Origin of the sequence: Cytobacillus citreus, from assembly GCF_018343665.1 — a bacterium.
Classification (GTDB): Bacteria; Bacillota; Bacilli; order Bacillales; family Cytobacillaceae; genus Cytobacillus; species Cytobacillus citreus.
Window position 1 is genome coordinate 475979 of record NZ_JAGYPM010000002.1, and the last position, 57671, is coordinate 533649.

Below are 57671 nucleotides of genomic sequence, written 5' to 3' on the forward strand. Positions count from 1 at the left end.
ATTGGTGCCGTATTAATGGAGATTGAGGAAGAATGGACCAATAAGAAATCTCCATATCTAAAAAAATAAAGGCGTAATAACTGACCATTTACAGAGTGAAATAGCCTAATTTCGAATTGACATTGAGACTCTGCGGGCATGATATAAAGCCAGGAAGCCAGGCATCTAATATGCCTGGCTTGCCCTTCAGGCTATCATGCCCGCCCCTCAATGTAAATTCGAAATAATTATAGTTCACTTGACTAATACTCTTTTAGTACAGTCGAATCATTGTATACAATTTTTACACACAAATATGGACTTGACTCCAAAGTGAGTGAATGGTGCCAGTCCAGAGGGATTTTTGTTGTAAGCGGTAACCAAAGTGAGTGATTGGTGCCCGTCCAGAGGGATTTTTGTCGTAAGCGGTAACCAAAGTGAGTGAATGGTGCCCGTCCAGAGGGATTTTTGTCGTAAGCGGTAACCAAAGCGCATAATTGATAACCGTCCTAAATTGCAAAAAAAAATCGAGGTATAAAACCATACGATTTTATACCTCGACTTATCTTCATTTCCTAGACTTTTAAGATTGCTTTACATCTACCTTAGCTGACTGCGGTACGTAAGCTCTCCATTTTGATAGGTCCAAATGTTCCTTTGTTACGGATGATTCTGGGAAAACAAAGGTCCATGGCTTGCAAGTTCGGCTCTTCACTTCTAGATTATTAAGTTGGAAGTCTGCTTGTGCTATAACTTCTTGGGATGCATCTTCAAAAACAAGTGGGAGGTTTTCAATAAAGATACTGCGGTTGCTGGCATTGCGAATTAATAGTGTTGCTGCTAAGCCTTTTCCTGAGATAAAATTAGCTTCTAGTCCCATGAAATTGACCTCTCCTTCACGGAGTGGCGGAAGGCTTTTTACAATGTTATCTAGTTTTTCTAGCTGCTCTTCACTAAAAGCTTCTTTCCAGCTGTCCTCTAAATCTAGGGGAAGCGCGTCGTCTGCAGACTTATTCTTTAGCTCGAATACAAGCCTCCAGCCCTTTTTCGGAAGCTCTTCCACTAGTTTGTTGTCATTTTCGAATAGGAATCTCCAAGGTCTGCTTGTGTTTGAAGGAAGCTCACCAAATAGATCCATCTCGAAGCTTTTTCGTGCCAATGGTTCATTGTTTTCGTTAACAAGGACAAGGTCAATCACTTCAAAGGAAATCGCTTGCGGTATTGAACTGCTTAAAAAAGCGGTTACGACAAAACCTTCATCATATTCGTATAAATTAATCAAGCTTACAGATAGCTGATTTGGCTGAAGGAGCGGCAACTTTTGGTGGTTAAATTGAAAAACATACTTTTCTTGGACCGTTAAATCCCAATCTGGATGATAAGAAAGTGTTGTTTTTATTCCTTCTTCTTTAGGAGTGTTGCTATTATTTTCGATTTCGTTCATTTTTTAAAAAGCCACCTTTTTAAAATAAGTATTTTTATAGAAGTAAACCCTTACTGATGTAAGTTTTACTTTATCGCAGATTAACGGGCAGTAAGACCCCCACTACAAGGTTGCGAGAGAACCAAAGAAACCTAAGTGGGGGATCAACTGCCCGTAAAGGCCCATAAAATGAACGCAGACTAAAAGCGCCACATCGTGTGGCAACGTCTGCGTGACCCACTTCCTGTGGGCCGCAACTAACCATCGGTGGTGGATGAAAGAGCCCCCCACCGATGGAAGTTTTACTTTATGATATATCACTTTTAACGGACGACAAGCATGCTGATCGTCCGTTAAATGGTTACTTATTGAACTGTTACTATATCCTCTTGCTCTGCCAAAAAATGCTGAATATACAGTTTTGATTGCCTGCTGATTTGAGCGTCTAATTCTGCTAAGAAGTGAATAAATTCATCATAAGCTTCACCTGCGTATAGACGATAGGGGTCTTCTTGTCCATATCCGCGAATTCCGATATCTTCTCTCATCGCGAACAATAATTCCATATGAACAATCCAAGAATGATCCAATGTTTGTAAATACATATTTTTGATTTGAACTTGGAAATCCTCGTTCGCTTCTAGCTTTTCTAATAAAAGCAATTGGTTATGATAAAGCTCATCTATTTTCTTTTGGATGAATGGCTTCTCAGCACCCCTAATTTCAGAAGCGGGGAATGAAAGGCTGCCAAACACTAAAGTCAATTCTTCATAGAGGCTTTCAGTTAACCAATCTTCCTCTAATTCATTTTCAGGACAATACTTCTCGATAAGCTTTTGTACATGATTGTTTAACGATTCTTTTAATAGTTCATTAAAATTAGAGATTGTTAATAAGTCATTGCGTTTCTTATAGATGATTTTTCTTTGCTGATCAACAACATCATCAAGCTTTAATAGATGGTTTCTTGAAGAGAAGTGGGCGCTTTCTACAGTTTCCTGAACCTTTTTAACGAACTTAATAGGGTTTGGAGATTGAATCAAGCCGTGTTCATCCGTCTTGATTTTTTTCTTCCACTTATCCATTTCCTCTTTATCATAGCTATGGAAGATATCGTCTTCAATGGAAATGATGAATTGCGTTGAGCCTGGATCTCCTTGTCTCCCTGATCGTCCTCTTAATTGCATGTCGATACGAGCACTTTCATGCATTTCTGTTCCGATGATTTGAAGACCGCTAAGCTCTTTCACGCCTTCACCTAGTAGAATGTCGGTACCACGTCCAGCCATATTCGTTGAGAGCATGACTTTATTCTTTTGCCCAGCTTGTGAAATAATGTAGGCCTCGTCTTCTTCTGTTTTTGCATTCAGAATTTGGTGTGAGATGCCAGTCTTCGTTAAATAAGTAGATAATCGTTCAGATTGCTCAATGGATGTCGTTCCGATGAGAACAGGGCGACTCAGTTTATTATGTTTGCTAACTTCCTCAACGATTTTTTTTACTTTTGATTCATAATCTTTATATACTAATGGCTCATCATCCTGGCGAGCATTCGGCTTATTCGTTGGAATAGCAATAACGCCTAAACGATACGTTTCCCAAAACTCCTGTTTTGCCGGAATCGCGCTTCCTGTCATGCCAGAAAGGGTAGCATACATCCTGAAATAGTTTTGTACAGTAATAGATGCTTGTGTTTGATTTTCCTCTTTAATAGTGACGCCTTCTTTTGCTTCGATCGCTTGATGAAGTCCGTCACTGAAGGTGCGTCCTTCCATAATTCTTCCTGTGTACTGATCAACAAGCATAACGACATCTTTTTTTACAATATAGTCAACGTCTTTGCGCATGACGACATGTGCCCTTAATGATTGCATAATATTATGAAGAAGCTCGCGATGCTCAGCATCATAAAGATTTTCAAGCCCGAAAGCTTTCTCAAATACATCTGCCCCATTATCAGCTAAGACAATTTGCTTCGTTTCAGGGAAAAATTCATAATGATTCCCATCTTCAAATTCTCGAACGACTTCAGAAGTAATTTGAAATAGTTCTGTTGCAATATCTGATTTACTAGCAATAATTAATGGAGTTCTTGCTTCGTCTATTAAAATACTATCGATTTCATCGACGATTGCATAATGTAATGGTCTTTGCACTTGGTCTTCAAGGCGGGAGACCATATTATCTCGCAAATAATCAAAGCCAAACTCTGTTCCAGTTCCATATGTAATATCAGCGTTATAGGCTTCTTTTTTCTCAGATTCTGAGATTTGGGATATATTCAAGCCGACACTTAGGCCAAGGAATTCGAAGACTTTTCCCATTTGCTCACGGTCACGCTTAGCTAAATATTCATTTGCTGTGATAACATGTACACCTTTTCCTTCTAGAGCCTTTAAATAGCTTGGCAGAGTAGCTACAAGTGTTTTTCCTTCACCTGTTTGCATTTGAGCAATGCCACCCTCAAGCATGACAAGACCACCAATCAATTGTACGTCATAGTGGCGAAGACCTAGGATACGTTTGGATGCTTCGCGTACAATCGCGAAGGCCTCTTCTTTTAGGTTGAATATCGATACGCCTGATGCAATTTTTTCTTTAAAATATTGAGTTGATTCCTTAAGCTCTTCATCGCTTAATTTAGATACTTTTTCCTCTAATTCATTAATGCTCGCAACATGTTTATATAGACGTTTTAGTTCGGTAGAATCCTCATTAAATATACGCTTCATCAAAGATAGCATCTTGTTCTCTCCTAAAACTTTTTTTCTAGCTAAATTATAACATATAATGTTGTATAATATAATTTATGTATATGACTGCAGTTAATTTCTTACAAATTCTATTATTCTTTATTCTTTGAAACTTTTTTTCGATATTAATCGTCATATTTAGAGGATTATCCCATTTTAGGTCGAAATATGATAAAGACTTTATGGCAAATGAGGTGATACTATTATTAAAATAATTCAATTAATCATTCTGTAATATTTGTAAAAATGAAATTAATTGAATTCTTTTTGATATGTGTTAGGATAAATTTGATTCATAAATACAAACTTAAGGTGATTCCATTGGATATAAAATTTTTAGTTGCCTTTATAGCAGCTTTAGTTACATCCTTACTGATTACGCCGCTTGTTATTAAATTTGCGATTAAAATTGGTGCGGTTGACAAGCCCAACCAAAGAAAAGTACATTCGAAAATTATGCCTAGACTTGGCGGCTTAGCCATTTTTGCTGGTGTTGTAGTCGGCTATTTTGTCGGCGGCCTTTATAATGAGAAAATTACTGGTATTACAGTTGGAGCACTTATCATTGTCCTTACAGGTGTTTTAGATGATAAATATGAGCTGAAAGCAAAATATAAGCTTCTCGGACAACTTCTTGCAGCAGCTGCAGTTGTTGGAAGCGGATTGACAATTGATTATTTGACGATACCGTTTATCGGCACCTTTGATGTTGGTTTTTGGACTTACCCTCTCACCGTCTTTTGGATTGTCGCAATAACGAATGCTATCAACCTAATTGACGGTCTTGACGGGCTTTCCGCTGGGATTTCAGCAATTGTTATTGCAACGATTGCCTTTATGGCAGGGGTAGCAGGTAAGCCGCTTATTCTTATGCTTTCGCTAATTTTATTAGGTAGCACCCTAGGCTTCTTGTTCCATAATTTTCATCCAGCTAAAATTTTCATGGGTGATACGGGTGCGCTGTTTTTAGGCTATTCCATTTCGATTCTTTCTTTACTTGGCCTATATAAAAGTGTGACTTTGTTTAGCTTCATTGTTCCAATCATCATATTAGGTGTTCCAGTTTTTGATACAACTTATGCAATCATTCGAAGGATTGTTAATAAAAAACCGATTTCAGCACCTGATAAATCACATTTACACCACCGCCTGCTTGCACTAGGATTATCCCATCGAAAAACAGTGCTTTGCATATATGGTTTTGGAATTGTTTTCAGCATTAGTGCCATACTATTCTCATCTGCAACATTATGGGTGAGTATCTTCATTATCTTTGGGCTCTTATTAATTCTAGAGCTATTGGCTGAAACCATTGGTCTCGTACACGAAAAGTACAAACCTATGATAAAAATTTATCGTAAGGTAACTGGAAGGCAATAATGATAAAGCTGTTTGTGGACGACTCGCAAACGGCTTTTTTAAAAAAAGATTAAGAAATTTGTCATTTAACGGGAAAGAAAAGTGACAATTAATGACCCATTTTGTGTTAAAATAATCGAGTATTTCATCTATGAAATTTGGAGGAAATTAGTATGAATATTCCAATGTTAGATTTAAGTGAACAATATCAAGCATTAAAAGAAGAAATGCTAGTTGCATTAGATCAAGTAATGAGCTCTTCTCGATTCATTTTAGGTGATAACGTGAAGAAGCTTGAAGCGGATGTTGCTGAGTATAGTCATGTTGCACATGGGATTGGCTGTGGAAATGGAAGTGATGCTATACATATCGCTCTACAAGCTGCAGGTGTAGGATCTGGAGACGAAGTTATTACGACTGCATTCACTTTCTTTGCAACTGGCGGATCTATTGTGAGAGCCGGAGCAACACCAGTTTATGTAGATATTGATCCAGTAACATTTAATATTGATCCTGCTAAGATTGAAGAATCCATTACTGATAAAACGAAAGCGATTATTCCAGTTCATTTATACGGCCAAACAGCTGATATGGAAGAGATTTGTAAAATCGCTGCTAAGCATAATCTAGTTGTTATCGGTGATGCAGCACAAGCAATTGGTGCAAAGCATCATGGAAAAACGGTTGCAGAATATGGAACAGCTGCAACATACAGCTTCTTCCCGACAAAGAATTTGGGTGCGTATGGAGATGCAGGGATGATTGTAACGAACAATGATGAAGTGGCTGAAAATTGCCGTGTCATTCGTGTACATGGAAGCAAGCCGAAATACTATCATCATGTATTAGGTTATAATAGCCGTTTGGACGAGCTTCAAGCTGCAGTTCTCAATGTGAAATTCCCACATTTAAATAAATGGAGCAAGCTTAGAAGAGAAAAAGCAGCTGTTTACACACATCTTCTAAACGAACAATTGGGTGACTTAGTAAAAACACCAGTTGAAAAAGAAGGGAATTACCACGTCTTCCATCAATATACGATTCGTGTAGAAAAACGTGATGAGCTACAAGCCTTCTTAAAGGAGCAAGGAGTGCAAACAATGATTTATTATCCACTTCCGCTTCATATTCAGCCTGTCTTTAAAGATTTAGGCTATAAAGAAGGAGACCTTCCGGAAACTGAAAAGGCAGCTAAAGAAGCTGTGTCACTTCCAATGTTCCCTGAACTGAAACAAGAGCAACAGGAATATATTGTAGCTAAAATTAAAGAGTTCTATAAAAAATAAAAATCATAGTGGAACGTCGCCGAATAGGGGGCGTTCCTTTACTTGCTTTATTTAGCTAATAGGAAAGTTTAAGTTTATAAACATACTAAAGCAAAGTGTGTTTTCAAAACTAAGGCATTCACCAAAAAGGACTTGGTGAACGCCGATTTTTTCTAAAAAATATTATCGTAATAGTCTATTTTAAAAGGATTGGTGAGAGTTGTTGGCTGAACAGAAAAAATTTGTACTTTATGAATATTTGGTTTTCTTTTGGAAAAAGAAGGTTTTCTTTCTAATAATCCCATTACTCTTTACTTTGCTTGGCTTTGGAGCATCGTATGTCATTCCTAATAAAGGGAATTACGTTGGGAGTGCTAAAATTTTTACAGGCGGAGTTAGTTTGAAGGGATTGAAAGATCCTTCATATTTAGTGGATCAATTTGGCGAGGATGTAAACGGTGAACTTGAGGCTTTTGTATCAAGTGATAGCTTCATAAAAATTAAAATTTATAATGACGATAAAGAAGAGCTTGAGAAAGATCTTCATAAAATGACTTCCGCGATTGAAAAGGCCATGCTTGAGAATTATAATCATAGAACTTCAATTACAGAAGGTAATATCAAGAATAATGAGAAAGAATTAGACGAGCTTATTGATGTATTAGAAGTAACAAATGATCAGCTTAAAAATGGACAATTAAACGTTACCGAAGCAAAGAGTGTTGCAAGCGTACTAGAACAGACAGAGGCACGGATTGCTGAAGTTCAAGCGAGAAACCAAAGAATGACAGGGGATATTGATTTATTTGAATCGCCAGGCATTGCTAGTGAGGAAGTAAAGGCTGTTGACAAGAATCAAGTAGAGCTATCTTTAGCAGGATTGGTTCTTGGTATTTTCGCAACTTTCCTTATTCTTATGCTTTGGAAGTATGTAAACGAGGCTAGGAGGTACTACAATCATGATTAATTTTGCCATCGTAGGCATGGGGCATATCGCGAATAAACATATTGAGGCAATCGAAAAGGCTGAAAACGCCAATTTATTTGCAATCTGTGATACAAATTCTGCTCGATTAGAAATCGAAAATCCAAATGTAAAAAAATATACAGACCTACAAAACATGCTTGAAGAAAATCCAGAAATTCATGTTGTGAACATTTGTGTACCATCTGGACTTCATGCTCCTTTAACAAAAATTGTTGCCGAGCAAGGCAGACATATTATTGTTGAAAAGCCAATGTCATTAAAGCTTCATGAAGCGGAAGAAATGATGAAATATGTAAATGAAAATGGTGTGAAGCTTGCAGTCGTCCATCCAAATCGTTTCCGACCAGCAATCCAGAAATTAAAGGAACAAATGGATGCAGGTGCTTTTGGAAAACTCAGTCATGCGAATGCGACAGTGCGCTGGAACCGAAATCAAGCCTATTATGATCAAGCTGCATGGAGAGGAACGAAGGAATTTGATGGCGGCGTTCTTATGAATCAAGCGATCCATGACTTGGATTTGATGCTTTGGTTAATGGGGCCAGTTGAGTCTGTACAAGCTATGGCGGCGACACGTTTGCGAAAAATTGAAACAGAAGATGTTGCAGCTGCGGTTGTCCAATTTAAAAATGGTGCACTAGGCGTAATTGAAGCAGCAACAACGATTTATCCGAAAAATCTTGAAGAGTCCATTGCCATCTTTGGGGAAATAGCCACTGTTAAAATTAGCGGCAGAAATGCTACATTTATTGAGACTTGGGATATTGAAGGGGTAAGCGAAGAGGAAGCGGATAAAATCAAAAATGAAATAAAAGAGGACCCATTCGGCAAACCAGGTCATCAATGCATCATTGAAGATATGGTACTTGCAGTGAAAGAAAATCGTAATCCAATTGTAACTGGTGAAGACGGGATTGCTCCTGTAAAATTAATACTAGCTATTTTAGAGTCTGCTGAAACAGGAAAGAAAGTTATTTTAGCTTAAAAGGTTATTAGTACTAAAGTCGAAGTGAGGTTTCGATATAGTATCTGCTAGTAAAACTAAGGTTTTTGCCGATCGACTTAGCGAACGCCAAGTTTTTCTAAAAAGATAAGAAAGTATAAGTTTTCTCGAATTTGAGAATTGTCTAGCTCCAGCGCCTACCCCCTCGAGGTCATAAGCCAGTCCGCCAAGAAGGTTAAAGAACAACCTTCCTGTCGGCCAGTCTTATGCTTGCCTCAGGGTGAGCACAAAGGAAAGCTTCTACGAATAGGCATCGCCGGAACAATTGCCCTTTGATTGTTCCGAAGGCGCTTGCGCTTTTCTTATCATCATCTAGGAATCTAACATAATTAGGCGGCGAGAGTAGTTGAGAGACTCAAGCTCCGTCCCCTATTCCAACGAAAAGGAGAAAAAAAGAGATGGACGTATATACATCTTTAATTAATAAAATCGAAAATAAAGAAGCTGTTATTGCTGTTGTAGGATTAGGCTATGTAGGTCTTCCGTTAGCAGTTGAAAAAGCAAAAGCAGGATATAAGGTAATCGGATTTGACGTGCAGGCTTCACGTGTAGAGCAAGTAAATATGGGAGTCAACTACATTGGTGACGTTGTCGATCAAGATTTAGCTGACATGATCAAAAGCGGTCAGTTAGTAGCTACAACTGATTATGCGAGAATTGCTGAAGTAGATGCTGTTGCGATTTGTGTGCCAACTCCACTGGATATTTATCAACAGCCTGATACTTCATATGTAGAAAGCTCATCAAAGGAAATTGCTAAATATGCACATGAAGGAATGCTTGTAGTACTAGAATCAACAACATATCCTGGCACAACTGAAGAAATTGTTAAGCCAGCCCTTGAAGAAAAAGGTCTTAAAGTGGGAGAAACTGTATTTATTGCCTACTCTCCAGAACGTGTTGACCCAGGTAATAAGCAATTTAAAACAAAGAATACACCTAAAGTTGTGGGTGGAATTACAGAAAATTGTACAAAAGTGGCAGCTTCTCTTTACCGCAATGTTCTTGAAGGAGATGTTCACGAAGTATCTTCTCCGGCAATAGCTGAAATGGAGAAAATCTTCGAAAATACGTTCCGTCATATTAATATCGCGTTAGCAAATGAAATGGCAATTTTATGCGAAAAAATGGGCATCGATGTGTGGGAAGTAATTGATGCGGCTAAAACAAAGCCATACGGATTCATGGCATTCTATCCAGGTCCAGGACTAGGCGGACATTGTATTCCAATCGATCCTTTCTACTTAACATGGAAGGCTCGTGAATATAACTATCATACAAAATTAATCGAGCTTGCTGGTGAAATCAATAACAGCATGCCTGAATATGTAATTACACGCTCCATGCAAGTTCTAAACGAAGATGGCAAAGCTCTACGCGGTGCAAAAGTTGCTGTTCTTGGCGTAGCTTACAAAAAGGATATTGATGATGTTCGTGAATCTCCAGTTCTTAAGATTGTTGAACTATTAGAGCATCATGGAGCAGATTATAAAGTTGTCGATCCATATGTTGCATCTTTCAAATCTTGCAATCAAAAAATCGAAACAGTTGAAATGACTAAGCAGCTTCTAAATGATGCTGACCTTGTCTTAGTTACTACAGATCATACTGATTTTGATTATGAAGTGATCGCAAAAGAAAGCAAAGTGATTTTCGACACTCGTAATGCAATGAAGGGCATTGAAAAGCCGAATAAATATATTAAACTGTAATGGATTTGCGGTTTAATTAGGATTTTTAAAGTAATTTTCGGGGATATATTGGCTGCTTTTCGCAGATATCGGTCATTTTCGTGGATATATCGGTCACTTTTGTGGAAATATCGGTCACTTTTGTGGAAATATCGGTCAGTTTGCGCGGATATCGGTCACTTTTGTAGAAATATCGGTCACTTTCGCGAATACATTGGTCACTTTGTGCAGATATCCGCCAGATTTTCGATATATCCGCGACATTTATGCAGATATCCGCCAAATTTCCGATATATCCGCCACACTATAATTTTAAGATAAAGGGAGACATTCGAATGAATTTTATAGATCCTTCAGCTCAATTAGACTCATCCGTTCAAGTCGGATATTTTTCCGTTGTAGAAAAGGATGTAAAAATCGGTAAAAATGTAGTGATTGGGAACCGAGTAACCATTCACGAAGGAACTACTATTGGTGATAACACAACAATTGCGGACGGTGCTGTTGTCGGTAAGCCTCCAAAGCCTGCAAAAACAAGTACAGTTAAGCTTGCTGGCGCCATTCCAGCTCTTGAACTCGGCGAAGATGTAACTGTTGGGGCAAACTGTGTGATCTATAGAGGAGCAAAAATTGGCTCCAATACGCTTATTGCTGATCTTGCAAGCGTAAGGGAAAATGTTGAAATCGGTAATTTTGTCATTGTCGGCAGGGGCGTTACCGTTGAAAACTATGTGAAGATTGGGGATCGGACAAAAATCCAATCGAATTCTTACATTACAGCGTATACAACTCTTGAGGATCATGTCTTTATCGCACCTTGTGTGACAACAACGAATGATAACTTTATGGGTAGAACAGAAGAGCGCTTCGATAAGATTAAGGGCGCCCATGTTAAAAGAGGAGCACGTGTTGGCGGTGCATCTATCATTCTTCCAGGGATTACTCTTGAGGAAGAGACCTTTGTTGCTGCTGGTGCATTAGTAACAAAGCATACAGAACCAAAGACCTTAGTTAAAGGGGTTCCTGCTAAATTTGTCAAAATGGTTGACGAGCGGGAGCTGTTATAGGGTGTTTGCCCAAATTAAGCGTTTAGGAGCGGATTCGCTCCTTTACGCATTTATGAACGTTGGAACGAAGCTGATCGCTTTTATCATGCTTCCTATATATACATCCTTTCTACCTGACCCCGCTGAATATGGGGTATTAGATTATTTGGATCGGCTCACATCGATGCTGACCTTCCTCGTCATCTTTGGTACCGATTCTGCTCTTGCTTATTACTACTTTGAATCAGAGGATAAAAAGAAAAGGCTTGAGTATGTCAGGTCCGTCATGACCTTTAGATTGCTGATTGTATTAATTATTGCCATCATTTTTCTTATTGGTGGTCCATGGTTGTCTCAGCTCCTTTTAGAAGATGCAAGCCTATATTATTTATTCAATATTGCCATTGGGGTTCTGGCCTTGGATACTGTCATCGCCTTAATCTTAACGGTTCTTCGTTATGATTTTTTTACAAAAAAAATTGTAACCTTTACGATATTGAAAATGCTCTTGATTGCTGTCCTTTCCTATGGATTTTTAGCCTATGTTACCCCAACGATCGACAGCATTTTATATGGAAGGCTAATAAGTGTGGCCATCGTTGCGCTGCTTTTAATCAAGCCTCTTTTGAAATATATTAAATTTACATTTAATAAAGAGCTATTAAAGGAAATCTTAGTATATGCGACTCCTCTTGTTCCGGCATCACTAGCATTCTGGGTGATTGTCAATGCGAATTCACTTCTATTAGAAAAGTTTACTTCTTTTCACGAGGTGGGCATTTACGGGTCAGCGGTCAAGTTTGCCTCCTTAATTACGCTGCTAACGAGCGGTGTGCAAATGGCTTGGAGACCTTTTTCTATGTCTCTTAAGGATAAAAAGGATAGTCCTGTTTTATTTGCGAAGTTGTATTATGGTATTCTGTTACTAGGGACAATAGGTATTTTGATGGTCGCTACATTAATGCCGTGGATTATTCGCATGTTAAGCGAAAATTATCATGAAGCCTATCAGTATGTAGCTATTTTGTCGGCTGTTACCTTCTTGAATTTTTTCTATATGATTATTTCAGTCGGTATTTTTTTTACGAAGCAAACAAAGATTATTTCGTACGCGTTTGGTATGGCGGCGGTTGTCAATATTATTTTGAACGTACTGTTAATCCCTCCATTTTCTATATGGGGGAGTGTCGCAGCTTATTTGATTTCGTATATCATCGCGATTACTTATATATTCTTTAAAAGCCAAAAGCTCTATCATGTTCCAGTGTCATTTGGCAAAATGACCTTTTTATTCCTATCCTCTCTTTTAGCTGTGATCGCTATCGTCTATATTCAAGAGAGCAGTATCCCTGATATCAATATTATTTTTGCTTGGTTAGGATTTATCGTTGTTATCCTTGTATCAAGACTCGATAAAGATCTATTGAAGAAAAGATCAAGGACCATTTAATTTGATAAAAAGAGTAGGTATGCAATTTAGTGAAATTGAAATCCCGCTGAATATAGTTAAGCCTCCGGTGGATGCCTCAGATTGTTATCGAACAAGCTCCATATAATCTGAGTGCATGGCGAATTTGATTGTAAAATAGGTGATCCGTTTGTTAAATGAAGTAAAGATTACAGACAACAGTCGTATAAAAGAATTCCATTTTCCTTTTGGCCAAATCTATTTTGGCGGTTATGTTATTTACAAAGGGAAATATTATCATATGGATAATATTCAAGAAGTCTTTCAAGAGGAAGGATTTTTTGAAAATCATCTAAATGATTTAATTGGCGAGTTTGTTTTTATTAAAGCTGTCCAAAATGAATTGTTTGCTATTGTCGATCGAAAGAGAAGCATTCCTCTTTTTTACTATAAAGAGGGGTCTCGCTGGATTGTGACAGACAAGATTTCACTCCAGAAGGATAAACCCCTGCATCAAACAGCTGCAAAAGAGTTCCTTATCACAGGCTTTACTGCGAACGAAAAGACGCTTTATGAAGGTGTTTATCAAATTGAAGCGGGCTCTTATATCCGGATTCATGAAGAAGGGAAGGTTGATAAACAAGAATATTATCAATTCTATCACCACCCTGTGAACAAGGATATTGAGGAATTCAGTGAAGAGCTGAAAACGGTTCTGTTAGCAGTGTTTGAAGATTTAATCAAACGATTGATTAATAAGGCGCCTATTTTGCCATTGAGCGGCGGATATGATTCTCGCATTATTGCTTTACTGTTAAAAGAGTATGGAATAGAAGACATTTCTTCTTTTACATATGGTAAAAGGGAGAATAAAGAAGCATTAGTTAGTAAGGATATTGCGAATCGTCTAGGATTAAAATGGGATTTCATTGAGTATAAGAAGGAAGATTGGCATCGCTGGTATCATTCGCAGGAATGGAAGGATTATGTAAACTTTGCGGTGAATGGCTCGTCAATGGCCCATTTACAGGATTGGCCAGCGGTTCGAGAGATTCTTGCAAAGCAGGATAAAGATTATGTGTTTATCCCCGGACATTCAGGTGATTTCGTTGCAGGCAGTCATTTAGCCTATGAAATCACGATGGACCGAGAATTTACGTTGGATGATGTCATTCAGTTTTCCCTTCAAAAGCATCATAAGCTTTGGGAGATGGATAGAGGTATTCACCAATCTGGTGAAGATGTCTTGGCTGAGATTCGGCGCTCATTTGGAGACTTGCCATATGAAACGAATGAACAGGCAAGTGCTCTCTTTGAATATTGGGATTGGCGCGAGAGACAAGCTAAATTCATCATTAATTCCGTGAGAGTGTATGAGTTCTATCAGAAAAGCTGGGAGATTCCATTATGGGATGACCGTTTAATGGAATTCTTCAAGACCGTTCCAGTAGAACTTCGCTTTAAAAAATTTTTATATGATTACACACTTCATCAAATGTATCCAGACTACTTCCCAAAACCGGAAAAGCCAGCAGCTGTGAAGGCTGTTTCATTAAAAGAGAAGTATGGAATATTATATAAGCCTGCGAAAAAGCTTTATAATCAAAAAAAGCTATTTGAAAGATACTATACAGAACCAATGGAATGGTATGGAATTTACAAAAGCTATCCTGATTATTTAAAGGCATTGTCCTTTAAATATGACCGTATTAAATATAAGCAGCCTTATAATATTAATTCATTTTTAGCAAAAGACTATATCCAAAGCTTGGAAGGTGATTCTATATGAAAATATTAACAATCATTGGCGCCAGACCGCAATTTATTAAAGCAGCTCCCGTTTCGAGGGTTTTAAGAAAGCATATGGAAGAGAAAATCATTCATACTGGTCAGCATTATGATGCGAATATGTCTGATATTTTCTTCGAAGAGCTGCATATTCCAAAACCGGATTACCATCTAGGTGTAGGCTCAGGGAATCACGGGAAGCAAACTGGGGAAATGATGGCGAAGATTGAAGACATCGTATTGAGTGAAAAGCCTGATTACTTAATGGTATATGGCGATACAAACTCAACCTTAGCTGGTGCTCTTGTTGCTGCAAAGCTCCATGTTCCAGTTATCCATATTGAAGCGGGATTAAGAAGCTTTAATAAGAAGATGCCTGAAGAGATTAATCGCATCATGACAGATCATGTATCTGAATTTCTATTCTGCCCGACTGATACAGCTGTAACGAACTTAGATAATGAAAATATTACGCACAACGTGTTTAATATTGGTGATGTTATGTATGATGCGGTTTTATATAACCGTGAACTTGCAAATGAAAAATCAACCATCCTAGAGGATGCTGGCTTAACAGCGAAAAAATATCATTTGATTACGATCCACCGAGCAGAAAATACGGATGATATTGAAAAGATGAAAAATATCCTCGATGCCTTCTCAAAAATTGAAGACGTAAAGGTATGGCCAATCCATCCTCGAACGAAGCATAAATTAGCTGACTATGGATTAAACCTAGATGATGTTCCAAATATAAAGGTTATTGATCCTGTCGGTTATCTAGACATGCTGACATTAGAAGCAAATGCGAAGAAGATTGTTACGGATTCTGGCGGTGTTCAGAAGGAAGCCTACTTTATGAAGGTACCTTGTGTAACGATTCGTGAACAAACAGAATGGGTAGAGACGCTTGAAGGTGAAGCGAATATTTTAACAGGAACCGACACGGGGAAAATCCTTGCGGCTGTCCAAAAAGAGGTTAGCCCTCAATATAAAGAAGTATTTGGCGATGGTCAGGCTTCTGAAAAAATTGTTGAGCTAATTAAAAAGTAAATCGATCCTCCTCATTCGTTGAGGAAGTCACGAAGAGGAAGTAATCGTGCCCGAAAAGATGAAAAAAGCATCAAACCGGTCACGAAAAGGAAGTAATCGTGCCCGCAAAGAAGAAAAAAGCATCAAACCGGTCACGAAAAGGAAGTAATCGTGCCCGAAAGGATGAAAAAAGCATCAAACTGGTCACAAAAAGGAGTTAATCGTGCCCGCAAAGATGAAAAAAGCATCGAACCGGTCACGAAAAGGAGTTAATCGTGCCCGCAAAGAAGAAAAAAGCATCAAACCGGTCACGAAAAGGAAGTAATCGTGCCCGCAAAGAAGAAAAAAGCATCAAACCGGTCACGAAAAAGATGTAATCGTGCCCGCAAAGATGAAAAAAGCATCAAACCGGTCACGAAAAGGAAGTAATCGTGCCCGAAAAGAAGAAAAAAGCATCAAACCGGTCACGAAAAGGAGTTAATCGTGCCCGCAAAGAAGAAAAAAGCATCAAACCGGTCACGAAAAGGAGTTAATCGTGCCCGCAAAGATGAAAAAAGCATCGAACTGGTCACGAAAAGGAAGTAATCGTGACCGAAAAGATGAAAATTTGACAGACGGCATCCTTTTACGAAGCTTAATAGGATGCCGCCCAAATATTTACACATAAAAGTAGGTGCTGACGAATGTTGGCTTTATTTGTATGGATCATTGTATCCATCCTATCTATCATGCTCTTTAAAAGAGTGTCAGGAAGTCTTGCTTTAACAAAGCCGAATTTAGTTTCATTAGTTTTTTACTATTCCTTATTCGTATCAAGTTACATCGGAAGCTTGCTTATTGTGTTAGATATTGATCATTACTATATGATTAATAAGCTTGACCATGAAAGCAGCAGGTATATCGGCTTTGCAGCGGTATCATTTGTCATGGTAGTTCTTCCATTAACTATGCTAGGTGTATCTAAGCTTGCTAACTTTAATGCGAAGAGGGAATTTGCTGACTACCTGAAAAAACCAGTTGCCAATACGTTTAATCAAAAAAATGAATTTTATTTGCTTTTTCTAGGTATTTCAATCATAAGCATGTTAGCTGTTGCCTATACGTTATTAAAGACAAACCAAGTCCCGCTTTTTGAATTGTTAAAAGGGAATTTCGATGAGCTTGGTAAGCTGCGGATTGATGCAGCACGTAATTTTAACGGCAATGTCTTAATTAGAAATATTTTTGCGATTGCTCTGACGCCATTACTATCCTTAATAGCGTATGTATATACAGTTAAGACGAAGCAATTAAAATGGTTTTTCTTATTTTTAGCCCTTTTTGGAAGTGCGATTTTGATAAGTATATATGATTTGTCAAAGTCTCCTATTTTCTTCTATATCATTATGTTTATCTTTGTTCGAATTTATATTGGAAAAACGGTGCTCACACGCGGGAAAATTATCGCATTATCCGCTATCGGAGCGGTTGCCATTGTATTCATGTATGTATTCATTCAGGGCGTAAAGGATATTGATGCTTTCCTATCCTATTCATCTGGCCCAATTGGAAGGATCATTCTGGCTCAAATTGCGCCGACATTTTTGCATTTTGATATATTCGGTGACTCTATTCCTTTTTTACATGGCAGCAGTCTTCCATCCATCATAACTGGCTGGTTTGATGTGGAACAAGTCCGTTCTGCAAGGCTTGTCATGGCAAATGTTTTTCCAAATCGGATTGCGGATGGGACAGGCGGGGTATTAAATACTCTGTTTATTGCGGAAGCGTATGCGAACTTTGGTTATTTAGGGGTCATCTTTGGAACGATATATGTAGGGATATTTGTTCAGCTGCTCTATATAATATTTATCAGACTTCCGAAAAACCCAATCTTTTTATGCTTGTTTATTTATTTTTCCATCAATATTCCACGGACATTAGTAGGTGGATTTGCCGATTTTCTATTTAATCCAATATGGTTATTCATCACTTGCTTATTCGCTGGAATGCTATTGTTTATTAGATTTCGTTTAGATTTGTCTGCTTACTTTTCAAAAAGGAAAGCGGCAGGAAACGAAAGATAAGGAGAAAACAGGATGAAATCAGTTTTGCTATATTATCCATTTGAAGTAGCGGAGAATGCCAATAGCGGTTCTAAGCTTCGCCCGAAGGAAATATTAAAAGCCTTCCAGCAATGGGGGGCGAGGGAGAAGGTTGACATTCTGTTGCTGTCCGGAAATTCAACTGCTCGGGATGCCCTCTTTGAAGAATGGCGCGCGGCAGGGAAGCTTGATAATCTTTGGTTTTGCTATATGGAAAATCAGACGATTCCGTTCTGGCTGACAGACAAAGGACATATTCCTAAAAAGCCGTTTGTTGACAAAAAGGTCATGAAATATTTAAAACAGCGTCATGTTCCGATAGGCGTTTTTTACCGTGATGTGTATTGGAAATTTGATGAGCTTTATCCGTTAAAAGGTGTTAAAAAATCAGTCATGAAAGCCATTTATCGGATGGAGGAAAGGTTTTACAACAAATATTGCCGTGTCATTTTCTTGCCGAGCGATGCGATGGGCAAGTATGTCGATATTCAGAAGGAGAAAATCTCACTTCCTCCAGGCGGTAAAGATATGAAGGTTGTGAGAAAAGAGAAAGTCTCGCAAATTTCTCAGGGACTTTATGTGGGCGGCATTAATAATGAGGATTATGGTTTATTCCTTTTGCTTGATGCGTTAGAATTGGCAAATAAGCAGGAGAAAGTTTCCGAATTAACCGTTGTTTGCCGCAAGGATGAATACAAACAATTGCCTGAAGAGAAAAAGGCCAGATTAACTGAGCTAGGTGTAGAAGTAAAGCATGTTAGCGGTGAAGCATTAAATGACTTATACCGTGAAATGGACTTTGCCTATATTCCAAGATTCCGGAGCACCTACAATGATTTTGCTGTTCCTGTTAAACTAGTTGAGTATCTATCAAACGGGCTTCCTGTCGTCGCCACATATTGTCAGGCGCAAAAAGAAATTATAGAAGCAGATGGGTACGGTATTATCTGCGAGGATAAGGCTGAGGATATGGCTAGGGCGATTCAAGAGATGGCGCGGAATGCCGCGAACTACCGAGAAAATATCCAAAATACCTTTGTGCAAAAGCATTCTTGGCTGGCTAGGGTAGAGAAGGTTAAAGAAGCATTAGTTTAGAATATAAAATAGATCTAGTTCCGAGCGCCAACGTGCATATATAGGAGGAATTATGAAAGTATTAATTTTGGCTCCGAGCAAATCAATACACACTCATAAGTGGGCCTTGTTTTACAAAAATAAAGGGATTAATGTGAAGGTCGTGACTTTTTCTGATCATTACTCTGAGGAGAATGCGAAGGAAATTGATACGATTACACTTCCAAAGCTGCTTCCAGGGAAGCTATCCTATATTTCAAGTGTTTTCGCTTTAAAGAAAATTTTAAAGCAATTCCAGCCGGATATTCTTCATGCTCATTATGTATCAAGCTATGGATTTATTGGAGCACTTGCAAATTATAAGCCTTTTTACGTATCGGTATGGGGAAGGGATATTTTTCAATTTCCGCAGCAGGGCAGTGTGAATCGGAAAATTGTCGAATATACGCTTTCTAAAGCGGATGTCATTTGTTCTACAAGTCATATCATGGCTAAGGAAACAAATAAGTATTCGGGTAAAAAAATATTTGTCACTCCATTTGGCGTGGATATGGAGAAATTCAGGCCGATTCCAGGTGTGAAATCAGATGATGAAATCACGATCGGAACGGTTAAGGCTTTGGAAGATAAATATGGCATCGGTGATTTAATTCATGCCTTTGCCTCGATCCACTCAAGCAAAAAAAATGCCAAGCTGCTTATTGTGGGGGATGGCAAGCAGAAGGATGAGTATATCCAATTGACGCGTGATTTGAACATTGATCATGTCACTTCTTTTACAGGCAGGGTTCCAAATGATAAGGTTCCCGAATATATTAATAAAATGGATGTATTCGGTGTCCCTTCAACAGAGGACAGTGAAAGCTTCGGTGTCGCTGCGGTTGAATCAATGGCATGTGGTGTCCCCGTTGTCGTTTCGAATGTTGGCGGGCTACCTGAAGTCGTTTTGGAAGGAAAGACTGGCTATGTTGTGCCAAAGGAAAACTCTCAAGAATTGGCGAAGGCCATCCTATCTTTAATTGAAAATAAAGAAAAGAGCACCGGAATGGGTCTAGCAGGGATAGACCATGTGAAAGCTAATTATAACTGGATCGATAATGCTAATGGAATGTTAGATCTATATGGACAAACCTTGAAAGAGGGGATGAAATCATGATTAAAAAGGCAGTAATTCCTGCTGCAGGGTTGGGAACAAGATTTTTGCCAGCAACAAAGGCACAGCCAAAGGAAATGCTTCCAATCGTCGATAAGCCGACAATTCAATATATCATTGAAGAAGCAGTGGAATCTGGTATTGAAGATATTATCATTGTAACAGGAAGAAGCAAAAGAGCCATCGAGGATCATTTTGATAAATCGGTTGAATTAGAAATGCTGCTTGAAAGAACAGGCAAGCATGACATGCTCGAAATTGTTGAGAATATCTCCAACCTCGTTGATATTCATTATGTACGTCAAAAAGAACCGCTTGGCTTAGGACATGCTGTATTATGTGCAAAAAAATTCATTGGCGATGAGCCATTTGCTGTCTTGCTTGGCGACGATATCGTTGATAGTGAAGTTCCAGCTCTTAAACAAATGATTAATCAATATAACGAAGTACAAGCAAGCATACTTGGCTGTAATGATGTTCCTCGGTCAGAGGTTAATAAGTATGGTATTGTGAACTACTCGGGAAAAAACGGCGAGCTTTTTAAAGTGGAAAGTCTAGTAGAAAAGCCCGCGATTGAGGAAGCTCCGTCTACTCAAGCCATTGTGGGACGCTATATTTTATCACCAGCTATTTTCGAATTGCTTGAAGAAGTAGCGCCAGATAAGAAAGGCGAAATCCAGCTCACAGATGCGATTGACCGCTTGTTAGGAAAAGAGTCAATTTACTCTTATATCATTCAAGGGAATCGTTATGATGTTGGAGATAAGTTTGGATTTTTACAAGCGTCGATTGACTTTGCTTTAAAACGACCAGACCTTAAAGATAAGCTTGCAGCCTATATTAAGCAATTAAAAGTGAACTAATGGAGATGGGAAAATGAGAGTGATTTACTTGTGTCAGCATTTTCCCCCTGAAACAGGTGCTCCGCAAATTCGTGTATACGAAGTGAGCAAAGAGCTAATTAGCAGAGGACATCAGGTGGAAGTGATAACAGCATTTCCTCATCATCCTCATGGGATTATCCCTGAGGAATATCGAGGAAGGTTTTATATGTTTGAAGATTGGGATGGGATCCCAGTTCATCGATCTTGGATTTATCCATCTCCAAAGGGAAGCTTTTGGAAGCGGCTAGCTTCTTATTTTTCCTTCACTTTTAGTGCGTTTTATTCTTTAGCAAAATCTAAGCCAACGGATGTTATCATCTGTAACTCGCCGCCGCTTTTTCTCGGAATAACGGGTTATCTTGGCGCGAAAATGAAGCGAGCTAAATTCGTCTTCAACGTCGCAGATATTTGGCCTGAGTCAGCAGTTGAATTAGGCATTTTAAAAAATAAAACTTTTATCCGTCTAGCGGAAATGCTAGAAAAATTTCTATATAAGAAATCATGGAAAATTGCTACAGCGACAGAAGGAATTAAGGACTACATGGTTCGAAAAGGGAAGAATGAAGCAGATGTCTTTCTTCTTCCAAATGGAGTAAACACAGAAACATTTAAACCACTTCCGAAGAATCATGAGCTTCTTGAGAAAATTGGCATACAGGGGAAAAAGGTATTTATGTATGCTGGGGCGTTAGGCTATGCACAAGGATTGGATTCTGTCCTGGAAGCAGCTCTTTTACTAAAGGACAAGCAGCCAGATGTACATTTCCTCTTTGTAGGAGACGGACAAGAACGTGAAAAGCTCGTTAAAATGAAAGAGGATTTAGCGCTTGATAATGTAACATTTTATGGTTCAGTTCCTGTATCAGAAATGCCTAAAATGTTCTCAATTGCTGATTACAGCGTTGTTTCTTTGCGAGATATTGAGCTGTTCAAAGGGGCCAGACCTTCGAAAATATTCCCGGCGATTTCTTCAGGAAAGCCTGTTTTATACTGTGGTGATGGCGAAAGCGCTGCAATCCTTGAAGAATATCACTGTGGCAAAATTGCTCCACCTGAAAACCCTGAGGGGATAGCGGGCGCCATTGAGGAGTTAATGAAAGTGTCGGATGAAGAATACCAAACAATGAGTGAAAATGGCAGAAAGCTTGCCATCGATCAGTATTCTTGGAAAAGCATTGTAGATGATATTCTTGAAAATATCGAAATGAAGCAAAAAGAAAAGGCCAATTCCTGATAGGGATTGGTTTTTTCTATGGTAAGAAGAGAAGAATCCAACTATAAGGGGATTAGATGTAAACAAACAGTGTGAACGTAGACAACGCACTCCCTAAAAGGGGCTTACGTTGTCCACATAAAGAGGGAAAGAATCCAATTATCCGTTAAAAAGGGTCAAAATGGCCAAGGTGGCGGATATAATTAATATTTGGCGGATATATTGCCTAAAGTCGCGGATATAATTAAATTCTCGCGGATAAATTTTGTGAAGTGGCGGATATAATATTGAAACTGACCGATATATTGAGAAAAGTGACCGATATAAACGGAAACTGACCGATATATTTTCAAAACTGACCGATATTATTGAAAAATTAACTGCTACACTTAAAAAGTAACCTGAAATAGTTAGATTTTAGAAATAATTACCCGAATTTCTTAAGAAGTTCGGGCTTCTTTAAGTTCAGCTTAGGAAAGATAGATGAAAAACGGCTATAATTGCGGAAAATAGCTAAAGTACCCCCAAAAAAGCGCAAGATTTGTCCTGAAACAGTGGAAAAGAGGGCAAGTATCCGCAAACAAGGGTACGAGTTGTCCACAAACAGATTAAAAGAACCCAAGTATCCCCGAAAAAGGGCAAGAGTTGTCCACAAACAGCGTAAAAAAAGCCAAGTATCCACAAAAAAGCTCAAGTTGTCCTCATACTGAGGTAATATTGCCAACAACAATTTATCTAAAAATCCCCCCAAAAAAAGAAACCGGCAAAGATGCCGATTTCATTAAGACCTACTATTTAGATACGGTTGTTCCTTGGTAGTAGTGTGTAAGTATTTGCTCAGCTGTCCAGCCCTTTTCTGCAAATCCTTTGGCTCCGTATTGGCTCATGCCGATGCGGTGTCCCCAGCCTTTTCCGTTTAGGGTAATAGAAGTAATGTTTCCTGTTCCTTCGTTGGTGATAACTCCATTTGCTGTTTGGATGGAAACTTTAGAATCTGTTAGGGTTACTTCACCATTTGCGGTTTGCACTTTTTGGCCTTTTATATCGCCAAGGTCTGATGTTCCGCTAGAGGTTTGTACAGATAGATTTTGTGCTGCCGATCCATTTGTCTGTACGTCGAACCAATTGGATTGCAATTTATTATAAAGCTGTGGGTTATTTATAGGGAAGTAGCTTCGAATAACAGATTCATTCCCAGTTACCGTTTTATCTCCAGCAGAGGTTTTTAACGTAACGCCACTTACCTCTCCGTTAGCACCTGTTTTTGACAAGGTGATATCATAGATTTGAGCTGATAGATCTTTAAACCCAAATGATTTCAAAAGAGTCTCAGGAGTGAATGTTTCGCTCCAATTACTGAACGGGGACGATTCATATGGATCGTCTACAGAAACAAGGTATGGGAAATGCTCTTGTTTTGAATTCCAAACATCGCCTACATTTGCCGTTCTGCCGCCGCTAGTTGAAAAGAAAAATGCTTGGATGGGCTTGCCGTTGTATTTGACTAGCAATCCTTCCGTTTCCTTAATCGCCGTATTTGTTCTTGCATCCTCACCAGTATATCCTCGATAAACTTGGCTAGATGCAGTGCTTGTCAGCATCAATGTATTAGCAGCATAGCTTCTTGCAGCTATCGCTTGGGCCTTTAGTGCTTCCTTAGGGAAAGATGCAGGCATTTCACTCGGAACGACGCCCTTTAAATAATCTTCCATATCAAGTATGTTAATAATCTCAATCTTACTTCCATTAGGCTTTAAAAAGAAGCTGCCTCTGTATGTAATTCCGTTGCTTGCCCTTACTAAAGACAAACCTTCACCAATTTGCTCTTGCAAGTCAAAGCCTTTTACAGCATTCAAAGTAGATCCATTCATGCTGACCGATACGTTTGAACCATCTTTTTTTACTGTAATGCTTGTTCCTTTAGGTACGGGCGTTATTTCGCCGGTATCTTTGTTGTTTAATTGATAATTTCCATTCACAGTCAAGGTAACGCTTGTTGATAAGTAAACGGAAACATTTACTTCGAACGGATATTTTACTAGTTCAGCAGCTTTAGAGTCTGTTGGTAGATAGACTAGAAGTAAAAGTAAACTAGCAAGGATAGAAATGAATTTTTTCAATTTATTTCACCTCGCTAAGAGTTCCGGATACCCATCCCTTTACTCCAGCAGAAGTTTCAACATTATACCAAACTTCACCTGCTGCGTTTGTGAATGTTGAAATGTATTTCAATGTTGTTCCACTTTTTAGAGTTTGGAGGATTGGATAGCTTGTTGTTGCTCCTTTACGCAAATGAACATCCCCAAATGTCACAACCTGAGTTGGTGTGCTCGTACTAGGTTTATTTACTGATACTTCATTTGAGAATACCCATCCTTTTAAAGAAGGGGAGAGCTCAACTCGGTACCAAAGCCCTGTTGCTGCATTAAATTTATCTATGACCTTTAATGAAGTACCTTTTGTTTTAGTAGCAACAACTTTATAGTTCTTTGATGCACCAGAATGGATATTAACGGATGCATTAGCTGCATAAACGACAGAAGGAAGCTCTCCTTCAACTGGCGGCTGTGTTGGTGGTGTACCAGGATTTGTACCTATTTGTGATTTAAGATTATTAATTTCTTGCTGCTGTGAAGAAATCTTATTCTCCAGCTCTGTTATTTTCGATTTCATCGGATTTAATTGGGAGGTTACCCAATCAACACTTGCTAGGACTACATTACTTGAAGCATTCATTGCTTGGGGTGTAAATATAATGGCTCCTGTTCCAATGCCAAGTGTTAATGCTCCAGCAACGATAAGTTTTTTAGACCGGTTCATTCTTTTTCCCCCTATGTATTATTCAGAAAAAAATTGGGGTATTTATGTACAATACCCCAATTCGTTTTCATATAGTAGATTATCATATATATATATCTGTCAGGAAATAGATTACAAGATTTTAGAACTTATTAAAGTATTCTTCTAAGCCTTTCGTAATCCCGACTGCAGCTTTCTTGCGGAATTCCGTTGTTTTTAGTAAAGCTTCTTCCTTTGGATTCGATAGGAAGGCAAGTTCTACTAATACGCTTGGAAGTTCATTCATTCTATTTACATAGAAGTTTTGCTCTTTAACGCCTCTGTTGTAAGTTTTCATTGAAGAAACCATGTTTTTCTGGACAGCATCTCCCAATGTTTTGCTTCGAGGGCCATTATAGTTAACGGTTGAATTATAGTAGGTAGTCGTTCCATTTGATGTGGAAGAGAAAGAATCTCCGTGAACACTAATAAATGTATCCGCATTTGATTTATTGGCAATGGCTGTTCTTTCAGAAAGTTCTAAAAAGATATCTTTGTTGCGTGTTAATGTAACAATGGCACCATATTTTTCAAGTTCTTCTTTAAGTAATAAAGCTGTTGCTAACGCCACATCTTTCTCTTTCAATCCAGTGGGACCAACTGTACCAGGATCCTTGCCCCCATGTCCTGCGTCAATAATTATTTTTTTCCCTAAAAGACCGTATGGTACGATTTTGATTGACAGTTTGTCTGAATAATCTCTAAAGGTAAAAGAATATCCAGGCTCAAAGGTAATCACGACAGATTTTTCGCCTCCTGAGGAGAAGGTTTCTATCGATTTTATACCTTTAATTTTCTCTTTAGGGATTTCTACATCTGTTATACCTCCAGTCAGCTTTAGACGATTGGAGGATAGAACTTGATAAGAAATTGGGAATTTACTTGGCTTCACCCAGTTTAAAAATCGATCTCCATCCAAAGTAGTTACGGTTGGAGAAAGTAGTTTTTTCTCTACTAAATGAAAGGAATCCATAGCAGAGCTAGGTACCCATCCTTTTTTTCCAGATGAGCTTTGAAGGTTAATCCAATGCTGGCCAAGAGAGTTCGTAAAATCACCTAATACGGTTACTTTGCTATTAATTTTAAGTACTTCTGTTACTTTATATTGCGTGGAGGCACCGGAATATAATGAAATATTATTTGCTCCAACAATAAGCGTTGTTCCTGCTTTAATGGCAGGTTGTGTAGATACAACGGATGCGCTTACCCAAACGGTTTTATTAGAGCTTGTTACAGCTTGATACCATACTTCTCCACTTTCATTTGTTACTTTTTTTATGGCTTTTAGCTTGGTGCCCTTCGTTGCTTGATCAACGACAGCATCGTTTGTGGAGGGACCACTTCTTAAGTTAGCTACGTCTGCACTTACATATAAATTTAAATTCATTGCTTCTGAAGTACCAACCGTACCAGCTGGAATCCAGCCCATTAGGGAAGGAGTCACTTCAACTCGCAGCCAAGTTGCTCCATTTGGATGACTGAAGTGATCGATAACTTTTACTTTTTGGTTAAGCGAAAGCTTACTGACAGATGCGTATGATTCAGACGCTCCTTTTCTTACATCTAACCCGTTTTGATGGCTGTAGACGTAGCTGCCAATCTCAGGAATAGGATTCGTTGTTTCAGGTGGGCTTGGAAGATTCGAACCTGGTTTAAAGGCACTTTCATGAATCCAGCCCTGTACTTTTCCTAAATCAATTCGATACCATGTTTCTTGCTTGGCGTTTTTAAATGTATCAATAATCGTCACTTTTTGATTTTTAGTAACATATGTAACAATGCTGTACGCCTCGGTAGCCCCCTTTCTAACGGGAGCTTTATCAGCTTGAATGATTTTGGTTTCATTACTTGGTGGAGGAGGATTCGAATCACCTGCTGGCTTCAAATAGTTTTGGATAACCCAGCCAGTGGTCGAACCTGCTTCAATGCGGTACCATACCTCGTTTTTGCTATTTTTGAAGCTGTCAATAACTTTCACGACAGTCCCTTTTGATAGCTTCGTAACGACTTCATAGGAGGTAGTCGCTCCTTTTCGAACATTTACATTGTCTTCAGTAATGGCAGCGTTTTTTCCGATTTGCAGCCCGTTATTTCCACTTGGATTTGGTGAAAAATGGCTCGCTAAGCCCCATCCCTGTTTATCCCCTAAATCAACACGATACCATGTCTCACCAATAGAGTTCATGAATTCATCGGTAACAGTAACGCTTTTTCCTGATGGAAGAGAAGTTACAAGAGGATAAGATGATGTTGCGCCTTTTCTAATTTCCACATTTTGGTCTACTAACATATTTGCCGGGGGATTTAGATTTTCTGCTTGTACGAGGGCAGGAAATAAAGCGGCAGTAGCAAGAACCGAGGAAGCAATAAGTTTTTTCAAAATTTTTTCCCTCCTTCGACAAAAGTCATAGTTTACTTATCCTATTCTAGCGAATTTTGTCTCATGTTCCAACCAAAAAAAGCAAATATAGTAATTTATTTTTATGAAAATGTAAATAGGGATCATTTTCATTAGGGAATTATCGATTATTAATTGGAAAATTAATATTAGCGAGGATGCCGACAGAAGGAAGGGGGGGCTATCGGACGATAAATTATCAGCTTTATAAAAAAAGAGCAGCTCTTACAATTAAGAGCTGCTCTAAAAATTAATATCTAGTATTCTTCATTATTTGCAGCTTGTTCTGACTGCTGTGATTGTGAAGATTGATTATCAGTTAAATTTTTTTCTTTCGTGTTATTTAAAGTATCATTTAAGGCTGAGCTAACTTCAGTAAGCGATTCTTCATCTGGAATATAGTAATAAATATTATTAATATATTCGTCAGTTCCTTCAATCGCTAGGTTTTGAATTTCGGTATCTTTTAATTTTGAATATAGCTTCATGAAGCTAGCAAATTTTGAAGGAGGGATGTTAGTTTTTACATTATCACCCAAGTCTCCTAATATATCATTAATTTTTGTGATGGAGCTGATGGAGGTTCCTTTGTCGATAATAGCTTTAATGACTTGCTGTTGTCTATCGTTTCGTCCTTTGTCACCTTGTGGATCCTTTTTTCTCATCCTGACGTAGGCGAGCGCTTCGTTTCCATTTAGTTCCATTGGTCCTTCGTAAAAGGTTTTCCACTTTAAGCTTCCTGTTAATTGGGATTTGAATGTAAATGGAACATCGACTTCAATTCCTCCAAGCGTATCGACAATATCCTCAAATCCTTCAAAGTTAGTCGTAATATAATAATCTATTGGCACATCGAGCATCTCATTTACGGTTTCTATCGTAGATTCAACACCGCCGTAGCTATAAGACTCAGTAATCTTCGTTTTATATCCAGCAGCTGGAACCATTGTTCTTGTGTCACGCGGGATGCTGAGCAGAGAGATTTCCTTTGTTTGCGGATTGACAGTAACTAACATAACTACGTCAGATCTTTGGCCGCCCCCTTGCTCCTCGATTCCTAATAGAAGAATATTAAAGGCATCCTTTGTAATCTCAACTTCTTCAGTACGGTGATTTTTCACCTTATCACGATCTATTTCTTGATAAATCTTATCAGTAGCATTTTTGGCGTTGTTAGCGACATCGTATGCAAGGTATCCCCCGCCTCCAATGACAAGGAGCAGGATCAAAAGGACAAAAGTACGCCAATGGCGCTTTTTCTTGCTTTTTCTCCTGTTAGATCTAGATTTAGACATTCTATCCCTACTTTACGTAAATTAGTTAATTTCAATAGTCTAGTAAAAAAATCAATAAACCACTAGTTAATTTTACCCGAAATAATATGTGGTCGTAAATATAATTATTTTCCCACTTCTTCCTCTAAATATAACCGATCCCCTTCAGAAATCACGGCTTGTCCATTGGTAAGCTCGATCATCCAATTCGTAAAGCTTCCAGTCTGATCTTCTTCTACAAATGTTTCAATTTCTACGTTGTCAAGATAATGGATGTCTTTAATGGAGTATACAGAGGATCGCAGTTCGTTTTCGAGTTTCCCAAGGAATGTGTAGTCAATTTTTGTATGCATGATTCTCATTAATTTTCTTTCGACAATGCCTGTATAGTCGATTCCTTCGGAGGTTGCTTTGCCATATGCACGGATCAGTCCCCCAGCCCCTAGCTTAATCCCGCCAAAGTAGCGGGTGATGACCACGACTGTGTCTTTTAGATGCTTTTTTTTCAATACTTCAAGGATTGGAACTCCAGCAGTTCCACTTGGTTCGCCGTCGTCATTCGCTTTTTGAATTTGATCATGTTCACCGATCATATAGGCAGAGCAATTATGTGTGGCATCCCAATGCTTCTTTTTTATTTCCTGAATGAATTCTTGAGCGTCTGCTTCAGATTCCGCTCTAGAAACATATGCGATGAACCGCGATTTCTGAATAACAATTTCATGTTCACCGTAACCTTTTACAGTATAGTAACGGGGCAGCATATGACCGCTCCTTTCTAAATCCATTAAATCTCTTCTTATTATTTGGCACATCGCTATAGGTAGCTATCGGTTTTCTTTGTCTGGCTACATTTCCGGTCTAAGCCATGCCGTCAAGAAAGGGGAAGAACAACCTTCTCGCTGATTCGTGATATGCTTGAGGTCTACAGGGCGTGGCGCATTTAGCCTGCGTTCCATTATGGTCGAGGCGTTTTCGCCTTTCTTTGTCTAGCTACAACGCCTAGGGGCTCTCTGGTCATAAGCCAAGTCGTCAAGAAGGTTAAAGAACAACCTTCTCGTCGACTCGTCTTATGCTTGTCGCCCCTGATCGAGGCGTTTTCGCCTTTCTACATTATAATTCGACATTAATCAAAACATCAATTAATAGCTAGGAATTGATATGGTTTTTCACAAAATTTAATGTATTTGAAAAATAAATCTGTTTTGTAATAAAACTTTAATATAGAAGAAATGCGGCCATGATATAATGACACTATCTTTGTGGTAAAAATCACAATCTTTCTTCTTATAGAAAGACTGATGCAAAGGTACTTTTTATAGGATATAAGACACGGGCGAGAAATACAAGCGTGAGTCTTTTTATCGATTTTTAGTGGAAATAGTATAATTTGATTAGATGATAGATAGTATATCCTGCCAATTCAAGCTAAAATAATGGTAATAAGAAAAAGGCTTTATTTTAGAAGAGGTAATATTTAAACATAGTTAGTCTTCTAATGAAGCAGTTTAAAGCTCTCTAAGCTCCGCCTAATTGTGTTGGAGTCTGCATAAGCAGAGCACTTATGTAGGTTACATATCATCGGAGGAATTCTATGAGCATTAAGAAATTTGATACAAAAGCGTTAGATTTGATCCTAGAAAAAATGATTGAAACAGTGGGGATCAGCAAGGATGAGGTTTTTCGTATTGGCGAGCAATGCCGCAAAGAGTATATAACCTTAACGGATGAGTTGAAAGATGTGAAAAGCCTCGTCATAAAGGCGATCGATGAAGGAGACAGGCTTGAGGTTCAAACTCGGTTTGCCAGAAAGCGTCTTTCAGAGGTTAGTATGCACTTTAAGGATCACACGGAAGATGAGGTCCGTGATGCCTATGAGAAGGCTCATCGCCTGCAAATGAATTACTCCATGAATCAGCAAATGGAAAAACAGCTTCGGGACCGGCGTGATGATATTGAAAGAAGACTTGTCGGTTTGAATGAAACGATTGAACGGGCAGAACACCTTATTTCCCAAATTACGGTTGTCATGAATTATTTAATGAGTGACCTTAAGCAAATGGGAGAAATGCTCGAAGATGCGAAGCTTAAGCAAGATTTTGGTTTGAAGATTATCGAAGCCCAGGAAGAAGAGAGAAAGCGGTTGTCTCGTGAAATTCATGATGGGCCAGCACAAATGATGGCAAATGTTATGATGCGTTCTGATTTAATTGAGCGTGTGTATAAGGAGCGGGGCGGAGATGAAGCGTTAAGAGAAATTCGGGATCTTAAGAAAATGGTCCGTAGTGCACTATATGAAGTTCGGAGAATTATTTATGATCTAAGACCGATGGCTCTTGACGATTTAGGACTAGTGCCTACCCTCAGGAAATACTTGCAGACAACTGAAGAATATCATAAAACCATGAAGATTAACTTTACCAATTTAAAGGAGGAAAAACGTCTTCCAGCCAAGTATGAAGTCGCTCTTTTCCGACTCATTCAGGAATCCGTTCAAAATGCCTTAAAGCATGCGGAGGCAAGTGAAATAAAAGTTGGACTGGAAATTGATTCTTCAAAGGTTGTTGCCGTTATAAAAGACGATGGAAAAGGCTTTGATATTCAAGAAAAGAAAAAGAATTCATTTGGCATTATGGGCATGAGAGAAAGAGTCGAATTGCTAGAGGGCCAGCTGTCCATTGATTCAAAGGCTGGAAAAGGAACAATCGTCGTTATACAAGTACCAATAAAATTGAAATAATAGACTTTGTTAAATATGAATTTGCTGTTTTATAAGTTTGGGGGAACCTGTCAAAACGTGATCTAAAAAATGGGTCCATGTTTTGCTGGATTGGCTGATAAAGCAGTGTAGTTGGCTGATAACTGAAATGAATTGGCTGATAAAGCAGTGTAGATGGCTGATAATCGATATAAATTGGTCGATAAAGCATCAAGATTAGCTAAAAATTCTTCTCCACGGACTTATTCAACAGCATTCATTAACAGAGCCAATTAATAAAATGTTAAAATTAACAGGAATTTTTGGGAGGGAATACAATTGACTACAAAGATTGTCATAATCGATGACCACCAGTTGTTTAGAGAAGGCGTGAAAAGGATTTTAGATTTTGAAAAATCATTTAATGTAGTAGCTGAGGGTGACGATGGTGGTGATGCCGTTGCTCTTGTAGAGCAATATCATCCAGATGTGGTTATTATGGATATCAATATGCCGCATATTAACGGCGTTGAAGCAACAAGACAATTAATCGAAAAATACCCAGAGTCAAAGGTTATCATCCTATCTATTCATGATGATGAGAACTATGTATCGCATGCATTGAAAACCGGTGCAAGCGGATACCTTCTAAAAGAAATGGACGCAGATGCATTAGTAGAAGCAGTTAAAGTAGTATCAGATGGGGGATCTTACCTGCATCCGAAGGTTACTCATAATCTTGTAAATGAGTATCGCAGGCTTGCTCTAGAAGAATCTGGACAAAGTATGGCATATATGCAAAAGGTCGAAATTCGCCGCCCGCTTCATTTATTAACACGCCGCGAATGTGAAGTGCTTCAGCTTCTAGCAGATGGAAAAAGCAACCGTGGAATCGGAGAAGCTATTTTCATTAGCGAAAAAACTGTTAAGAACCATGTAAGTAACATTCTCCAAAAAATGAACGTCAATGACCGTACACAAGCCGTTGTCGTTGCTATTAAGAATGGCTGGGTGGAAGTGCGTTAAATGTGCTGTGCTACATAAAGGCAAAAGGGTTATCGTCATGTGCGATAGCTCTTTTTTTGTTGGTTGAAATTATCGTAGATTAAAAAATTGGGCATTCTGTCGAAACTTCTGAATTAGCACGTCTTGTGCGACGGAAAACACTCCCTGATTGAAGTTTTACTTTATAGTAGAAATAAAAGAGGGATAGACAGAATTGAAAGAGGAAGGTGGAATTGTCAGGTATTAAATTGGGTCTTTGAAGCTTGTGAGAGTGGGATTAATTAGAGGAGGGGAATAATCCCTGTGATTGAAGCCCGCAGAAGCAAATATTGGCGGAAGATGGTCACCAATCCCGATGATTGAAGCCCGGAGAAGCAAATATTGGCGGAAGATGGTCACCAATCCCGATGATTGAAGCCCGGAGAAGCAAATATTGGCGGAAGATGGTCACCAATCCCGATGATTGAAGCCCGCAAAAGCAAATATTGGCGGAAGATGGTCACCAATCCCGATGATTGAAGCCCGCAGAAGCAAATATTGGCGGAAGATGGTCACCAATCCCGATGATTGAAGCCCGCAGAAGCAAATATTGGCGGAAGATGGTCACCAATCCCGATGATTGAAGCCCGCAAAAGCTAAATTTGGCGGGAAGATGGTCACCAATCCCGATGATCGAAGCCCGCAGAAGCAAATATTGGCGGAAGATGGTCACCAATCCCGATGATTGAAGCCCGCAGAAGCTAATATTGGCGGAAGATGGTCACCAATCCCGATGATTGAAGCCCGCAAAAGCTAAATATGACGGAAGTCGGTCACAAACCTTATATTTGAAGCCTGAAAAATTTATTTACCTGATCCAAATTAACTAATGAATCTCACAAATGATGAATCAATTTTAAAACTGTTTTCAAAGACACATTTTTAAGAATGAATCATTTTTTCAAGGAAAATTAATTATTTTCCAGCTAAGAAAACACATGATTGGCAGCTGCTTTTCATATGTTTTCTTAGTTTTTTACTTTAATAGTGCAGCTGCAATGGTTTGGAGGATACTCTTCATTCCAGAACCTCTCCTCCGTACACACTGGATCATTAAAACAATTTCCTCAATATCTTTTGGAGAAGAAACTTCTAATATCCAATCAGCTAGTGCCTCGCCGCTAATGGTATCGTTTATTGTAGGGACTTTTATGGATTTAAACCGACATAGTTCTCCTTTTAATAAACTCATTTTATATTCAGGAAGAGTTTTATGCTCCTCCGAACTTACTGTTGAAAATATTTTGTTGCCCATATCTTCTCCTCCCTTGTAAATAGACAACGAGGGCCTTTATTTCATAAAGGGTATTTTACCATAGAAAGGCAATGCAACCAATTGTTCTTTAAAAATGTATAAATTGTGACACTTAGTATCTCACTCTTTACAAATTTTGGTTTATTAGGCAAGATAGGTGTAAAGTAATGTGACGGGGTGACAAAATGTCTGGTTTAGCCAAATTATCAGACGTACTTTTGGTGGATACCTATAATAAGGCTATTGCTATTCCGGTAGATCCTGACTTTATTAATTTTTTAATCATTGAAATAAAAAGAAGAGGATTAGATAAGGTAATTGATGAACAAAATAAGTTAGAAATGTCTGTCCAATGATTTTTTATGTTTTAAAATTTTTTTGCTAATAGAATAATTAATTTATGTATTAAAGCAAGAATAATTTAGAAAACTCCCAGTTTTTTAATCAAAAAGAGATTTATTAGAGTTGCATCCTCAACAATCCTCCACTTTACCCAAATTTAATGCATTTCCAGTCATTTTCATATAAAATGGAATCTAGATATTAGCATAAGGATGGTAAATTTAATATGAAATTGGCAGTTGTCACGGATAGTACATCCTATATCCCGAAGAACTTGCGGGATAAACTGAATATACATATGATTCCACTCAGTGTCATTTTTGGGAACGAAACATATAAGGAAGAGGTTGACATTACTGCTTCCGAATTTTACAAAGAGGTTAAGCATAAAGAGCTGCCGACGACTTCACAGCCTCCAGTCGGGCAGTTTGTCGAGCTTTTTAATAAGCTTTCAGAGGATTATGATGCGGTTATTAGTATCCACCTTTCGAGCGGCATTAGCGGCACATACCAAGGTGCTGTTACTGCGAGCGGCATGACGGATAAAATTAAGGTATACCCTTTTGATTCAGAAATTAGCTGTATGGCACAGGGATTTTATGTTCTAGAAGCTGCCGAAATGGCTGCTGCGGGAAAATCCATTCAAGAAATTATGGCCCGATTAGAGGAAATAAAGAAATCCATTCGCGCTTATTTCATGGTTGACGACTTGTCCCATTTAGAGCGGGGAGGAAGACTTTCGAGTGCTCAAGCATTAATCGGCAGCTTGCTCCAAGTAAAACCGTTACTCCACTTCGCAGATAAAATGATTGTTCCTTTTGAAAAAATTCGCACGAGCAAAAAAGCAATGAAGCGAATTGTTGATTTGCTTGAAGAGGATGTTCAATCCGGAGAACTATACCGAGCAGTTATTATTCACGCTAATCGGGAAGAAGAGGCAAAGGAATGGGCAGCTGAGCTCGAAGCACGCTTTCCAAATGTTGAATTTATGATTAGCTATTTTGGTCCAGTCATCGGCACCCATCTTGGTGAAGGTGCAATGGGGCTGGGATGGATGAAGAAATAATGAGGTATTCGTAAATTGCAGTACTATCATTTTAGTAAATAAGAAAAGTGATCTTAGGGGAAGTCTATGAGACATCTTCAAGTTGGGAAAAGTGGGAAAGATGTCTCATGGAGAGTTCATGAGACCACTTCAAGCAGAAAAAAGAAAAAAAGCGGTCTCATAGAGAGTTCATGAGACTACCTTAAGCTGGAAAAAGAAAAAAAGTAGTCTCAAAGAAAGGTTACACGCCATTCCTTAGGGGTGGCGTGCTTAATATAATAAACCCAATCAATCTGTCCACAAAGCCCCTTATGCACGATAATTTCAAATGTATATCAATGATTTATATCATATTCCAGAGGTGATTATATGAGATTTGCCGTATTTGAAAACAAAATCATCCCCGATAAGCTATTAGATTCTCCACAAAAAACTCTTCAGATTTCCTCTATCGAAAAAATTCCATTGCAGAAAAAGAATCCTTCCTATAAATACAATCAAGAGCTCCAGCAGCAATTGTCCGGTAAACAGCTTTTACTCGATGATCTGGCCTATCCCTTATCAGAAATCCATCAGCACTATGAAAATGGTCATCTCCAATACCGAAAAGGAATCATAATAGAAAAAAGTAAGCATACCTGCAACCGCTGCGGTAATAGGGACAAGCATCTTTTTGCCTGGTTTCCGTGTGCGCGATGTGGAGAAAAGTGCTTTTATTGTCGGAAGTGTATCATGATGGGAAGAGTGACCACATGTACGCCCTTACTTAGCTGGACAGGTCCGGAATCTCAGCTAAATGTAAAAGGACCCCAACTTCATTGGAGCGGTACCTTATCCATCGGACAGCAAACGGCTTCAAAACGAGTGAAAGAATCTGTTCTAAATAACAAGGAGTTACTAGTGTGGGCCGTATGTGGAGCAGGTAAAACGGAGGTGCTTTTTGAAGGAATTGATGCTGCACTTACGACTGGCAAAAGAGTGTGCCTCGCGACTCCGAGAACGGATGTTGTGCTTGAGCTCACCCCCAGACTAAAAAAGGTATTTCCGAATATTCCTGTCGCCTCTCTTTACGGAGGCAGTGAGGGTCGCCATCTCAATGCACCGCTCACAATCACGACCACCCATCAGCTTCTTCGCTTTTACCAAGCTTTCGACACCGTCATTCTGGATGAGGTAGATGCCTTTCCTTATTCCGTTGAGGAAACGCTGCAATTTGCCGTCCGTCAATCCCGAAAACAAGTCTCTTCCATGATCTACCTGACAGCAACGCCAAATGAAAAATGGCAAAAGGAATGCAACCAAGGGAAAAGAGAATTCGTCACGATTCCAGCACGCTTTCATCGCCATCCTCTTCCGGTTCCCCATTTTAAATGGTGTGGAAATTGGGAAAAGCAGCTCAAAAAGGAGCGGCTCCCACAGAATGTTCTTCAATGGATAAAACAGCGCCTAGATTCTCAAAAGCAATCCCTATTATTTATTCCCAAAATCGATAAGATGGAAAGAATCCTTCCCATCGCCAGGCAGCTGCATCCTAAAATTGAAGCTGTTCATGCAGAAGACCCGCTGCGAAAGGAAAAGGTACAAGCCATGCGCAACAAGGAAATCCCGATGCTTCTCACTACTACGATTTTAGAAAGGGGAGTCACTTTTCCAAATATTGATGTGGCTGTGATTGGTACAGAGGATCGAATATTTACAGAAAGTGCTCTTGTCCAAATTGCAGGTCGTGTTGGAAGAAGCTCACATGCTCCTGGAGGCGATATTACTTTTTTTCACTACGGAAAAACGGAGGCTATGATCCGTGCAAGAAAACAAATCCTTCATATGAATGCTGAAGCGAGAAAGAAAGGATTGATCGATTATTGAACATTGTCTCGTTTGTTTAACGGAAATAACCCCACAGATTGGATGGACAACCCTTTTTTCAAAAGAAAATACGGCACCCATTTGTGAGACATGCCTTGATAAATTTACGATCATTGCAGGTGAAACATGTGAAAAATGTGATAGGCCATTAGCTAACTTACAGGAAAAATATAAAAATCATCGCCAATGTATCGACTGCATCCGCTGGGAGGAAGATCAGGAATGGGCAGGAACTCTAGTGAAAAATTACTCTCTCGTTACTTACAATGATTTTGCCAAGGAGATGATTGCTCAATATAAATTCCGCGGTGACTACGTCCTAGCATCTGTCTTCGCTGCTTTCATGAAAAAGAAACTTTCCTCTATCCCATTTGACCTGATCGTTCCAATCCCTCTGAGTGATGAGCGCCTATATGAACGCGGCTTTAATCAGTCGGAAGCATTAATTCAAGCATGTGGCCACGAACCAAGGCGACTTCTCTCCCGAATCCACACCGAAAAGCAATCAAAGAAATCGCGTTCTGAACGCATCCATCTCTCACAGGTCTTTCAAATCGTGCAAACAATACCCGATCAAAAAATCCTCCTCATTGATGATATTTACACAACGGGGTCAACTCTCCGGCATGCTGCTAAATGTTTAAAGGAAGCAGGAGCTCACTCGATAAGCTCATTTACCTTTGCAAGAGGCTAGGCAATTTTCAACAAACTGTCATTTCTTAAATGGAAAACTAGGGCTATAATGGAGGAAAAAAACAATTGCTTTCATCATAAGGAGGAGCAAAAATGGCAGAACTAACAAATTGTCTTAAATGCGATAGTATTTTTGTGAAAAATAAATTCCGTGATGTTTGTGAGAAATGCTGGAAGGAGGAAGAGAAGGCCTACGAGACCGTTTATAATTTCATGCGCAAACGGGAAAACCGTGCAGCAACAATGAAACAGGTTGTTGAAGCAACGGACGTAGAGGAAGAACTAATCTTAAAGTTTGTCAAAACTGGCCGTTTAAAATTAACACAATTTCCGAATTTAGGGTACCCGTGCGACAAATGCGGCGCCATTATTAGGTCAGGAAAAATCTGTGATAAATGTACAGAAGAGCTGAGAAAAGATTTACATATTCACTCCGCTGAAGAAGAACGCCGAAAAGAAATTGAAAAAAGAGATAGACAGGCGACGTATTTTGCAGTGGATGAGAAGTTTCGGAGACGGGGTAAATAGCAGAATTGTCATGAAACTTCTTCCTTTTCAAAAATAATGTTTAAAATTTCGTCACTTTTAACCGATAATAAAAATATAGAAATAGATCGGAGTGAAAGTGAGGGGTATAAATGAAAATCAATAACTTCGGAGCATCCGGTGTGAATCCGTACAAACGCCAGATGAATAAGTTCGACCAAGTCGACAAATTATCTAATAAAGCCGCTGATAAAGTAGAAATCTCAACGGCCGCCAAAGAAATGCAGCATGTCACCCAAATTGAGAACGAACGACAAGCAAAAGTTGAAGAATTAAAAATTCAGGTTGAGAACGGGACTTATAAGGTTAGTCCAAAAGAGGTTGCAAAGAACATCCTTGATTTTTATAAAAAGTAAAGGGAGGGAAAACCTTCATGTCCGCCGAAGCATTAATCGCATCCATAGAGAAATTGCTTAAGCTCCATAGAAGCCTTTACGAGCTTGCAATAAAAAAAACAGACATCATTAAAAACGGGGACATGGAAGCCCTCAGTCAGATGCTAAACGACGAGCAAACACATATCACGGCGATAGAACACATGGAAAAGGAACGGCAAAGGGCCGCAAAAGCTCTAGCTCCTCAAAACGAGCAGCCAAAGGTTTCGGATTGTACTAAAAGCTTAGAAGTTAATGATCAGGATAAGTTTGCTAGATTAACAGATGAACTTGTACATCTTATTTTTAATCTGAAAGAGCAAAATTATTTAAACCAACAGCTTATTTATCAGTCTCAGCAATTCGTTAATCTTTCCATGAGTCTGCTTCGCCCCCAAACGGAAAATATAAACTACGGACCACCAACAAAAAATATAAAGCCTTCCGATCAAAACGCCCAAGGAATGTTTAACTCAAAAGCATAATAGGACGGAGGAAAAATCATGCGACCAACTTTTATGGGACTTGAAACGGCTCGCCGAGGCATGTTCACTCAGCAAAGCGCGTTGTATACAACAGGTCATAATATTTCAAATTCGAATACACCGGGGTTCTCGCGACAACGGATTAATTTTCAACCAACCTTGCCGTATCCAGGTATTGGAATGGACCGCCCCTATCTGCCAGGCCAAATGGGGACTGGGGTAGAGGCGGGAAGTGTTGAGAGGATCCGTGACAGCTTCATTGATTCTAGATATAGAAGTGAGAATAATCAATTGGGTTTTTATGGAACTAAATCAGATGCATTGACTCGAATGGAAGATGTCATGAACGAGCCCACATCTGAGGGACTATCTGCGGCTATGGATAATTTCTGGAATTCCTTACAAACATTAGGTACAAATCCAAACGAGAGTGGAGCTAGAGAGAGTGTATTAGCACAAGGAAATGCGATTGCGGATACCTTTAATTATCTTTCAACCTCTCTTAATTCTATCCGTGGAGACTTGAAGCAGAGTATTCAAGTAAGCGTTGAAAAAATAAATACACTAGCTTTTCAGATTAATGCAATTAATAAACAAATTAGTCAGGTAGAACCTCATGGGGATCTGCCAAATGATTTATATGATGAAAGAGATCGTCTAGTTGATGAGCTCTCACAACTAGTGGATATCAAGGTAACGAGACAGCCTAGTGGAGGAATACCATCACCTATTGCAGAGGGAACATACAAAATTGAAATATTAGGTCCTTCTGGCAAGAGCTTAGGAACACTCGTAGATAAAACGACGATAAACGGTGAACCAAACAGATTATCTTCCAAAGAGGATAGTGATGGTTACATAGAATCTTTAACGATTGGCTCCGGTTCACCAATTGCAGTAGAAAATTTTTCAAAGGGCTCTCTAAAGTCGAATATCGAAATGTATGGGTATGTAAATAAATCAGGGGCTCAGGTTGGAAGATACCCAGCCATGATAGACCAGCTGGATAAGATAGCCTTTACTTTACTTAAGGAATTTAATCATATTCATAAAGAGGGATTTGATTTAGACGGCAACGATGGTAATGACTTTTTTAATGATCTAACGGATTATAAAGGTGCAGCGGGCAAAATTTCAGTGGCAATCACCAATCCGAATGAAATTGCCGCTTCATTTACCGGCAAAGGAAATGGAGATAATGCCTATAAGCTGGCGGATGTACTAAGAAAGGATCTTTCTGCATTTGAAGCAAAGATTACCGATCCTGCTACAGGCGACCCAATTGATCTAAAGGATTATGCTCAGACTACTTTGAAGATGAGCGGAAATATTAAATCGTTCTACGGAGGGATCATTTCTTCCCTAGGAGTAGAGACAAAAGAAGCGAATGTATTAACAAAAAACACCTTAATATTATTGGATTCTGTCGACTTTCAACGGCAAGCGGTTTCAGCTGTATCGCTGGATGAAGAAATATCGAATCTAATTAAATTCCAGCATGCTTATAATGCTTCAGCAAGAAATATTACAGTTATTGATGAAATGCTAGACAAAATTATTAATGGCATGGGCGTAGTCGGAAGGTAGGGATAATAAATGCGTGTAACACAATCGATGCTGACAAATAATATGCTGAGAAATTTAAGCAGCAGTTATCAAAAATTAGGTAAATATCAGGAACAGTTAGGTTCTCAAAAGAAGATTTCACGGCCATCTGATGATCCGGTTGTTGTTTTTAAAGGGATTTCATACAGGACAAGTGTTAATGATGTTTCGCAATACAAGAAAAATATGTCTGAGGTCAATGTATGGCTTGAAAATACCGAGGATGCACTCGAAAAGGCTGGTGCATCTATCCATCGGTTAAGTGAATTAATAAATCAAGCAAATACAGGAACTGTAACGGATTCAGATCGGCAAAAAATAGAAGATGAAATCGAGGAGATCAAAAAGCAGCTCGTTTCGATTGCTAATACAAAAATTTCAGGAAAGTATATTTTTAATGGTTCAGATATTTATAATGCTCCGGTTTCTTTTGATGCATCAAATAAAATTCAGACAAACTACAATAGAGATCCCATTAATATCGAAGTTTCTGCTGGAATCAAGCTTCAAGTCAATTATTTAGGAGAAGATGTCTTCGGATCAGGAACAGGCGGATTATTTAAAGATCTTGAAGATCTGCAAGATGCATTGAAAAACGGAAATGACCCAGATTTAGGGAATTTTATAGATGGTTTTCAACAACATTTAGACACGGTCAATTCCGCACGATCTAGTATTGGTGCAACAATGAACCGTGTAGAGATGATTCAAGATCGCCTAGACTCACAAGAAATTATTTCTACTAAAACAATGTCAGAAAATGAAGATATTGATGTAGAAAAAGTCATATTAGATCTAATAACACAGGAAAGTGTTCATAGAATGGCACTAAGTGTAGGTTCTAGAATTATCCAACCAACTTTAGTAGACTTTTTAAGATAAGAATAAAGCTATCTTTATAGATAGCTTTTCTTTCTATATTAATTGAGATTCTAACTAATGTGAGTATTCTTTTTTAGAGTTAGAGAAATGTCTAGCTCCAGCGCCTACCCCCGACGTACAGGACGTACTAGTGTCGACAATGCGACAGGAAGTCGCGTTTTTGTCGACCTCGAGGTCACAAGCCAATCCTCCCAGAAAGGTAAAGAGCACCTTTCCGTGAGGCTCGTCTTGTGCTTGTCGGGGGTGACCACTAAGGAAAGCTCCTTAGAATAATCATCGCAGGAACAATCTGGTTTTTGATTGTTCCGAAGGCGCTTGCGCTTTTCTAATAGGAGATAAGTATATGCAAATACCTCAAATTCGTATGGAATCACAAGCCGGTAGAATAGGATTAAATATCAATAAACCCATTCAATCTATTGAGCAGCCACAAGCTGATTTGAGTATTGAACAACCTCCAGCTGAAATGACGATAAACCGTCAGCCTAGTAGATTAACCATTGATCAGACACTTGCACGAGAAAATCTTGATCTAAAGTCTGTTTTTAAAAGAGTTGAAGAAAATGCACAGCTAGGTTATCAAACATTAATGAATTATATTAGTAAAACGGTTCAAGAGGGTGATGAGCTAATGATGATTGAAAATGGCGGAACCCCGATTGCCAATAATGGGGTACGTGCACTCGAGCATGAGTCTGTATTTAACACAGGGAATACTCCTTCGCAAGAAAGTGTTAAAGTGGAATATAAGCCTGCCAAGGTAGATATTGAATGGAAGCGAAATAGACCGAATATTCAAGTGCAAATCAATCGTCCAATTCATGAATACACACCAGGTCCTGTTGACGTTTATATGCAGCAATATCCTTCATTGAAAATAGATTTTACATTATAAAATCAGAGTGGTGATAAGAGTGAAAATTAAAACAAGGTACCACGAAGAAATCGAAGTGAACAAAGAGGATAAGATTGTTTTTAGCAGTGGAATACCAGGATTTCCAGAGGAAAAGGAATTTATCGTCCTTCCGCTTAGTGATGATTCGCCATTCAGCATCCTCCAGTCAATTAATAATGAAGACCTAGGTTTTGTTATTGCTGAACCGTTCTCTTTCTATAAAGACTATGAATTTGATCTTGAAGAATCGGTTGTAACTCAACTAAATATTGTAGAAAAAACAGATATCCAAATCTATTCAATAGTTACTCTAGGAGAATCCCTATCTACATCTACGATTAATCTACAAGCTCCAGTTATTATTAATAGAAAAAAAAATACAGGGAAACAAGCCATTTTAAATACAGATACTTATCATACGAAGCATCCGTTAGTTAAAAAAATAAATGAAAAAAGTCAGGAGGGATAACGATGCTAGTTCTAACAAGAAGAAAGAACGAAAGTGTTATCCTAAATGAAAATATCGAAATCACCATTTTGGAAATTGACGGAGAACAAATAAAGCTCGGAATAAAGGCACCAAAAGACGTTGAGATCCTTCGTAAAGAAATAATCCTAAAAATCGAAGAAGAAAATATGAACGCGCTAAGAGGAAATTTTGACCTAAAAAAAATATTAAAAGAAAAAACAAAATAAATGTAAAAACTTCTAAAATCCTGTCGATATAATTATTAGTTACATAGGAATTTAGTCGGCCGACAATTACTATGTCAAATAAACCACATGGAAGTGGGAACTTTCAAACTCAAGGAGGAAATTAAAAATGAGAATTAACCACAATATCTCAGCGATGAACACTCATCGTCAATTAACTTACAACAACGACGCATCTTCTAAATCTATGGAGAAATTATCTTCTGGCTACCGTATCAACCGTGCAGCTGACGATGCAGCTGGTCTTGCAATCTCTGAAAAAATGCGTAACCAAATCCGTGGATTAGACCAAGCATCAGCTAACTCTCAAGATGCTATCTCTTTAATCCAAACTGCTGAAGGTGCATTAAACGAAACTCATGCAATGCTTCAACGTATGGCTGAGTTAACTACAAAAGCTGCGAACGAAACGATTACTCAATCTGATGCAGATAAAATTCAAGCTGAAATTTCTCAATTAACTGAACAAATTGACAGTATTGCGACTCAAACTAAATTTAATACTAAGGAATTATTAAATGATGGTACAAAGACATTGACTTTCCAAGTTGGAGCTAACGGTGGAGAAACAATCACTTTAAGTTTAGTTGATGCAACTTCAGCTGGTCTTGGACTTGGCGGTCTTACTGATTTAGATGCATCCAACGTTACTGCAAGTGATAACTTAGAATTAATTCAAAATGCAATCAATACAGTATCTGAATCTCGTTCTAATTTCGGTGCTGTACAAAACCGCTTAGAGCATACAATCAATAACCTAGGTACAACTTCTGAGAATTTACAAGCTGCTGAATCTCGTATCCGTGACGTAGATATGGCAAAAGAAATGATGAACATGACTAAGAATAATATTCTTACTCAAGCTGCTCAAGCTATGCTTGCTCAAGCTAACCAACAGCCACAAGGTGTTCTACAACTTTTAAGATAATATAATTTTAATTAATGCTGGATCCTATCAAATAGGGTCCAGCTTTTTTATTTGGAAAATTATTCCTCTAAAATTATTTATAGTTTTACCGATATAAATAGTAGAATATGTCGAAAATTAGGAGTAAATTAAGATGATGGAAAAAACGATTACTTTATGTATGATCGTCAAAAACGAGGAGAAATTTTTAGAGAGATGTTTATCTAGTGTTAAGAGTAAGGTAGATGAAATAATTATAGTAGATACGGGATCTACTGATGGAACAATAGAGATAGCGAGTAAATTTAAAGCAAAAGTCTATAATTTGGAGTGGAAAGCAGATTTTTCTTTTGCAAGAAATTTTTCATTAGAAAAAGCCACTTCAGATTACATATTAGTTTTAGATGCGGATGAATATTTGGATGATTCCAGTAATCTTGAAAAAGTGCTGGAGACTGAAAAAGATCATTATACTGTTCGAATAAAAAACTATCTTTCAAGTGGAGGAGCAATTTATCATCCGGCAGTTAGATTATTTAAAAACAATAGAGGATTACAATACTTTGGGAAAATCCATGAGCACTTAAATGTAGAAGATAAATCACTAAATTTGACTCATGAATTTGGTGATTTAATTATCAATCATGAAGGTTATAAGGACGAAATCGTAAAGGAAAAAAATAAACACGAACGAAATATTAAAATATTACTTGATGAAGTTGAAAAAAATCCTAGTGGCTACAATTATTATAATTTAGGAAATCAATATAAATCGAATGAAGAACTTGATAAAGCACTGGATGCCTATCAAATTGCTTTTCCTCTTTCGAAGGATCGCCTATATATTCAATATCTTCTTTATAATATGATTGATTGTTTAAGGCAACTAGAACGCTTTGAGGAAGCGTTGAATGTTGTAGATGCGTCAATAGAAAGTTTCCCAAATCATACAGACTTTCATTTTATGAAAGGTAGAATATACGAAGAATTAAATTATCTTCAAGATGCTGAACAGGCCTATAAACAATGCCTTAAGCTAGGTGAAGTAGAATTATTTCAAACATTAGAAGGGGTTGGAAGCTTTTTAGCGTGTGTAAGATTAGGAAGTATTTATATTAAGCAGGGGCAAACTTTAAAGGCATTTGATATGGCGATTGAGGCGATAAAATTCAATAAATATCATATGCCTGCATTAGTAATGTATTTAGAGGTTGTACAAAAAACAAGAATACCTTTTGATCAGGTAAAAGAGCATTTAAGTAGTATATTTCCTGTACAGAATATTACTGATCTTAGAAATCTCATTATTGTGTTAACCGTTTCCAAAAGTCCACTTTTAAAAGAGTATTTAGAAATGTATCAAGTAAAAGTTGATTCATCCGTACTTGGAATTTCAAAGCTCTATGCCAAAGAATATGAAGAGGCATATGAAATTTGGTCATCCATTGAACATATTGAAGCTAGCGAAGTTAATGACTTGATTCTACTTAGTTTTCTGCTTAATCAAAATCAACTTCTTGTTAAGTGTAAAAATAAAATTAATATAAGTTCTAAGGAATGGAGAATCCTAAATAAAGTTGTTAACGGTGAAGAAGTTGAGGGACAGCATTTAAGCAATGAGTTGGAAGAGATTTTTTTATTTATAATTGAAAAATTAATCTATATGAATGAAGAAAAAAAGTTTAATTCTATTATTAAAATTCTACTAACATTTCCAAATAGTAGTTTAAAGATAGCTGAATTATTAAATAGAAATGGTTTGTCCCAAGCTGCTCAGAATATTTTATTAGAAGATTATAATACTTCTGCAAATAATCCTCTTATAGTTGAGCTACTTGCTGATACTTGTGTTAAGCAGAAACAGTACGTCGAAGCACTCTCCTTTTATGACCGTGTAATAAGTTTAAAAAGTAAGTACGAGCTTTATGAAAAAGTTTTTCATGTATATGAAGAACTGAATGATAAAGAAGGTATGACGTTAGTAAAAAATGAAATAGAACGTAAATATCCATTAGCTAAATGGGTTAAATAGATTTTTGATAAAAGGATGAGATGATGAAAACGAGTATCGTTATTTTAACCTATAAAGACTTACAAAGAAGAGAATCTAGATTTACTTGTTGGAGATGTTAATAATATAAACTTTAATGACGAATCTTTTGATGTTGTGGTGTCTTTTGAAACAATTGAGCATATCGAAAATGTTTTAATCTAATAAAAGAATCTGCAAGGGTCTTAAAAGATGAGGGGATTTATATTGTATCTACACCAAATAGAGAAATAACAAACCCAGGGATTACTAGAGATGAGAAGCCTTTAAATCGATTTCATGAGTTTGAATATAATATAAATGAATTTGTTGGAGAATTACTAATGGAATATGACCTGTTAGATTTATAAGGACAAACTTTTATTTATGATGAAGACAATTATTATAATCAAATTATTAGGCAAGTAAGGCAAATAGGATATGTGAAAAATGCAAAACCAACTTACTTTGTGTGTTTGTAGAAAGAAAAAAAAGATTTGAATTTGAAGAAGCTGTTTCAAGCAAGAAAGTAGTAAGGAGTCAGGATCAAATAATCACACAACAAAATAGCCAATTTTGATTTTTGGGGTGAAAATTCATGGATAGATAAGGATGCTGAAATCGTAGGAGCTGAAGTTATTTCAATAGGAAAAAACAATAGCTTGAGTAAAAATACAGGTTAAGTTGGTTAATAATAATACGGATTATGACTTTAATGACAAGGAAAAAATAATGAATTTAATTCTCTAAGTTCAATAAATGTTTATGGAAGTTCATAATTAGTTGGTGAAATATAGTTAAGGACAACTTTTAAAGAAAAAACAAAAGATCTTTTCATTTTATTAAGCTGTGGAGCAAATTCTAATCCGCAGCTTTTAGATTTTTTACCCTATTGATTGTGAGGTACAAAGGTTGATAGATAAATAACCACTTTTTCTCCAATTCAAAAATTCCACCCCAAGTCGATATTAAAGCAGATAATACGATGGAATTTGCAAAGACAAATTGTGCTAGAGTCTATGAATATAAATGGATAAACGATTTTTCATCAGCCCCTAATTTTGCCTTGTCTAAATCAAACTCAGACTGGAGCCTAATTCTTGATGCTGATGAGCAGATTATGGGCTAAGACAAGGACAAATTGAATTGATTGCTTCAAATTGATAAATTCGTCGGGAAAATTAATATAAAAAGCAATTTTATCCAAAACAATGAAGAACGGTATTCACAAATATATATTTCTCGATTACTGCCAAAAGGTGCTTATTATTCCGGGAAAATTCATGAACAGGTGGTATCTAATTTGCCTCGAATTGAGTTGCCTATTGATGTATTCCATACAGGTTATTTTCAAACAGATAAATCAGAGCGTAATCTTACTATTTTAAAAGAAGAGTTGTCTAACAATCCAAAGAATGCTTATATCTTATATCAGCTTGCTCGACAATATAAAACAATGAGTCTTTTTCAGGAAGCAGCCAATTTTTTTAAGAAAAGTTATCAGGTAGCTGATCGTTCAGAGGAATACTTTACAGATTTGGTCGTCAATTATATATATACATTAATCGAACTAAAACAATACTATCCAGCGTTTGAAATTATCGACCAAATGAATGTCCCTTTAGGGAACAGTCCTGATTATCAGTTTGTTTGCGGAATTTTTTATATGAATTTTGTGTTAAGTGATACGGCTAAGAATATTGATTTTCTCCCTCTAATTGAGAGATCCTATTTAGTTTGTCTTGCATTAGGAGAACGAAATGAAAGAGAAATTGTATTAGGAACAGGCTCGTTCCTTGTGGCTTATAATCTAGGCGTTTACTATGAAATGTTTAATCAGAAGGAAAAGGCGAAATATTACTATGAAATTTCTTCGGCATATAACTATATACCTGCAAAAAGCAGATTAATAGCCCTTAAGTGGTAAATATTTTGTAAAATTATCCGATGTAATAAGTAGAACAATGACTAGGGGGAAAAAGATGGGCTCTGTTGATTCAATTTCCAGATCTTCTATTGAGAATATTAGCTTTGAAAGTAATAAATCTGTGAGAGGACAGGGGCAACAATCAAACATCTTAGAACAGCAGCCTGAGAATAATACAGAAAAAGTTATACAAGAAAAGGATTTAGCGCAAGTTGTGACAGATATAAACCAAGTATTAGGAAATACGCATACTTCATTAAAGTATATGTACCACGAAAAATTACAGACGTATTATGTAACTCTTATAAACGATGTAACTAGTGAAACGGTGAGGGAAATACCACCTAAGAAATTGTTAGACATGTATGCAGCGATGAAGGAATATTTAGGATTATTCGTAGATAACAAAATTTAATGGAGGTGTTCTTAAATGGTTAATAACACAATGAGAATTACCGGATTCGCATCTGGTCTTGATACAACTGCGATAATAAGGGATTTAATGAAAGCAGAACGTGCTCCACTGGATAAATTATTTCAGAAAAAGGAATGGATGTCATGGCAGCTGGATGCATACAGAGATGTGAATCTTGAATTTAGTAAATTTCAAAGTAAAGCAGATAAATTGAGATATTCAAGTGGTTTTAATGGATATAAGGCGACTTCTTCTAATACCACTAATGCATTGGTTTCTGCAAAAGGCAATGCGATACAAGGATCATATGAATTGGAAATTAAGCAATTGGCTGAGGTTGCGAAGATTAAATCAGGTTCTGCAATTAATAATACAACTGGGAATGCAGCAAAGGCGACTGATAAAGTATTGATTGAAGGAGAAACTGCATCATTTGATATTACTACAGCAAAAGGGTCAGCAACGATTAATATTGATGATACTGATACTTTTGCATCATTGGCTAACAAAATTGCATCCGCAACTGACAGTATATCAGGAAAGTCCTTAGATTTACGAGCTTCTTTTGATGAAACAACATCTAGCTTTGTGATCACGAGTAAGGAGATGGGGAAAGCGCAAAGCATCGAGTTAAATGATATAACTGGTAATGTTGCTTCTTTAATCTTTAATGGGTCGTCAGCCACTAGCCCTGCTTTTCCACCATTTAGGGTGGAAGGAAAGGATGCGGAAATTAAATTTGATGGAACAGAAATTACCAATTTAACATCGAATAAGGTAACTGTCTACGGTGTTGATTTAACCCTTCTAAAAGCAGGGACTACTACTACAATCAATGTCGAATCCGACACAGAGTCTATCTTCAATAACATTAAAGATTTTGTAGAAAGTTATAATTCTTTAATTGATAGTTTAAATTCGAAAGTGAAAACGCCTCGTAATCGTGATTTTCAGCCATTGACTGATGAGCAAAGAGAGGATTTGTCAGAGAAAGAAGCAGAGAAGTGGGATGAGAAGGCTAAACAAGGGTTATTGTATAACGATCCAATCATTAGAGACGCTTTAACCAATCTTAGAGGGAAAATGAATAATCCTGTTTCAAGTATACCTAGTGACCAGTTTAATTCACTTTCTAAAATTGGTATTTCGACTGCTTATATGTCCAAGGATGGTAAGTTAGATATCAATGAAGATAAATTAAGAAAAGCGATCGCCAAAAATCCAGATGAAGTAGAACGATTATTTACGAGCGATGATGGGATTGCTACGAGAGTATATGATCAAGTTGGTAAAACTATTGATAGTTTGAATAAAAAGGCAGGTCGCCCAAATACCGCGGTAAATCTTGATAATAGCACTCTTGGTAAATCAATAAATGATGTTTCTACTCAAATGAAGACATGGGAAGATAAGCTGAAGATGATCGAAAATCGTTATTGGAAGCAATTTACTGCTATGGAGCAAGCGATTAACAAAATGAACGCACAAAGCAGTTCCATACTTGGTATGTTAGGTTAAAATAAGATGATGAACTTGTTTTTTAGGAGGATATTATAAACATGCAGAAACAATTCGAGACTTATCAACAGAACGCTGTTTTAACTGCTTCTCCTGGTGAATTAACACTTATGCTTTACAATGGATGTTTAAAATTCTTGAACCTAGCGAAAAAAGCTGTTCAAGATAAAAACATCGAGGCGAAGCATACTAATCTTTCTAAAGCACAAAATATAATCTCAGAGTTAATTGTTACTCTCAATTTTGATTATCCTATCTCAAAGGATATGAGAAGGTTATATGACTATATGAATCACAGATTAATAGAAGCGAATATTAAAAATGATACAGAAATCATTAGTGAAGTAGAAGGTTTGGTAACAGAATTCCGCGATACATGGAAAGAAGCATTAATCATCAATCGTAAGAAGCAATATAGTGCAAGTGGGCTTGTTTAAATGGACTGTATCGAACAGCTATATGCGATTACAAATCAGTTAAAGTCTTCTGTTTCAAAAGAGAAACATCGTGATAGAGATCAGCAAATTGAAGAATTAACTAAATACCTTGAAACACGTGGTACAATTTTAGCAAGCATTGACCCAAATTTATTAACAAGTGATGATAAGAGCAAATTGAAAGAGATTCAAGATATTAGTGAAGACATCATAAACCAAATGGAGAAGATCAAGACGTCCATACAGCATGATATCATTCAGGCTAAGAAAGGAATGTCTGCATTTAAGGGATATAATAACGATCCTTATTCTGCTTCATCATTTGATGGACATTATTTTGATCGAAAAAAATGATGTCGACTCCTGAATAAATTGAATGTATTGATTTTACAGGATAACTTTAATGGGGCTGTTTCATAAGTCAACTATTCGGCTTAGAAACAGCCTTTTTGCTTTTCGAAAAACGTTTGTATTTTTTTATGTTTACGAACGACAGGTTTGAAGAGATAAATATAAAAATTAAACTACTATCCTTCAACCATTTCCCCTTTATTTTCCCCACATCCTGTCGATAAAAGCAATAGGACTATTAAAGTACGGAGTGATTTTCCTATGCAAGTGAATAATTTATTATTAGGACAACAATTGCAAATCATTGAAGGCTTTTCAGCCATTCGAGCTGGTGAGGTTGCTCAGGCTTTGATTAAAGAAAGATTCGATCATCATAAAGCAACTGTTTTAATAAAAGGTCAAGAGTATACAGCAAAGTTTGAGGGGAACATTCCTTCAAATGATCGTATTTTCGTTGAGGTTGTTGGTTTTGATGAAAAGGGACAGGCTATTCTTAAACCAATTTCGCAAAATATGACCTCTGATAGCAACCAAAATAAATTAATTAACGATTTGATGGTAAAAATGGGTTTAGATCCTGCTTCACATCCAGAATTAAGAGATGCTATTCACTATTTATCCAATAAAGGATATAGTCTTGATAAGGATGATGTAGCTGCCCTTCAGAAGTTTTTGCAAAAGGGGAGCGGCAGTTATGAAGATAAATTCTCATCAATAAAAGCGTTGGCACAACGGAACTTAGAGATTACGACTACGAATCTTTCTGCCATACACAATGCTCTAAATGGAAAATCAGCTGCTAATGTATTGCTTGATTACTTAGAAGGGTTAAATTTTACATTAGAGCAAGACATAGATGAGCAACTGCCATTTTTGAATAAAAAAGAACAAACAAATCAGCCGTTAAATAGTGTAAAAGAGAATCTGGTTTTGGACACTAATATGGATGAGAGTGAATTTAATCGTACACAAGCTTCTAGTCAGAATGTGGAAAAATTTAATGATCTACAGCCGGAACAAGCTTCTATAAGTAGTGACGTGAAGGAAGAAAGCCAACAAGATCTGAAAACAAACAGTCCAATTACACTATCTCAGTCTGAACAAGCTCTTATCAATGATATTGTTCAACCGCTTCGTTTGGATTCTAAAAATATTTTAGTAACAGAAATTACAAAAAAGCTTTCTCAAATGGCCATTGATTTTAAAAAAGTGAAGCAGGATGCTGTTAAATATTTAGATCATGTTCATCGCAGCTTAGAGGGAAATAATACGAACAATCCTCATCAAGTGAAACAGCTGCTGGAGACAACTATAAATAAATTGGACAATGCTATCTTAAAGGGAAATTATATGCTTTATACGGATATGAGCACGGAGAAGGATTTGTTATCAGCGAGCTCACAATTAGCGAAAGCAAAAGACTTGCTTACTGCAGGAAATTTTGCTGGAGCTAGTCAAATCGTAAAAGAGGTAAAGACTGTACTGAATAACATCCAATTTAAGCCATCGAATACAAAAATGATGCACTTTGTTTCAGAGCAAGGTCTGCTGCAAAAGGAAATGGAATCTCCGAAACAATTATTGACTGAGCTTCAGCAAGCTATTAAGCCGATTTCTGCTCAGGAGCAGTCTGCCAGACAGGTTCTTGAAACTGTTAAGCGCCTAGGGTTAACCCATGAAAATCAAGCCGCTCATGTACTTATGGGATCTTCAAAAGGTGAGGTTGAATCGAATCTTAAAATGTCATTAATGAAAATGATTCAACGAGAGGATGGAAATCCGAGGACCGTTCAATCTATAGAACAAGCTTTAACGAACTTAACGGGCCAACAACTACTAAATAAATCGGATTCGACAAGTATGCAGCAATTATTTATGCAGCTTCCTGTGCTATTAAATGATAAAAATGAAAATGTGAAGGTTTTCATCAATTCTCAAAAGAAGGGTAAAGGGATTGATTGGGAAAACTGCAGTTTATATTTTGTATTAGAAACAAAAAAGCTTGGAAATTTAGGGATATTGGTAAATGCAACGAATCGAAATCTTTCTATTACTTTAAAGAATGATCATGAACAGTTTGCAGAAAAAGCGGATCCATTTACAGAGGAATCTATTCAACGTCTCAATGAAATTGGATATAAAGTAGGTAAAATTCAATTTAAGCCTTTTGAAGAACAAGTGAAGGAAAGAAGTAAAGCAACTACATTACCTAGTGAATCAGCTCCTACACAAAGCTCTTCAGAAGGAGGATATGATTTTAAAGTATGAAGTCACAAAAGTTTTTTAATCAAAATATGCCAAAACAAAGAATTTCTCCATCTAAAGCTAATAATGGCTATGACTTTGAAGATAAGACTGATCCAATTGAATTGGCTAATTATTCAGACCGTTTTGCCCAAAAAATGATCGCTGCTGCTCAAAAAAGTAATATTCCAATCCAAGAGGATTCCACCTTGCTTAAGCATTTGATAGAAGTCGATTTAGGTGATTCTGTTCCTCCGCAATTATATGCGCTAATTGCTGAAATCTTAAATCTGATGGAAGAGATTGAGAAGCCATATTTACAAATAAAGGATATTAATAAATAAAAGGTGTTGAATTATGGAAGTTAATAGAGTTTCTAAAACCTCAATATCTAATCAAATTGGTTCAAAAGAAAAAGTGGCAAAGGATTCTATATCCTTTCAAACTGTCATGGACAGAAATCGTCATGAACAAACATTGGAGCTGCTTCAATCAAAGATAAAGGATATTGAACAACAAGGAGAGAAGCTTGTTGAGCAACGCACTGTTGAAAGCCTTCGGAAATATAAAAAAATGGTTAAAGACTTTATGAATGATGCTGTAAAAAATGGCTTAGAGCTTCAAGAGCATTTTGGATTTAGTCAACGGGGGGCATCTCGAATCCATAAATTGGTTAAAGAAGTGGATAAAAAGCTCATCGATTTAACCAATGAGGTTCTTGATAAAGAATCAAAGTCTTTAGATATCCTTGCCATGGTAGGCGAAATTAAGGGAATGCTAATTAATATTTATACTTGATTCGAATAAAAAGAATTAATCTCACCTCTGACCTCTAGGAAAATACGCAGCTTTATTCCTTAAAAGGAAACAGAAAAAAAGGAGGGCTCTATGTGAATATAGCTCTTATGTCAATGGCACTAAGCCAAAGTCAAGTTCAGCAACAAGCTTCAATATTAGTGATGAAAAAAGCTATGAATCAAGCAGAAGGAAATGCTAATTTTATCAATCAGATGCTAAGCGGAGCAGACTTGCAAGCTCTGCAGAATGCTGCACAACCGCATCTTGGAGGAACCGTCGATTTAAAAGGATAATTTAGCAATCTGGTTGCTCTTTTTCTTGAAAGTATAAAATTCGTCCCTCTAAAGGGGGGCTTTTTGAGGATTTTAGAGTGGAAAAATTTCTACCACAGACCTTTTTGGTGCTGTGGTATTTTTTAATAAGGCTATGTTAAAGCTCAGTATTGATAATGCTAATTTGTTGTTGATTGGAGCAGAAGGTGCGAGATCCTCGAAAATGCTTTCGCATTTCCTTTGAACGGTGTTTATTCAACGTCTAGCGGGAGAAGCGAGTCAAAGGAAGACCCCACAGAAGCGCTCTTCGACGAGGAGGCTTTCGGACCGCCCGCGATCGCTTTAGTGCCTGCAGCGGAAATCAACAGGAATATTCATTTCCTTTGTTTTCTTTTCCCAATACTAATCGTTTACTCTTCACAAAACCGACAAATCCCTCAAACTTTTTCACTGTACTAGCAGGAGTATTATAAGGTAAAATAGAATTGTAACATATAGTCTTTATTAAAAGACTTAGTGCTTTTAAAGGAAGCCGTTAAAAATCGAGCAAGCCTTGAAAGCACAGCATTTGTATAACGAAAAGGAGGAGCTCACTTATGAATTTTAACATTCGTGGTGAAAACATTGAGGTAACTCCAGCAATTAGAGAGTATGTAGAGAAGAAGATTGCTAAATTGGAAAGGTATTTTACTGAAACTCCTGAATCAACCGTACATGTTAATTTAAAAACTTATCAAGATAAAACTTCTAAAGTAGAAGTAACGATTCCGATGCCGAATTTAGTGCTTCGTGCAGAGGAAGTTCATAATGATATGTATGCAGCGATTGATTTAATCACTGATAAATTAGAGCGTCAAATACGCAAGCATAAAACAAAAGTAAACCGTAAATTCCGTGAAAAAGGCAATATTCCTGCTATGTTCGTGACTTTAGATGAATCTGAAAGAACACCTATAGATGACGATCACGATCTTGAAGTTGTTCGCCAAAAGAGCTTTGATTTAAAGCCAATGGACAGTGAAGAAGCAATCCTGCAAATGAACATGTTAGGCCATAGCTTCTATGTGTTCACGAATGCTGAAACAAGCTTAACGAATGTCGTTTACAAGCGCAAAGACGGCCGTTACGGCTTAATTGAAGCACAATAATAGAAAAAAGACCTCCACTTTAGACTGAGTGTAGGTCTTTTTATGCCTTTGGTGGATAAATTTTTCCCTTAATAGTTTTATTATTTGGTATAATCAAAATAATAAAACTATTAAGGGTGATCCCCATGAATTTTGATTTTCATTATTATCCATACACGTCGCAACGAACAACGGTTATGGCCAAAAAAGGAATGATTGCCACCTCACAGCCGCTAGCCGCTCAGGTCGGTTTAGAAATATTAAAAAAGGGTGGAAACGCGATTGATGCCGCGATTGCAACGGGCGCAGCCTTAACGGTCTTAGAGCCGACATCCAATGGCATTGGTGGGGATGCTTATGCGCTTGTTTGGATTAACGGAAAGTTGCATGGATTAGATGCAAGCGGTCCAGCTCCGAAATCGATTTCGATTGAAGCAGTGAAGGAAAGAGGATTTGAAAAAATGCCTGTCCACGGATGGCTGCCTGTTACTGTACCGGGTGCACCATCAGGGTGGGCGGAATTATCGAAACGATTTGGCAAGCTTTCATTTGCGGAAGTACTGAAGCCTGCCATAGAATATGCAGAAAATGGGTACCCTTTGACCCCTACTTTAGGCAAGAATTGGGAGTATGCCTATCAAAATTTTAAGCGAATTCTTAAAGAAGATGAGTTCAAGTATTGGTTTGAAATCTTTGCTCCTAATGGAAGAGCTCCGAGAGTTGGAGAGATCTGGAGTTCAAAAGATCATGCCGAAACATTGAGATCCATTGGGGAAACAAACGCAGAAAGTTTTTACAAAGGGGAACTAGCGGAGAAAATCACCGCATTTTCTAAGAAATATCATGGATTTCTATCTAAGGAGGATTTAGTAGGCTATCAAGCGGAATGGGTGGATCCGATTAAGGTTAATTATCGTGGATACGATGTGTGGGAGATTCCTCCGAGCGGACAAGGATTGATCGCGCTTTTAGCTCTTAATATTGTAAAAGGCTTTTCGTTTTGTCATCGGGATTCTGTTGATACCTTACATAAGCAAATTGAAGCGATGAAGCTTGCTTTTACGGATGGCCGCGCTTTTATTACAGATCCAAGGGATATGAAGGTAGCGGTAGAGGAGCTGTTATCAGAGGAATACGCGGTTTCAAGGAGAGCTGAAATCGGCGAGTATGCCATAATTCCATGGCCGTATCAGCCGAAAAGCGGAGGTACTGTTTATTTGGCCACAGCTGATGAAGAGGGGAATATGGTCTCTTTCATCCAAAGTAATTATATGGGATTTGGCTCAGGGCTAGTTGTTCCGGGGACTGGCATCGCTTTGCAAAATAGAGGGCATGAATTCTCACTTGATCCCCATCATCCTAATTCATTGAAGCCTGGGAAAAAGACGTATCATACAATTATTCCAGGATTTTTAACAAAAGGAGATCAAGCATTTGGTCCTTTCGGAGTAATGGGGGGTTATATGCAGCCGCAAGGGCATATGCAGGTGGTTATGAATACAATTGATTTTCACCTTAATCCCCAAGCTGCTCTAGATGCACCAAGATGGAAATGGGTTGAGAACAAAAAAGTGCTTGTTGAGCCGCATTTTCCCTATCAATTGGCTCAAGCACTTACTAGAAAAGGGCACCAAATTGAAATGATGGTTGATTTAGGCGGCTTTGGCCGCGGGCAAATCATTTGGCGAGATTTAAAAACAGGTGTGTTAATGGGCGGAACAGAGGCGCGCACGGACGGAGCGATTGCTGCGTGGTAAGAGATGAGGAAGGGTTTTGATTATATAAAATGGCTGTGTTAAAGTTTAACGTAGCTAAAAAAATAGAACCTTGCTAGCTGCCTTTAAGATATTAGGCAGCTTTTTTCTTAAGCAATGACTCCCGTTCTCCTGTCCACCCCTCATAAGTTGTCACTCCATTTTGAAAGTGGTAATATTAATAGGAATAAATACGAGCTATCATGGGAGGAATTAGCCGGAAAGCGGCGAAGTTTTAAAAACAGGCCAATTTTGGCCATTTTTAATCGCTTTTTTTTACAAAGCGTTTTGCCTAGGGCTTTCATAATTGTCCTCTCATATCCAATATAAAGGAGCGTTTTAAATGCTTGGAATTTTAAATAAAGTGTTCGATCAAAATAAACGCGAACTAAAACGCCTTACGAAAATAGCTGAACAAGTAGAGGCTTTGGCTTCAGATATGGAAAAGCTTTCAGATGAAGACCTTCGGGCAAAAACGGAGGAATTTAAAGCACGTTATCAAAAGGGTGAGTCATTAGATGATTTACTAGTTGAAGCGTTTGCGGTTGTTAGAGAAGGAGCGAGACGTGTCCTTGGATTATATCCGTATCCTGTCCAAATCATGGGGGGTGCTTCCCTTCACGATGGAAATATTTCCGAGATGAAAACAGGGGAAGGGAAAACATTAACTTCTACGATGCCCATGTATTTGAATGCATTAGCAGGTAAAGGGGCTCACGTCGTTACGGTCAACGAATATCTTGCGAGCCGTGATGCGACTGAGATGGGGCAGCTATATGAATTCCTGGGACTAAC

The 57671-nt window shown here is 37.8% G+C and carries 52 protein-coding genes (1 of these 52 cut by a window edge); 44 read left to right on the top strand and 8 right to left on the bottom strand.

Annotated elements, in window-relative coordinates:
- Positions 1–562: 562 nt before the first annotated feature.
- Positions 563–1423 (bottom strand): accessory Sec system S-layer assembly protein, encoded by an 861-nt coding sequence (locus tag KHA94_RS08405; RefSeq protein WP_213101688.1) that lies wholly within the window; start codon positions 1421–1423, stop codon positions 563–565.
- Between the two features lie 344 nt (positions 1424–1767).
- Complete coding sequence (gene secA2, locus KHA94_RS08410) at positions 1768–4146, bottom strand: accessory Sec system translocase SecA2 (RefSeq protein ID WP_213101689.1); 2379 nt, start codon at positions 4144–4146, stop codon at positions 1768–1770.
- A 330-nt stretch (positions 4147–4476) separates the two neighbouring features.
- On the opposite strand from secA2, the gene KHA94_RS08415 reads away from it, so the two are divergent.
- The 14 genes from KHA94_RS08415 (at position 4477) to KHA94_RS08480 (ending at position 22164) form a co-directional block, all read left to right on the top strand.
- Positions 4477–5535 carry a glycosyltransferase family 4 protein gene (locus KHA94_RS08415; protein WP_213101690.1) on the top strand — a complete coding sequence of 353 codons (1059 nt, stop codon included), beginning with the start codon at positions 4477–4479 and terminating at the stop codon, positions 5533–5535.
- A 152-nt stretch (positions 5536–5687) separates the two neighbouring features.
- A complete protein-coding gene (locus KHA94_RS08420; protein WP_213101691.1) occupies positions 5688–6800 on the top strand; it encodes a DegT/DnrJ/EryC1/StrS family aminotransferase in 1113 nt (370 codons plus the stop codon).
- A gap of 202 nt (positions 6801–7002) precedes the next feature.
- Positions 7003–7746 (top strand): GumC domain-containing protein, encoded by a 744-nt coding sequence (locus KHA94_RS08425; protein WP_213101692.1) that lies wholly within the window; start codon positions 7003–7005, stop codon positions 7744–7746.
- Positions 7739–8752, top strand: a complete 1014-nt coding sequence (locus KHA94_RS08430; RefSeq protein ID WP_213101693.1) for a Gfo/Idh/MocA family protein — start codon at positions 7739–7741, stop codon at positions 8750–8752. The genes KHA94_RS08425 and KHA94_RS08430 overlap by 8 nt, the downstream gene beginning before the upstream one ends.
- A gap of 416 nt (positions 8753–9168) precedes the next feature.
- The gene (locus KHA94_RS08435) at positions 9169–10482 is read left to right on the top strand and encodes a nucleotide sugar dehydrogenase (RefSeq protein WP_213101694.1); all 1314 of its coding nucleotides are present in this window, start codon (positions 9169–9171) and stop codon (positions 10480–10482) included.
- A gap of 314 nt (positions 10483–10796) precedes the next feature.
- Complete coding sequence (locus KHA94_RS08440; protein ID WP_213101695.1) at positions 10797–11528, top strand: acyltransferase; 732 nt, start codon at positions 10797–10799, stop codon at positions 11526–11528.
- Between the two features lies 1 nt (position 11529).
- On the top strand, positions 11530–12957 hold the full coding sequence (locus KHA94_RS08445) for a lipopolysaccharide biosynthesis protein (RefSeq protein WP_213101696.1): 1428 nt from the start codon (positions 11530–11532) through the stop codon (positions 12955–12957).
- Between the two features lie 148 nt (positions 12958–13105).
- Complete coding sequence (locus KHA94_RS08450) at positions 13106–14704, top strand: asparagine synthase-related protein (protein ID WP_213101697.1); 1599 nt, start codon at positions 13106–13108, stop codon at positions 14702–14704.
- Positions 14701–15756: a non-hydrolyzing UDP-N-acetylglucosamine 2-epimerase gene (gene wecB, locus KHA94_RS08455; protein ID WP_213101698.1), complete on the top strand. Its 1056-nt coding sequence runs from the start codon at positions 14701–14703 to the stop codon at positions 15754–15756. Before KHA94_RS08450 ends, wecB begins: the two co-directional genes overlap by 4 nt.
- Before the next feature lie 662 nt (positions 15757–16418).
- Positions 16419–17801 carry an O-antigen polymerase gene (locus KHA94_RS08460; protein WP_213101699.1) on the top strand — a complete coding sequence of 461 codons (1383 nt, stop codon included), beginning with the start codon at positions 16419–16421 and terminating at the stop codon, positions 17799–17801.
- A gap of 12 nt (positions 17802–17813) precedes the next feature.
- A complete protein-coding gene (locus KHA94_RS08465) occupies positions 17814–18914 on the top strand; it encodes a glycosyltransferase (RefSeq protein WP_213101700.1) in 1101 nt (366 codons plus the stop codon).
- Positions 18915–18966: 52 nt separating this feature from the next.
- Complete coding sequence (locus tag KHA94_RS08470) at positions 18967–20049, top strand: glycosyltransferase (protein ID WP_213101701.1); 1083 nt, start codon at positions 18967–18969, stop codon at positions 20047–20049.
- Complete coding sequence (galU, locus tag KHA94_RS08475; RefSeq protein WP_213101702.1) at positions 20046–20909, top strand: UTP--glucose-1-phosphate uridylyltransferase GalU; 864 nt, start codon at positions 20046–20048, stop codon at positions 20907–20909. The genes KHA94_RS08470 and galU overlap by 4 nt, the downstream gene beginning before the upstream one ends.
- 13 nt (positions 20910–20922) lie before the next feature.
- On the top strand, positions 20923–22164 hold the full coding sequence (locus KHA94_RS08480; protein WP_213101703.1) for a glycosyltransferase family 4 protein: 1242 nt from the start codon (positions 20923–20925) through the stop codon (positions 22162–22164).
- Between the two features lie 770 nt (positions 22165–22934).
- On the opposite strand, the gene KHA94_RS08485 is transcribed toward KHA94_RS08480, so the two are convergent.
- The 5 genes from KHA94_RS08485 to KHA94_RS08505 form a co-directional block, all read right to left on the bottom strand.
- Entirely contained in the window at positions 22935–24263 is a 1329-nt protein-coding gene (locus tag KHA94_RS08485) for a SpoIID/LytB domain-containing protein (RefSeq protein ID WP_213101704.1), read from the bottom strand.
- 1 nt (position 24264) lies between these two features.
- A complete protein-coding gene (locus KHA94_RS08490; protein WP_213101705.1) occupies positions 24265–24963 on the bottom strand; it encodes an SH3 domain-containing protein in 699 nt (232 codons plus the stop codon).
- A 121-nt stretch (positions 24964–25084) separates the two neighbouring features.
- Positions 25085–27361, bottom strand: coding sequence for an SH3 domain-containing protein (locus KHA94_RS08495; RefSeq protein WP_249365404.1), 2277 nt, complete (start codon positions 27359–27361; stop codon positions 25085–25087).
- Positions 27362–27636: 275 nt separating this feature from the next.
- Complete coding sequence (locus tag KHA94_RS08500; protein ID WP_213101706.1) at positions 27637–28674, bottom strand: LCP family protein; 1038 nt, start codon at positions 28672–28674, stop codon at positions 27637–27639.
- A 104-nt stretch (positions 28675–28778) separates the two neighbouring features.
- Entirely contained in the window at positions 28779–29417 is a 639-nt protein-coding gene (locus KHA94_RS08505; protein WP_213102253.1) for a YigZ family protein, read from the bottom strand.
- A gap of 830 nt (positions 29418–30247) precedes the next feature.
- On the opposite strand from KHA94_RS08505, the gene KHA94_RS08510 reads away from it, so the two are divergent.
- On the top strand, positions 30248–31393 hold the full coding sequence (locus tag KHA94_RS08510) for a sensor histidine kinase (RefSeq protein WP_213101707.1): 1146 nt from the start codon (positions 30248–30250) through the stop codon (positions 31391–31393).
- Between the two features lie 297 nt (positions 31394–31690).
- Positions 31691–32377: a response regulator gene (locus tag KHA94_RS08515; protein ID WP_213101708.1), complete on the top strand. Its 687-nt coding sequence runs from the start codon at positions 31691–31693 to the stop codon at positions 32375–32377.
- 994 nt (positions 32378–33371) lie between these two features.
- Here KHA94_RS08515 and KHA94_RS08520 read toward each other — a convergent pair.
- On the bottom strand, positions 33372–33650 hold the full coding sequence (locus KHA94_RS08520; protein WP_213101709.1) for a hypothetical protein: 279 nt from the start codon (positions 33648–33650) through the stop codon (positions 33372–33374).
- A 185-nt stretch (positions 33651–33835) separates the two neighbouring features.
- Here KHA94_RS08520 and sda point away from each other — a divergent pair, with 185 nt between their 5' ends.
- From sda to secA, 28 genes are all read left to right on the top strand, one after another.
- Entirely contained in the window at positions 33836–34006 is a 171-nt protein-coding gene (sda, locus tag KHA94_RS08525) for a sporulation histidine kinase inhibitor Sda (protein ID WP_213101710.1), read from the top strand.
- 212 nt (positions 34007–34218) lie between these two features.
- A complete protein-coding gene (locus KHA94_RS08530) occupies positions 34219–35058 on the top strand; it encodes a DegV family protein (RefSeq protein ID WP_213101711.1) in 840 nt (279 codons plus the stop codon).
- Between the two features lie 348 nt (positions 35059–35406).
- Complete coding sequence (locus tag KHA94_RS08535; protein ID WP_213101712.1) at positions 35407–36903, top strand: ATP-dependent helicase ComFA; 1497 nt, start codon at positions 35407–35409, stop codon at positions 36901–36903.
- 238 nt (positions 36904–37141) lie between these two features.
- Entirely contained in the window at positions 37142–37597 is a 456-nt protein-coding gene (locus KHA94_RS26480; RefSeq protein ID WP_338030726.1) for a ComF family protein, read from the top strand.
- Between the two features lie 92 nt (positions 37598–37689).
- Complete coding sequence (locus tag KHA94_RS08545; protein ID WP_213101713.1) at positions 37690–38124, top strand: TIGR03826 family flagellar region protein; 435 nt, start codon at positions 37690–37692, stop codon at positions 38122–38124.
- A 110-nt stretch (positions 38125–38234) separates the two neighbouring features.
- On the top strand, positions 38235–38498 hold the full coding sequence (gene flgM, locus KHA94_RS08550) for a flagellar biosynthesis anti-sigma factor FlgM (RefSeq protein ID WP_213101714.1): 264 nt from the start codon (positions 38235–38237) through the stop codon (positions 38496–38498).
- A 17-nt stretch (positions 38499–38515) separates the two neighbouring features.
- The gene (locus KHA94_RS08555) at positions 38516–39001 is read left to right on the top strand and encodes a flagellar protein FlgN (RefSeq protein ID WP_213101715.1); all 486 of its coding nucleotides are present in this window, start codon (positions 38516–38518) and stop codon (positions 38999–39001) included.
- 18 nt (positions 39002–39019) lie between these two features.
- Complete coding sequence (gene flgK / locus KHA94_RS08560) at positions 39020–40588, top strand: flagellar hook-associated protein FlgK (RefSeq protein WP_213101716.1); 1569 nt, start codon at positions 39020–39022, stop codon at positions 40586–40588.
- A gap of 9 nt (positions 40589–40597) precedes the next feature.
- Positions 40598–41488: a flagellar hook-associated protein FlgL gene (gene flgL, locus KHA94_RS08565; RefSeq protein WP_213101717.1), complete on the top strand. Its 891-nt coding sequence runs from the start codon at positions 40598–40600 to the stop codon at positions 41486–41488.
- Between the two features lie 343 nt (positions 41489–41831).
- Positions 41832–42383, top strand: a complete 552-nt coding sequence (locus tag KHA94_RS08570) for a DUF6470 family protein (RefSeq protein WP_213101718.1) — start codon at positions 41832–41834, stop codon at positions 42381–42383.
- 19 nt (positions 42384–42402) lie between these two features.
- Positions 42403–42852, top strand: coding sequence for a flagellar assembly protein FliW (gene fliW / locus KHA94_RS08575; protein ID WP_213101719.1), 450 nt, complete (start codon positions 42403–42405; stop codon positions 42850–42852).
- 2 nt (positions 42853–42854) lie between these two features.
- Entirely contained in the window at positions 42855–43079 is a 225-nt protein-coding gene (csrA, locus tag KHA94_RS08580) for a carbon storage regulator CsrA (RefSeq protein WP_213101720.1), read from the top strand.
- Positions 43080–43206: 127 nt separating this feature from the next.
- Positions 43207–44025, top strand: a complete 819-nt coding sequence (locus KHA94_RS08585) for a flagellin N-terminal helical domain-containing protein (RefSeq protein ID WP_213101721.1) — start codon at positions 43207–43209, stop codon at positions 44023–44025.
- A gap of 133 nt (positions 44026–44158) precedes the next feature.
- A complete protein-coding gene (locus KHA94_RS08590; protein ID WP_213101722.1) occupies positions 44159–46036 on the top strand; it encodes a glycosyltransferase family 2 protein in 1878 nt (625 codons plus the stop codon).
- A 51-nt stretch (positions 46037–46087) separates the two neighbouring features.
- Positions 46088–46219 carry a methyltransferase domain-containing protein gene (locus tag KHA94_RS26640; RefSeq protein ID WP_213102255.1) on the top strand — a complete coding sequence of 44 codons (132 nt, stop codon included), beginning with the start codon at positions 46088–46090 and terminating at the stop codon, positions 46217–46219.
- 799 nt (positions 46220–47018) lie between these two features.
- Positions 47019–47162 (top strand): hypothetical protein, encoded by a 144-nt coding sequence (locus KHA94_RS08600; RefSeq protein WP_213101723.1) that lies wholly within the window; start codon positions 47019–47021, stop codon positions 47160–47162.
- Between the two features lie 174 nt (positions 47163–47336).
- Entirely contained in the window at positions 47337–47960 is a 624-nt protein-coding gene (locus KHA94_RS08605; protein WP_213101724.1) for a tetratricopeptide repeat protein, read from the top strand.
- A 55-nt stretch (positions 47961–48015) separates the two neighbouring features.
- The gene (gene flaG, locus KHA94_RS08610; protein ID WP_213101725.1) at positions 48016–48375 is read left to right on the top strand and encodes a flagellar protein FlaG; all 360 of its coding nucleotides are present in this window, start codon (positions 48016–48018) and stop codon (positions 48373–48375) included.
- A 15-nt stretch (positions 48376–48390) separates the two neighbouring features.
- Positions 48391–49893 carry a flagellar filament capping protein FliD gene (fliD, locus tag KHA94_RS08615; RefSeq protein ID WP_213101726.1) on the top strand — a complete coding sequence of 501 codons (1503 nt, stop codon included), beginning with the start codon at positions 48391–48393 and terminating at the stop codon, positions 49891–49893.
- A gap of 41 nt (positions 49894–49934) precedes the next feature.
- Entirely contained in the window at positions 49935–50330 is a 396-nt protein-coding gene (gene fliS / locus KHA94_RS08620; protein WP_213101727.1) for a flagellar export chaperone FliS, read from the top strand.
- Entirely contained in the window at positions 50331–50684 is a 354-nt protein-coding gene (gene fliT / locus KHA94_RS08625) for a flagellar protein FliT (protein ID WP_213101728.1), read from the top strand.
- Between the two features lie 258 nt (positions 50685–50942).
- On the top strand, positions 50943–52949 hold the full coding sequence (locus tag KHA94_RS08630) for a hypothetical protein (protein WP_213101729.1): 2007 nt from the start codon (positions 50943–50945) through the stop codon (positions 52947–52949).
- Positions 52946–53269 (top strand): EscU/YscU/HrcU family type III secretion system export apparatus switch protein, encoded by a 324-nt coding sequence (locus tag KHA94_RS08635; protein WP_249365405.1) that lies wholly within the window; start codon positions 52946–52948, stop codon positions 53267–53269. Before KHA94_RS08630 ends, KHA94_RS08635 begins: the two co-directional genes overlap by 4 nt.
- Before the next feature lie 13 nt (positions 53270–53282).
- Complete coding sequence (locus KHA94_RS08640; protein ID WP_213101730.1) at positions 53283–53723, top strand: YaaR family protein; 441 nt, start codon at positions 53283–53285, stop codon at positions 53721–53723.
- Positions 53724–53815: 92 nt separating this feature from the next.
- The gene (locus KHA94_RS08645) at positions 53816–54016 is read left to right on the top strand and encodes a putative motility protein (protein WP_213101731.1); all 201 of its coding nucleotides are present in this window, start codon (positions 53816–53818) and stop codon (positions 54014–54016) included.
- 575 nt (positions 54017–54591) lie between these two features.
- Positions 54592–55143 carry a ribosome hibernation-promoting factor, HPF/YfiA family gene (gene hpf / locus KHA94_RS08650; protein WP_213101732.1) on the top strand — a complete coding sequence of 184 codons (552 nt, stop codon included), beginning with the start codon at positions 54592–54594 and terminating at the stop codon, positions 55141–55143.
- Positions 55144–55268: 125 nt separating this feature from the next.
- Positions 55269–56879, top strand: a complete 1611-nt coding sequence (locus KHA94_RS08655; protein ID WP_213101733.1) for a gamma-glutamyltransferase family protein — start codon at positions 55269–55271, stop codon at positions 56877–56879.
- A 340-nt stretch (positions 56880–57219) separates the two neighbouring features.
- Positions 57220–57671, top strand: the start of a protein-coding gene (secA, locus tag KHA94_RS08660; RefSeq protein WP_213101734.1) for a preprotein translocase subunit SecA. Its footprint extends 2056 nt past the window's final position; only the first 452 of its 2508 coding nucleotides appear in the window; the start codon lies at positions 57220–57222; its stop codon lies beyond the right edge, outside the window.

Excerpts from the sequence above, each read along its gene's own strand:
- KHA94_RS08405 (WP_213101688.1), bottom strand. The coding sequence starts at position 1,423 with ATGAACGAAATCGAAAATAATAGCAACACTCCTAAAGAAGAAGGAATA.
- secA2 (WP_213101689.1), bottom strand. The coding sequence starts at position 4,146 with ATGCTATCTTTGATGAAGCGTATATTTAATGAGGATTCTACCGAACTA.
- KHA94_RS08420 (WP_213101691.1), top strand. The coding sequence starts at position 5,688 with ATGAATATTCCAATGTTAGATTTAAGTGAACAATATCAAGCATTAAAA.
- KHA94_RS08430 (WP_213101693.1), top strand. The coding sequence starts at position 7,739 with ATGATTAATTTTGCCATCGTAGGCATGGGGCATATCGCGAATAAACAT.
- KHA94_RS08435 (WP_213101694.1), top strand. The coding sequence starts at position 9,169 with ATGGACGTATATACATCTTTAATTAATAAAATCGAAAATAAAGAAGCT.
- KHA94_RS08440 (WP_213101695.1), top strand. The coding sequence starts at position 10,797 with ATGAATTTTATAGATCCTTCAGCTCAATTAGACTCATCCGTTCAAGTC.
- wecB (WP_213101698.1), top strand. The coding sequence starts at position 14,701 with ATGAAAATATTAACAATCATTGGCGCCAGACCGCAATTTATTAAAGCA.
- KHA94_RS08460 (WP_213101699.1), top strand. The coding sequence starts at position 16,419 with ATGTTGGCTTTATTTGTATGGATCATTGTATCCATCCTATCTATCATG.
- KHA94_RS08465 (WP_213101700.1), top strand. The coding sequence starts at position 17,814 with ATGAAATCAGTTTTGCTATATTATCCATTTGAAGTAGCGGAGAATGCC.
- KHA94_RS08470 (WP_213101701.1), top strand. The coding sequence starts at position 18,967 with ATGAAAGTATTAATTTTGGCTCCGAGCAAATCAATACACACTCATAAG.
- galU (WP_213101702.1), top strand. The coding sequence starts at position 20,046 with ATGATTAAAAAGGCAGTAATTCCTGCTGCAGGGTTGGGAACAAGATTT.
- KHA94_RS08480 (WP_213101703.1), top strand. The coding sequence starts at position 20,923 with ATGAGAGTGATTTACTTGTGTCAGCATTTTCCCCCTGAAACAGGTGCT.
- KHA94_RS08490 (WP_213101705.1), bottom strand. The coding sequence starts at position 24,963 with ATGAACCGGTCTAAAAAACTTATCGTTGCTGGAGCATTAACACTTGGC.
- KHA94_RS08500 (WP_213101706.1), bottom strand. The coding sequence starts at position 28,674 with ATGTCTAAATCTAGATCTAACAGGAGAAAAAGCAAGAAAAAGCGCCAT.
- KHA94_RS08505 (WP_213102253.1), bottom strand. The coding sequence starts at position 29,417 with ATGCTGCCCCGTTACTATACTGTAAAAGGTTACGGTGAACATGAAATT.
- KHA94_RS08510 (WP_213101707.1), top strand. The coding sequence starts at position 30,248 with ATGAGCATTAAGAAATTTGATACAAAAGCGTTAGATTTGATCCTAGAA.
- KHA94_RS08520 (WP_213101709.1), bottom strand. The coding sequence starts at position 33,650 with ATGGGCAACAAAATATTTTCAACAGTAAGTTCGGAGGAGCATAAAACT.
- sda (WP_213101710.1), top strand. The coding sequence starts at position 33,836 with ATGTCTGGTTTAGCCAAATTATCAGACGTACTTTTGGTGGATACCTAT.
- KHA94_RS08530 (WP_213101711.1), top strand. The coding sequence starts at position 34,219 with ATGAAATTGGCAGTTGTCACGGATAGTACATCCTATATCCCGAAGAAC.
- KHA94_RS08535 (WP_213101712.1), top strand. The coding sequence starts at position 35,407 with ATGAGATTTGCCGTATTTGAAAACAAAATCATCCCCGATAAGCTATTA.
- KHA94_RS08545 (WP_213101713.1), top strand. The coding sequence starts at position 37,690 with ATGGCAGAACTAACAAATTGTCTTAAATGCGATAGTATTTTTGTGAAA.
- flgM (WP_213101714.1), top strand. The coding sequence starts at position 38,235 with ATGAAAATCAATAACTTCGGAGCATCCGGTGTGAATCCGTACAAACGC.
- KHA94_RS08555 (WP_213101715.1), top strand. The coding sequence starts at position 38,516 with ATGTCCGCCGAAGCATTAATCGCATCCATAGAGAAATTGCTTAAGCTC.
- flgK (WP_213101716.1), top strand. The coding sequence starts at position 39,020 with ATGCGACCAACTTTTATGGGACTTGAAACGGCTCGCCGAGGCATGTTC.
- flgL (WP_213101717.1), top strand. The coding sequence starts at position 40,598 with ATGCGTGTAACACAATCGATGCTGACAAATAATATGCTGAGAAATTTA.
- KHA94_RS08570 (WP_213101718.1), top strand. The coding sequence starts at position 41,832 with ATGCAAATACCTCAAATTCGTATGGAATCACAAGCCGGTAGAATAGGA.
- csrA (WP_213101720.1), top strand. The coding sequence starts at position 42,855 with ATGCTAGTTCTAACAAGAAGAAAGAACGAAAGTGTTATCCTAAATGAA.
- KHA94_RS08585 (WP_213101721.1), top strand. The coding sequence starts at position 43,207 with ATGAGAATTAACCACAATATCTCAGCGATGAACACTCATCGTCAATTA.
- KHA94_RS08590 (WP_213101722.1), top strand. The coding sequence starts at position 44,159 with ATGATGGAAAAAACGATTACTTTATGTATGATCGTCAAAAACGAGGAG.
- KHA94_RS08600 (WP_213101723.1), top strand. The coding sequence starts at position 47,019 with ATGGAATTTGCAAAGACAAATTGTGCTAGAGTCTATGAATATAAATGG.
- flaG (WP_213101725.1), top strand. The coding sequence starts at position 48,016 with ATGGGCTCTGTTGATTCAATTTCCAGATCTTCTATTGAGAATATTAGC.
- fliD (WP_213101726.1), top strand. The coding sequence starts at position 48,391 with ATGGTTAATAACACAATGAGAATTACCGGATTCGCATCTGGTCTTGAT.
- fliS (WP_213101727.1), top strand. The coding sequence starts at position 49,935 with ATGCAGAAACAATTCGAGACTTATCAACAGAACGCTGTTTTAACTGCT.
- fliT (WP_213101728.1), top strand. The coding sequence starts at position 50,331 with ATGGACTGTATCGAACAGCTATATGCGATTACAAATCAGTTAAAGTCT.
- KHA94_RS08630 (WP_213101729.1), top strand. The coding sequence starts at position 50,943 with ATGCAAGTGAATAATTTATTATTAGGACAACAATTGCAAATCATTGAA.
- KHA94_RS08635 (WP_249365405.1), top strand. The coding sequence starts at position 52,946 with ATGAAGTCACAAAAGTTTTTTAATCAAAATATGCCAAAACAAAGAATT.
- KHA94_RS08640 (WP_213101730.1), top strand. The coding sequence starts at position 53,283 with ATGGAAGTTAATAGAGTTTCTAAAACCTCAATATCTAATCAAATTGGT.
- hpf (WP_213101732.1), top strand. The coding sequence starts at position 54,592 with ATGAATTTTAACATTCGTGGTGAAAACATTGAGGTAACTCCAGCAATT.
- KHA94_RS08655 (WP_213101733.1), top strand. The coding sequence starts at position 55,269 with ATGAATTTTGATTTTCATTATTATCCATACACGTCGCAACGAACAACG.